The organism is Rhizobium leguminosarum bv. viciae (genome assembly GCF_012276115.1).
Classification (GTDB): Bacteria; Pseudomonadota; Alphaproteobacteria; order Rhizobiales; family Rhizobiaceae; genus Rhizobium; species Rhizobium leguminosarum_T.
Window position 1 is genome coordinate 444,449 of the sequence record NZ_WIEU01000004.1, and the last position, 55,952, is coordinate 500,400.

Below are 55,952 nucleotides of genomic sequence, written 5' to 3' on the forward strand. Positions count from 1 at the left end.
TGGCAGGCGTCGCGCTCTGCGCCACGGCAATGGAGGCACAAAGGAGAATGGATACCAGGGTGGCTCCGATGAGAAGCGGCCTGACCATGCGGATCTTGGAAAGTAAAGGCATCGTCTATCCTAATCTCGATGAAGCTGTTGCCGGTTGCTGAAGCGCTATTGCCTGCATGTTTCCTTCGATCGGCCCGCGGCAGTGCACTCGGACGCCTTCGGTCGCGTACCCACAGGACCCGTGAGGCCGCTGACCTGGCCGGCGTAATTATCTCTGGTGTCGGCATCGACGACGGCGACCGGGGCGGCAAGGATCAGGCCGGCTGCGCTGCCCGCCGCCGCCGCTGTGCTCGTTGTCGCGGCGAGGATCTTGTCCCCGAGCCCGACCCTGCTGTCGGTCAGCGTCTGGCCGTCGGAAATCCGCGCGCCGATGAGCTGAACGACCTCGGGCGATTCGGCGAATTTTCCGTGGTTCAGCCTGTCGCCCGCCTTGACCTTGGTGAGGTCGATGACCGTGATCTGGTTGTCGGCCAGTTCCTTCTTGAAGGGGGCCTGCTCGGGATCGATGGCGCCGAGTCTGGCGACGTCGCCCCATACCCTGCGCGATACCGCGAGCGCGCGATCGTCTCGCGAAACGAACAAAGTGAAATTCGGATGCTGCTTGCCCATGTCGACGATCTGCTGGCGGAAGACATCGACATCGACGTCGGGCGAAGCCAGCATGACATTCTTGAACTTGGCAGGGAGGCGGCCGTTGCGGATCGCCATCTGGCGAAGCGCTTCCAGCGCCAGCCAGTTCCCCATCGAATGCGCCAGGATCGAGACTTCCTTCACCTCAGGATCCCTCGCGAGATACTGGAAGAGCGTCTCCAATGCGTTGCGCGTGTAGTTGGTGCTCTCCCTGTCATAGCCATAGGCGAGCAGACTGCCGCGCGACGGCCATGTCACCAACACGGGCGCGCTGTGCACGCCGGAATCCTTGACGATCTGAGCGAAGCGATAGACGGAATCTTCGAAACGGTTGTTGAAGCCGTGGATGAACACCAGCACGCTGCGGTCGCGGCTCTTCCTGACAGAGGCGCTCAGCCATTTCTTGGCGTCGTCGCGCGTGATCTCCTCGGCTTTCAAGGTCGCAAAGTCGGTGGCCGGGTTGGATGGAAGCCTTCTCGGCCAGGCGACTTCGCCGATCTTGCGGACGTTCGCAGGCGGGATGGATACGGTGATATCGGCAAAGGCCGGGGCGAGTGCGCGCTCGCCTGTGAACATTTCGCCTTGGATCGTGGAGCGGCTGCGCGTCGTGGTCACGAGCATGCCGACCTTGGTGGCGTTCGGCGCGCTATCGGCAACCGGGACGAGGACGTTCTTCGGGTGGCCTCCGCATCCGGCTAATATGCAGAGCAGCAGCAGAGCCGAGATCCATTTCAAACCCGGGGAAAGGCTTGGTTGAATTCGGCCGTCACGACATTTTGCTGTGCTCACCGGCGTTCCTCATAGCCCTGTCAAATTGGTACAGGCCCCGACGCTGCACGCCGCGGCGGTCGAAGTCGGCACTGAGGCCAGACTATGCGAAGACGAGATGGCGTGCCCGTATGATCGGGTATGTTACGGTCGGGAAGACAGTATCAGCGGGGTTGCAGGTCCGAGGTGGCGGCGGTCGACGCGATCGCATCGGGATCGGGCACCGTCATCCCCGCCTTGCGAAGTCCTTCGATCAGACGGTCGCGATCTTGGGGCTGCATGTTGCGCATTGCGAGTTCCGTTACAACGTTCGGCAGGAAGTCAGGTCGTATGCTGACGAACACCTCTCCTTCCCGGCGGGCGTCGTCCATCATTCCAGCCTCTGCGTAGATGATGGCGGCGACAACATGGAAGAGAGGGAACTTCTGCATGTTCGCCTGCCTGATCTCCAGCACGGCGGTGTGGTTGTCGCGGAGCATATAGGCGGCCAGGGCTCGCGTTCCGTGGTAGAAGCCGCCGCTGCCCGGATTGAGGGCGATAGCCTGGTCCAGCAGGGTTGCTCCGCGCTGCCACTGGCCGCCGATCGCAAGCCGGGTTCCGAACTCGCCCATCAGTTCGGTGTCATTGGGGTTGGTGGCGAGCGCCTGCTCGCCCACGCGCAGTGATTCAGCGAGCTGCCTGTCGAAGAACAGCGCCGTCATTAGTGCTTGGAGCCCGCGCGTATTGCTTGGATCGATCTGGGTTGCGCGCCTGGCGGCATCGAGTGCACGCTGTATGGCCGAATCCAGGCCGGGTGTCGGATTGAATTTGTAGCGGTCCTCATCGAGATAGACGATCGACAGCATTGCCCAGGCGGTCGCGTAGCTCGGAAACCGCGCGACCGCGGCCTCGAGGCAATCCCGGACGCGCGCATGCGCTTCGGCGCTCAGTTCGGAACGATAGGCATAGAAGCGCAAAGTGCACTCATACGCACCGAGATCATTCGGCGGCGGACTGGCGGCGTCGACCTGTGCCATGACCCCGTAGGGCTGGGCGATGGCGGTCGCGACCTTTCTGGCGACATCCGTCTGGATCGCAAACAGGTCTCCCGATGCGAGATCATTGTCATAGTTCTCCGACCAGAGGATTTCGCCGTCCGACGTATCGAGCAGCCTCGCCGTCACACGAAGGCGCTTGCCCGACGTGCGTACCCCGCCGGCAAGGAGATAACGCGCGCCGAATTCGGCCCGGATCTCCGATGCGCCCACATCCGCTGGGAGGGACTTGGACGTTTCGCGGCCGAAGACCTTGATCTCCTTGAACCGTGGCAGGATGGTCATCAACTCCTCAGTCAGGCCAGCTGTGTAGAGCTGTGCCTCCGGCCCTTCGCCGAGATTGGCAAACGGGGCCACGACGAGGGCCGGCCGATCGGGCGACAGGCTTGCAACGCGTTCGAGCGACGGAGCGGGAGACCGCGCCCCGATCCAATAGAGCGAAATAGCCACTGCAGCGAGCGCAGCAGCACCCGGCAACAAGACCCGCCTTGCGCGCCACCAGCGTCCGGGGCGAACCTCAAAGGGTGATGTTTCGCCAGCGTCTTCGTCTCCAATGTCGACTGACGCCGGGCAGGACCAGGCGAAGGTTGGAACATATCCGCCCTTGGGGATGTCGATCCTGACCGGGTCATGCTGCCCGGCAACGAGATAATAGCGCTCGAGCGACCGCCGCAGCCGTCCGGCCTCGATCCTGACCACCGGGTCGTCCTGGGTGAAGCCGGGATCCCGGCCAAACACCTCGATCGCGATCGAATAGGCTTTGATCCGGCTGCCCCGACCCTCGAGAGTTTCCGAGACGACATAGCGGAGAAACGCTGCCGCGCGACCGACGCCTGGAAATTCAGGGCTGGAGACGACACGTTCCAGTTGCTCGCTGATATCGTCGGCTTGAGGCGCCGGCCTTGAAGAAATGGATGCAGCAGACCCCTCTGCTGGTGTCGATGTCTGCATGTCTGTCCCCAATCCCCCGTGGAGTCACATCACTGCCAGACCGTATGTTACGGTAACATACTCCACGAACCGATTGCCGTCCATGAAGATCGGGATCTGGCACACGTTGCAGTGGCGACGTCTCGAATGCCGGTAAGGAGTGGACCATGGACGAAGGCGTGACCGCAGTCCGTCGGCAGTTTCCAGCCAGGATCAAGGCGATCGACGATCTCTCTGCCCGCAGTGAGGACTTTCGGGAAATCTGCAGGGACTTTGCCGACGCCCAATCGGCGCTGCGGAAATGGAACGTCTCAACCGATCCGAAACGCGACGAGCGCGTCGTCGAATACCAGGATCTGATCGCCGAACTCTCCAAGGAGATAGAGGGCGCGCTTGACGCCTCGGTACCGCCAACCGCTCGCTGACGAGGCGAGACTAAGCACGCGGCAAGCCATCGCGAGGCGTATGTTACGGTTACCTACTTGCGTTCCATCGCCCGGTAACGACCATCGCGACAAATGTCCGGCGCTGAAACTTTGCGCTTCCACGAAACGAAACGCCTCCGAAGGATATTGCCGTGGTTTCCGAAAACTTGGACGAGCCTGCCATTTCCCCAACGCCTCGGAATCCACTCCGCAGGATAGCACTCATCGTCCTCCTCCTGGCGCTCGTCCTGTTCGTCCTCTCCATCTTCATGGAGCGGCGCACGCCATCGACCTCGCAGGCTCAGGTCCAAGCCTATATCGTCGGCATCGCGCCCGAAGTTACCGGCCGGGTGGTGGAAGTCGACGTCGCCGACAACTCGCGCGTCGAGGCCAATCAGATTCTCTTTCGTATCGATCCCGAGCGCTATGAACTCGCGGTCAGTGAGGCCGAGGCGAGCCTTGCAAGTGTCGGCCAGTCAATGGGCGCGTCAACGGCTGCTGTCGATGCGGCGCAGGCAAAGCTCGTAACGGCCCAGGTCGATCGAGACAATCTTCGCGAACAAGCCGCGCGCGCCGCAGAGCTGGAAAAGAGGGGCGTGTATTCCAAAGCGCGGGCTGATTCAACCAAATCGGCTTTCGGTCAGTCAGAGGCGGCCGTCACCGGTGCTGAGGCTGAGCTGGCCAAGGCCAAGGAGCAGCTCGGGCCGAGCGGAAATGACAATCCGCAGCTCCGGGCAGCTCTGGCAGCGCTCGAAAAGGCACGACTCGATCTGGTGCGGACCACCGTTCAGGCACCTTCGGCCGGGGTCGTGACCAACCTCCAACTTACAACCGGTAAGGTCGTGTCGGCCGGACAGTCAGCCATGACCTTTATCGATGTCGGAACGATCTGGATCACCGCCGCCTTCAAGGAGAACAGTCTCGAGAAGGTGGCAGTCGGCAACCGGGCGGAAGTCCTTTTCGATGCGCTTCCCGGCCGGTTGTTTCCGGCGCAAGTCGAGAGCGTTGGTTTCGGCGTATCGCAAGGGAGCACGGACCCGAACACCGGATTGCCGACGATCCGGAGCGATAGCGGCTGGGTCCAGGAGCCGCAGCGGTTTCCGGTCCGGCTTATCATCGAGGAGGCGCAGCGGCCCAAGGGCGGCGTACGCTACGGCTCGCAGGCGACCGTCGTCATCTACACCGGCGACAACCCGGTCACCAATGCCTGGGGATCGCTCTGGATCCGCATCATGTCGGTGCTGACCTATGTCCGCTGAGAGGAGCCCCGCGGTCGAGGAGCAGAAACGCAAGGGGCTGCGGGTTGCGTTCGCGGTCTCGATCGGCTTCACGCTCGCAGTCTATGCGGGGGCCATTGTGCCCTTCCTCGGTCCGCTCTTTGCCGCCCAGTTTCTGCTCGGAAGCTCGCGGCCGATGCCGCTCGGCAAGACCATCGGGGCGGCGATGATCATCCTGATCGCCGGGATGACGATGATGGTCCTGACCAACGTGCTCGGCGCCCGTCCGGCACCCTTTCTGCTGATCCTGGGGCTGACCTATTTTGCGTGCTTCGCTGCACAGTCGACGGGAAAGGGAGGACCGGCCGTCTTTCTAGTGCTTGTCGTTTCGATCATCGTGCCTCTGCTCGGCATCCTGAACAAGGAGCTCGCCAATTCCATCCTGTCCATCCTGGTCGCCGGGGTGTTGTCCGGCACGGCTCTGATGTGGTTCGCCCATGCGGTCTTTCCCGAGCCGTTCTCCCCGGAGGTTGAGGCGGTGGCGATCGACGAGCGGCCGCTGGCCTTGGGTCGGGCGCTGGCAAACACGGTCATCCTTCTGGGCTCCGTCGTGATCTGCCTGACGAGCGACAACCTGACCGCTGCGGCGGTCATTCCGATCACCGTAGCGTCGCTGCTTGGGCAGCTCGACGTTGCCGCGAGCGCGCGGACGGCGATCGGGCTCGTGCTCGTCAATCTGTTCGGCGGCGTGGTCGCCTCCATTGCCTACGCCGCGCTCTCGCTGCGTCCCAATCTTTTCTCGATCTTCCTCATCGTTCTCGTCGTCGTCCTCCTCATCGGAGGGCGCGCGGCTGCTCGCTCGAAGGACGCCCCGGTTTTTGCCGGCGCCCTGACAACCTTCCTGATCCTGTTCGGCCTCGGGGTCTCGCCTCTGCCGGGGAGTGCTGCAGAATCCTTCGCCACCCGCATCGTCTATGTCGCAGCAGCCTTGATCTACGCGCTGCTGTTTGCCGTGGTCCTGTGGCCGCGGACCAGCAACGCGAAAAGTATATCGGCATGACGCACTTACTTTGGCAGCGGGCTGAGATGCTAGAACAGGATGATTTTAGGCCGGGTCGGCCTAAAATCATCCTGTTCTAAATTATATAGTGAGAGCATGATGTCGTCCGAAAACCGATCACACTTTTCGGCATCATGCTCTAGCCGCCGGTTTCGAAACCGGGGTAGAGCGTCATTCCGCCGTCGACGTAGATCGTCGAGCCGACGATGTAGTCGGTGAAATCAGACGCAAGCCACACCGCCGTCCGGCCGATCTCCTCCGCCTCGCCGATGCGCTTGTACGGGATGAGCTTCATCAGCTCGGCGTAGGCTTCCGAGGTTTCCCACGCGCTGGCATTGATCGGCGTGCGAATGGCGCCTGGGGCGATGCTGTTGACGCGGATGCGCTTTTCGGCGACCTCCTGGGCCAGGCTTTTCATAAGGAGCATCAGTCCGCCTTTCGACGCTGCATAGTTCACGTGTCCTGCCCAGGGGATGACTTCATGGACCGAGCTGATGAACACGATCTTGCCGGCTGCCACGGAAACATCGGGCCGTACGCCCCGTCGGAGAAACTCCCGGACGGCCGCGCGCGAACATAGAAACGCCCCCTTGAGGTTGACGTTCATGACGGTGTCCCATTGGGCGCTCGTCATCTCGTGAAAGGGGGCATCCCTCTGAAGTCCGGCATTGTTGACGAACACGTCGACCGTGCCGAATTCCTCGACGGCGGTCGCGAACATCGCCTCGACTTGCGCCTCGTTGGCGACGTCGGCCGCGACCGCAAGCGCCCGCCCACCGCCCAGCTGGATCTCGTCGACGACCCGCGCGGCGTCCTCTGGTGCCGTGACGTAATTGACGACCACGTTCGCTCCGGCCTTGCCCAGAGCAAGGGCGATCCCGCGACCGATCCCGGAATTGGCACCGGTAACAAGGGCAGTCTGGCCCTTCAGCAGATGGACCGGTGGCAGGGTTGGAATCACCGGTTGAGGCAGTTGCCGGTTCTCATAATAGCTTTCCATGATCACCACTCCTCGTTTGCCGGAGTCGAACCGTCCGGCGTGATTCGATCGGCACCGCCGAGCATTTGCGGCTAGAGCATTTCCGTTTTTCTTCGAATCACGGAAGCGCTCTATCTCTTTGTTTTCACGCAATTCCGGACGCAAAACCGTTGCGCAGTTTTGCTGAAATTGCTCTAGGAGGTCTTGGCGCGTTCAAGCCACGTCTCAGCAGAACCCGAGGCGAACAGATGCATCGCCCGAGCGATGAACCCGGTCCAGCCCGTCTGATGGTTCGCGCCAAGACCGGCGCCGTTGTCGCCGTGAAAATATTCGTAGAACTGCAGACAGTCGCGCCAGTACTGATCGTCCTGGAACTTGGCTTGCCCGCCGAAGACGGGCCGCTTGCCGTCGTTCCCTCGCAGGAAGATGGCCGACAAGCGCTGGGTAAGTTCCTCGGCGACCTGATAGAGGTTCATGTGACGGCCGGAACCCGTGGGACATTCGACGGTGAAATCGTTGCCGTAGTAACTGTAGTATTGCAGCAGCGCCCGGATGATCAGACCGTTCATCGGCATCCATATTGGACCGCGCCAATTCGAGTTTCCGCCAAACATGCCGCTGTCGGATTCCGCCGGGAGATAGGCTACGCGGTGCTCATGATCGCCGACCTGGAAGACGTAGGGGTGCTCATCGTGGTAACGCGACAGTGCCCTGATGCCGTAGGGACTGAGGAATTCATTTTCGTCGAGCATCGTCGACAGCACACGACGGAGCTTGCTTTCGTCCAGTATCGAGGCGAGCCGGCGATCGGCGTGGCCCGGCTTGCGCGGGTCATGGATGAAGGCGATCAATTCCGGGCGGGTATCGAAGAAATGCTTCATCTGCCGGGTGACTTCGGGATACCGTTGGTAAAGGTCGCCCTCGAACGCTGTGGCGGCGCAGAGCGGGAGCAAGCCGACCATAGAGCGGACCTTGAGACGCTGGGCCTGCCCATCCGGCAGGCGGAGGACGTCGTAGAAGAACCCGTCTTCCTCGTCCCACATTCCGACCTCGTCGCCTGCGTGGATCATCGCCGACGCTATCCATAGGAAATGCTGCGTAAACTTGAGCACCATCTCCTCGCCGCCGGCACCCTTGAGAGCCAGTTCGCTGGCGATCTCCATCATGTTCTGGCAGTAGAGCGCCATCCATGCGGTGCCGTCTGCCTGCTCGAGGTAACCCCCGGTCGGCAGCGGCGCACTGCGGTCGAACACCCCGATATTGTCCAGCCCAAGGAAGCCGCCTTCGAAGACATTCTTGCCGGATCGGTCCTTGCGGTTGACCCACCAGGTGAAGTTCAGAAGCAGTTTCTGGAAGGATCTCTGAAGCCAGGCGACGTCGCCTTTGCCTGACCGCGCCTGCTCCAGACGGTAGGTGAAGATCGTCGCCCAGGCGTGGACAGGCGGGTTGACGTCGCCGAAGTTCCACTCGTACGCCGGTATCTGCCCGTTCGGATGCATATAGGCTTCGCGCAGCATCAGATCGATCTGATCCTTGCCGAAGTCGGGATCGACCATCGTCAGCGCGATCACCTGGAATGCCAGATCCCAGGCCGCATACCAGGGGTATTCCCATTTGTCCGGCATGGAGATGATGTCGGCATTGTACATGTGGTGCCAGCCGTCGTTGCGCTGTGCGATCCGGCGCTTCGGATCGAACGGATCGACGCCGTGTTCGTCCAGCCATCTGTTCACGTCGTATAGATAGAACTGCTTGCCCCACATCATGCCTGCCAGAGCCTGACGCATGACATCGGCCGCGTCGGCCGTCATCGATGGCGGCGTGATCGAAGCGTAGAACTCGTCGGCTTCGCGCCGGCGCGCCTGCATCGCGTCGTCGAACGAACGATCGAACATTGGCCGGACATGTTTAGATCCTGCAGCCGGCGGCACGTCGCAGAGCCGCAACCGCAAGGTCCGGGATTGCCCGGCATCCACGATGACGACGTAATGGGCCGCGGCCTTGGTGCCGATCTGCTGCGGGTTCACGGCGTCGGCGCGGGCATGCACGACGAAACTGTCAATCCCGTCCTTGACGAACGGAGTAGTGTTTGGAACGTCGAACAGACGTTGCGTGTTCGTTTCATTCTCCGTGAACAGCAGTGCCGGCGAGCCGTCGCAATAGAGATATCGTGTGCCGTCCGCTTCTGCCGGCAGCCCAGGCGCGACTTTGGCCGCGATCACAGCTGGAGCGTCATTCGGCTCCACACGTTCCAGGGTTGGCTTGTCACGTTTTTCACCCCAGGACCATCTATTCCTGAACCATAATGTCGGCAGCACGTGCAGAGTGGCCACTTCCGGACCGCGATTGGCAATGGTGATCTCGACAAGGATGTCCTCGGGTGCTGCCTTGGCATATTCGACGAAGACGTCGAAGTAGCGATCGGCGTCGAACACGCCGGTGTCGATCAGTTCGTATTCGAGATCGCCTTTCCCACGCCGGCTGTTGGTGTTCACCAGGTCGTCGTAGGGGTAGGCGGCTTGAGGGTATTTATAGAGATACTTCATGTATGAGTGGGTCGGCGTCGAATCCAGGTAGAAGTAGTACTCCTTCACATCCTCGCCGTGATTACCCTCACTGTTGGTAAGGCCGAACAGCCGCTCCTTCAGGATGGGATCCTGTCCATTCCAGAGGGCCAGCGCAAAACACAACCGCTGTTTGCTGTCACTGATACCCGCCAGACCGTCCTCGCCCCAGCGATAGGCGCGCGACCGGGCCTGGTCGTGGGTGAAGTAGTCCCATGCATCGCCACCCTCGCTGTAATCCTCGCGGACTGTTCCCCACTGCCGTTCGGACAGGTAGGGCCCCCATTTCTTCCAGTCGGCTTTTCCGTCTCGCGCCTCCCGGAGGCGCTGGGATTCAGCATTCATCACGCGCCCTCGCGGTCACTGATAATTGGCGTGCCATATCGCCTTCAAATGAGGCTGTGGTCCGTGCCCATGACTTCGCGATCGAGGGGCCTGCGGTCGATTTTAGCCTGCGCGCTGAATTCTGCTTTTGTAAGTGTGTTACTGTAACATACGTCCTAGATCAGTCCCGAGACTACGCCTGGAGCTGTCTTTGCTATAAATTTGGAGCAAAAGACGGCTTGGCCGATGTTTAGCTATCAATCCTCCTCTACTCGGAGGAGTATGCGGCACGAGCGAAGATACAATAGTCGACAGCCTACACACCATGTCTGACCGCAAGGAGGATTTGAGATGGCTAGACCTCATGCATTGTTACTCGCCACGGGACTGTTCCTGCCTTTTGCAGGGTTCCCGTTTTCGCCACATCCGATGCCGATCGCCGCTGCGCAGGAGCCTGCCGCTTCCAGTCCCGTCGCGGCGGAAGACGACGCGCCGGCGCCGCTGAGCGAGGACGAACTCGAAATCCTGGTGGCGCGGATCGCACTTTATCCGGACGAACTGGTCGCGCTCGTCACATCGGCGTCGCTCTATCCGCTGCAGGTCGTGGAAGCAGCCCGGTTTCTCGACACCTTGAAGAAGCAGCCCGGGCTCAAGCCGAAGACGACGTGGGACGGCAGCATCGTATCGCTGCTGAACTATCCCCAGATCGTCACGATGATGAGCGACGACCTAGACTGGACGCAGTCTCTCGGAGAGGCGCTCTCCTACCAGCAGAAGGACGTTCTAATCGCCATACAGCAACTGCGCGACAAAGCGGTCGCCGACGGCATCATCAAAACGGACGACAAGATCAAGGTCAGCCAGGAGAACGACAACGTCGTGATCGTCTCCGCCAGTCCCGATAAGATCTACGTTCCGCAGTATGCGCCGGAGATGCTGTATGAACCGAACTATGCGGCCGCGCCGATCGGCTACTATTCCGAGCCATATCCGAACTACTACTATCCGACCGCCACCTTTTTCGCGGGCGTGGTGACCGGAGCAGTGTGGGCGGCTGCCGTCGACTGGAACCGTTGGGGCGTATGGGGCGGGCGCTGGAACGGCAACGTCGATATCGACTGCAACAATTGCCTCAACAACATCAACGGTAAAGTGAATATCAACGACGTCGACTGGAAGAATGTCGATCGCAGCAAGATCGGGTTCGACGGCGCACAGTTCAACAATATCGACCGCAGCTCCTTCCGGAGCAGTATCGAGGCGAATCCCGGCAACAGGGTCGGAGCTAGAGGCAACGATCGTGCGAACGCGGTTCGCGACCGGCCAGGTAAAGTCAGCGTCAACGATGTCCGCAAGAGCAAGATCGATGCGGACAGGATCAGTGCTGCTGGCAACAAGGTAAGCAATGCGGGAGCGGCTCCTGGGGGCGGGAAGGCAGCGCAGGCTGCGCAGAACCGCAGGCCCGACGCAAGGACGGCGAACAGAACTGGCGAAAAAGCAAGGCCCGGGGTCAACGCCAAACGCCCGGTCGCAAAGCCGAAGCCTGCGGCCCGGGTCGACAGCCGGCCGAGAAAGCCATCAGCCCTCGGTCAGGTCGACAGCGGCAAGCGCGCCCAGATGCAGTCCAACCGCGGCAGACAGGCCATGGCCGGGAGTAATCGCGGCGGCGGTAGAGCAATGCACGGCGGTGGCGGCGGCCGCGGCGGTGGTGGCCGCGGCGGCGGTCGTCGGTGACCGAAAGAAGGAGGAAAGTCATGACGAAGTCAGTCAGAAACATGCTTCTGGGTTCGGTGTTCGCTTTTGCGGCTCTCGCCACCAATCCGGTTCCGGCATCTGCAGCAGAGCCATCCGATGCGACCGTCATCTCAGGCTTCGCTTCGCAGAGCGATCCGCCCGTATTCGAGACGGCGGAACAGGCCGTCGACGCTTTCAAGGCGGCCTTGGCGGCCGACGACTTCGACAAGTTTACGGCGCTGCTGGGTATCGATGCAGCGAAAGCGAAGGCAGGCGAAGGCGTGATGGACACCTACGCACAGATCCGGGACGGCACAAGCAAGAAGATCGTCGTGAAGGACGTCGATGACCGCAAGATCATCGAGATCGGCGACAAATTATGGCCGCTGCCATTTCCGATCGTGAAGGGCGACGATGGCAAATGGGGTTTCGATACCTATGCCGGGTTCGAGGAGATCATCAATCGTCGCGTCGGCGAGAACGAATTGCAGACCATCGACACGATGAAGGCCTATGTCGACGCCCAAAAGGAATATTCTTCCGCCGACCACGACGGTGACGGCGTTCTGGAATATGCCCAGAAACTGATCAGCAGCGACGGCAAAACCGATGGTCTCTATTGGTCGCCTGATCTCGGCGAGGGTGATAGCCCGGCGGGCAATGCCCTCGAAGACAATGCTGCGCTTGACAAGGCGAAGGCCGGCGAGGGCTATTACGGCTATCGCTACAGGATCATCGACGGCCAGGGGCCGAACATCGCGGGTGGAAAGTTCGATTATGTGATCAACGGCAATATGATCGCGGGATTTGCCCTTATCGCCTGGCCGATCCGATATGGCGAAACCGGCGTGCACACATTCGCAGTCAACGCGAACGGCACGGTCTACCAGGCCGATCTCGGCCGGGAGACCGAAAAAATAGCTGCTGGTGTCAGGACCTTCAACCCAGGTGACAATTGGGACGTGACTGCTGATTGAACACGGTCGCGGATGTTTGGAACCAAGTCCGCTCCACCTCGTTGCCGCTTCGTATCTGGCAATGATGCAAAGGAGGAAACGATGATTTCTGCAGATCAGATCCGTGAACATATGGAAGTTCGGGCTGCCGACGGCACCCATGTCGGCACAGTCGATCATCTCGACGGGCCCACGCGCATCAAACTGACGAAGACCGACTCGGGGGATGGAAAGCACCACTTGATCCCGCTCGATTGGGTCGATCACGTGGACGCACACGTCCATCTGTCGAAGAACGTCAGGGATGTCCGAAGCCAGTGGGCTACCATCAACTGACAGCCTGTCGGCTGCGGCTTGCGGGCCGCAGCCTCCTTGAACAGGATGGTTGGAGCATGATGTCGTCCGAAAACCGCTCACACTTTTCGGCATCATGCTTTTAAAGGAACCCGCCATGTCGAAGCAATTGAAGAGGGGCGATGAGGTCAGCTGGAATACCAGCCAGGGAAAGACCAAGGGCAACGTGATTAGGAGGCAGACCAGCCAGACGAAGATCAAGGGTCACACAGTGAAGGCCACGGTGGCAGAGCCGCAGTATATCGTCGAAAGCGAAAAAACGGGAAAGCGAGCCGCGCACAAGCCCGACGAACTCAGGAAGCTCTGACGACCGCGGGCACTTTATTCAGATACAAGGAGATCGAATATGCCAGCCAAGTCGAAAGCCCAGCAAAAGGCTGCGGGTGCCGCGCTCTCGGCAAAGCGCGGCGAGACGCCGAAGAAGGAGCTCAAGGGCGCTTCGAAGCAGATGGTCGAGTCCATGAGCGAAAAGCAACTCGAAGAGTTTGCCTCGACCAAGAGAAAGGGCAAACCGGAACACGCCTCGAAATAGACGGCGAAATCATCGCGTTCCCGGCTCAGGTCGTCGTCGATTGTATGGAAAATTCCGCGACGTCGTACGACTCGGAGACGGCGGCCAGGATTGTGCGGGCGGATGCGTCTGGATCTTTCGTGAGCCAGCGCAATTCGAAGGCCGCCCCGATGCGGCCGTCCTCGGTCCGTTTCAGCGATCCGAACAGCGCGCTGCATTCGAGAGGGCTAAGCACATCCGACAGATCGGGAATACCGGAGTTCGGACAGTAGATCACGAGCGTTGCCTTGCGTTCGGATCGCAGCCACGTGTCCAGTTGCTTCATCGGCGACAACACGATGAAGGCTACCAGGGTGGCCACCGTCCCCGTCACGATCTGGCCGCCGCCGAAGCAGAGGCCGACGACGGTCATGAACCACATGGTCGCGGCCGTCGTGACGCCCGTCATCGTGTCGCCGCGCCTCAGGATCACTCCGCCGCCGATGAAGCCGACGCCCGTGAGCACGCCGAGGGGAAAGCGCAGCACGTCCATTTGCGTGAAAAAGCTGAACGTTTTTCCGTAGGTCGATAGAAGGAGATTGGCTTGGATCATCGCCAGGCAAGCGGCAAGCGCCACCAGGATCGTAGTCCTGAAGCCTGCGGCGTGACCGCCGCGCTCGCGGTCGAGACCGATGAGGCCGCCGGCGACCACCGTCAGTACGATCCGTGCAGCGATGTCCCACCAGCTTGGTGTGAGCGGCATCGCGTCGGTCAGGAGTGAAGGCATCGTCTGATCCTGACGATGTTGCCGCTCCTTCGCTGCTGGCGGGGCATTCGTTCCTCCTGCGCTACGGTGCCTCCGGATGAGATAAACGCAATGTCGGCTAGGACGTTCCCTTTGCCTCGGGGTCGTAGAGGTTTGCCCAGATGGCAAGATTGGCGGTTTGTCGGCGCTCGGTGTATGCTTCCGAACCTGGGATAATCCCCCACTAACCTGCGCGTGTGTTTAAAACGGAGTTCGAGATTGGCCGTCGCTTTCACCAAGGAAGAGAGTTTCGAAACCGCTTCGGAAACCCTGCTGCCCGATCGTCCGATTTCGCCGCATCCGAACCTCGTCACGGAAGCGGGATTGAAGGCTCTGGAATTGCAGTTTCAGCAGGCTCGCGAGGCTTATGATGCGGCGAGCCCCATCGAAGACGTGAACGAACGGCGGCGGCAGACGGCCAATCCCTTGCGTGATCTTCGCTACTTAGCCGCAAGACTTCGCACCGCTCAGCTCATGCCTGCCCCTACGTCAATCGATACCGTCGCCTTCGGCAGCACGGTGACTTTCCGTCGTGACGACGGGCGTGTGCAGACCTATCGCATTGTCGGGGAGGACGAGGCCGATCCGAAGGCCGGGTCCATTTCCTATGTCTCCCCGGTGGCGCGGCTCCTGATGGGCAAGGCTGTCGGGGATATGGTCGAGACAGGTGGCCAGGAACTGGAGATCATCGCCATAGCATAGGAGAGCGCTATTCGCGTAGCCCTCTCATTATTTTGGTACTATCCGGTACTTTATTTATCGAACCTTTGCCATCCGTGGCTAGAACGATGGCATTCCATCATCGAAATTCATGCTCATGGTCAGCGCAATTTCCAGTTCTGCATCCACCATTTTGAGTTCAGCCGCTTCAACCTCGTCTTCCAGTTCGTCGGATCAGCTTGCCTCTCTTGAGGCGCAGCTTGCCGAAAAGCAGGCAGCCCTGTCGGAAACGCAGGACGAGCAAGAGAAGGCTACGATCGAAAAATCCATCGCGACGCTGGAAGCGAAGATTGCCAAGATCGAAGCGAGCGAGAGCAGCCAAACTCAGGCGTCTGCTGCATCGAAGCCTGCCGGTGGCGCTCCGAAAGAACTTTCCGGCGAAAGCGAGCGTATCGGCACGACGAATTTTGACGAGACCAGCGAGTTCGGCAGCCGCACGGCTTACGTCTGATAAAAGCGACCCGTTCAGCGGGATGATGCTGCATTTTTGAGTGATGCATCAAAGGCGGCGCTTGGCCACGGTGACGACTTCGCGTGTCAGATCCGCCAGGCGGTCGGCGGCGAGGCGATTTATCTGCCAGTAGAGCGGGACATCGAGTGGCGTGTCGGGCACCAGCTCGATCAGCCGTCCGGATGCGAGGTGCTCGCGGGTCAGCTGGGTCGGGTTCATTCCCCATCCCATGCCTGAAAGGCTCGCCTCGACGAAGCTCTGCGGCGACGGCAGCCAGTGGGTGGGATAATCGAGATCGCGTCCGAATGTTCGCCTGATCCAACTGCTCTGCAGCCTGTCCTTTTGATTGAAGGTCAGCGCCGGAGCGTTGCGGATCGCCTCTGATGTCACGCCCTGCGGAAAATGGCTTGTGACGAAGTCGGGGGTTGCCGTTGCATGGTAACGCAGAACGCCGAGGGCAAAACGCCGGCATCCGCGAACCGGTTTTTCCAAGCTGGTAACGGCGGCGATCACCCGTCCGCGCTGTAGCCATTCGGCGGTATGGTCCTGGTCGTCGACGGCGACGTTCAGCAGATAGGAAGAGCTTTTGGCAAAACTCGACATGGCCTCGACGAACCATGTTCCGAGGCTGTCGGCGTTCGTCGCGATTTGAAGCGTGACCCTTTGGCGTGGTTCGTCGGGATCGACGAGGGCGGGCAGGTGCCCGAAGAGTTCTGCTTCGAGCATGCCGACATTCTCCATATGGCGGCAGAGCCATTCTCCCTTTTCGGTCGCTGTGCACGGCGTGCCTCTGACGATGAGGACGACGCCGAGACGCTCCTCGAGCTGCTTCACGCGCTGCGAAATGGCCGAAGGGGTCACGTTCAAGGCGGTCGCAGCTCTTTCGAAGCTGCCTGTCTGGACAATAGTTGCGACGGCGCGAAGAGCGGGATAGTCGAGCATGGATTAGTTTCTCTTAATCTGGGTAAGCTAGATTAACTAGCCTAATTCTCGAAATAGCGATAGCGCAACCTCACCGAAATGAGGGGCGTTGGCCGAAGAGATGAATTTTTCGATCTATGGAACCGGCCTGATGATGGGCCTCAGCCTGATCGTCGCCATCGGCGCGCAGAACGCCTTCATCCTGCGCCAGGGCTTGCGCAACGAACATGTCTTCGCCGTCTGCCTCGCATGCGCGGTATCGGATGCCGCGCTGATCGTGCTTGGTGTAACCAGCCTCCATCAAATCGCCAGGTTCATGCCCTGGCTCGATCCCGTCATGCGCTACGGGGGAGCTATGTTTCTGGTCTGGTACGGGGCAAGAAGCCTCTATTCCGCCTTGCGGTCGTCCGCCGCTCTCACGGCCGCGGAAGCCAAGCCATCGAGCTTTCGGCAGACGCTGGCAACCTGCCTCGCACTCACCTGGCTCAATCCGCATGTCTATCTCGACACCGTGGTGCTGCTCGGCACGATATCGACACGATATCCGGGAGAGCAGGCTTCTTTTGCGGCAGGGGCGGTGACGGGGTCCTTCCTGTTCTTCTTTTCGCTCGGATATGGCGCGAAACGGTTGCGGCCGATCTTCTCGAAACCCTCATCCTGGCGCATGCTGGAAACGCTCGTCGCTTTCACGATGTGGATCATAGCGTTCAAACTGCTGGGCGGGTTGTGACCGCCGTTCGGCTGTCGATCGGCCGCTGCGGCGCAGGTCGAGCGGACGTTGCAAGTGGACTGCCATCGATCTGTCCAGATCCTGAGCGGATTCAAAACGATGAAGCGTCTCTACCGCGTCCCATCGCATCGCGGCGCTCCGGGACGGTTAACTCCATCTCGCGCTGACAATCTGCCAGCAGATGTGGCGGAAAACGCCTTAGTTCCCGGAGCGCATGCTCATGGTTCGCATCCCTGCGTCTCTGCGACTTGAATGCGGAAAGGGCCTGTACGATATTCCAGATGCTTGTTTGAGACATGTCGGGCCTCCTTTTGCTGCATTTAGCTGCCGACGCTCGAAATATGGGTGTCAATTGACATTCAATCAAACAAAATGATATGGGGTTATAAATCAGAAAAATTGAAAGATGCGACGATGAGTATTCCCTTTCGCCGTCCCATTCCGCTGCTTGACAACGAAGTGCTGCGTACCTTCGTGGCGATCGCCGAAACAGGCAATTTTTCGACCGCCGCAGAGGCTGTCTTCCGCACGCCGTCAGCGGTATCGATGCAGATCAAGAAGCTTGAAGAACAGCTGGGGGCGACGCTGTTTCTGCGCGACGCCCGCTCGGTGTCGCTGACGCGCCACGGCGAGATGTTGCTGTCCTATGCCCGCAACATCCTGGCGCTGTCGAACGAGGCAGTGTCGCGCTTCATCATGCCGGAACTCAGTGGCGTCGTGCGGCTCGGCGCGCCGGAGGATATCGGCGAACGGCTGCTGCCGAGCATCTTGAAGAGTTTCGCCGAGAGCTATCCCGGCATCATGGTCGATGTGACCATCGACATGAGCATCGGGCTGAAGAAGCGCATGGAGGAGCAGCGGCTCGACCTGGCCTTGATCAACTGTGCGACACGGCCGTTCCCAACGGGCGGTGAGGTGGTGTTCCGCGAGCGGCTGGTCTGGGCCGGCGCCAAGTGCGGCTCGGCGCATCGGCGCGATCCGCTGCCGATCTCGATCTGGGAGGATGGCTGCATCTGGCGCCAGGAAGCACTCTCCCAGCTCGAACGCAACAAGCGGCATTATCGCGTCGCCTATCTCAGCGGTCACACGATGGCGCAGCGCGCCGCCGTACTTTCCGATCTCGCCATCGCGCCGTTGCCGCTGTCCTATGTCAACGAGGACATGGCGATCCTCGGCCCCCAGGAAGGGTTGCCGGAGCTCGGCGCCTTCGATATCCGCCTGCTGACCGCCTCGCAGGTATCCGGGCCGATCGAGACGGTGGCTGACAGCATTCGCGGCGCCTTTGCCGAGAGAGCAAAGGCGGTCGCCGCCTAGCTGCATCGGACAGGATTGCGCCGATCGAAAATGGTGGCGCGTCCTATCGGACGCGCGGCTGTAGCGGGTATCCTTATAGCCAGTGAACCTTTTGGTTTGTCGTGCGTTATCGGCGCGGACGGCAATTGTCGCCGTTCGGGGTTGATTTCAAACAAGGATATCCGAGATGACGACAACGGCCAAAATTGCCGCAGCCTTGATGGTTCTTCTTGCCGTTTCTTCCTGCGGCAACACGATCCGCGGCATAGGAAAAGATACGGCAAACACCGTGAACGCCACGCAGGATGCCGGCCGCTCAGTCGACCGCGCCGCGAAGAAGTAACGACCGTTCAGATCGCTGCTAGAATCGCCGGATCAGATGCTGACCGAGGGATCAGATGACCCGGTTCTGATCATCCTAGCGGATGACCGGGGGATAGGCTTTTTCGAGGCCACCGGATCGGCTGAGGCCGGTCCGGAAGGCTTGGTAGGCGGGATGTTGACCAGAGCGGGCGGTTTCCATGAGCCGGATCTGCAGCCGATCCGGCGCTTGGCCCCCGAGCCACATTCCCAGATTTTCAAGCTTCAGCGAGTTCAGGAAACGCGATCCGGCGGCAAGATCGAGATGGCGGCGCAGACCGTCGAGCAGGTTGTCGTCCTGGGCGGCGTTTTCCATGAGCAGCGCCAGGTAGGACTTGTCGGTCTCCGACAGGGCAGCGAGCTTTTCCGCAACAGTATCGCGGTCTGGAAAGGGAATCATCGAATCGTCCATGCTTGATCGTGTTTTGGCCGTTATAAGCTCGCCTTGACCTTCTCGGCTACATCGACCGGCACCCATTTCGTCCACAGACTCTCGTAATTGCGAAGGAAATAGATCGCGGCATCCTCGTTGCTTTCGCGGTTTTCGTCCTGCCAGGCGAGAACCTGGTTGATCGTCGCATTGTCCCATTTGCGGGTCTTGAGATAGGTTGTGACAGGTCCGGCGCGGCTGGCGAAGGACCTGGTCATCAGTGTGAAAGCGCGCGAGACCGGGTAGGAGTTGAGCTCGGGCCTGGCGCAGCCGGCAACCGCGGTACAGCGGTCCCATTCATTCTTGTTGTGGCCGACGCCGAAGCTCAGGCGCGTCATGTCGTATTTGCCGAGGATGGCGGTCGGCGCCCAGTAATAACCGAGCCAGCCGATCTTGTTGTCGAAGGCGCGGGCAATCGACGCATCGAGCCGTTCGGGACTGCCGGTCTCGACGAGCTCGAAGCCCTTCTTGTCGGCGGCAAGCGCCTTGAACAGGTTGGTGGTCGATATCTGGCAGCTCCAGTCGGCGGGGCAGTTGTAAACTGCGCCTTTCGACGGGTCGTCCTCTGCGGGGAAGAGTTCGGGATGTTTCAGCGCGTCCTCGACCGAGCGGATATCGGGGTGGGCGTCGGCAATAAATTTCGGGATCCACCAACCCTCGACGGCGCCGTCGGCCAGGATTTCGGCCCCCTGTACCAGCCGGCCGGTATTGACGGCCTGATCGAGCAGGGACCTGACGGAATTGATCCAGTATTCCGAGGCGATGTCCGGGATGCCTTTCTCATTCATCGAGGCGAAGGTCGGCAGGGTGTCGCCATCGACGATGGTGACCGAGCAGCCGTAGCCCTTTTCCAGGATGATCTTGTCGAAACTCGCCGCAATGCCTGCCGAGGCCCATTTCATTTCGGCGATCGAAACGCTGCCGCATTCGGCGGCTTCGGCCGGCGCGACGGTAGAAAGAGCCGCGGCAAAGACGGCCGGAATCAGAAACGTCTTCATCGTCATTCCCCGAATTCTTCTTAGGCGGACGTGCAGCAGGCTCTGAAATCCACCGACAAATCTCTCCGGCACCCGAAGGGAAAATGCCTGCCGGGCGATACAGCAACAGGCTTTCCGGTCATGGGCAGGCCATGTTCAACAATGGCGCATTTTGACGGAGCCTACGCGTTCGCTCGCAGAAATCAACCATCTTCTGCTCATGGTTGCGTGACTAAATTATTGAATTCGAAGAATTTATGTCGGCATCCCGAAAACGGCGCCTTCCGGCGAAATGCACGCTCTTCGCGACCGGCGGCGGATCTTCGGCAGAAATTTCGGCGAGAATGTCAAAAAAGATCAAAATTAACATTTGCGTAAGCCTTCAATAACTCTCCGGTAAGAATGTGCCGTTATCAGTTGGGTCGTGGCAGCAATGACCGCCGCTTCTCCGGTTGAGGTAGTGCGTACCGGAGAAAGCGAGCTTCGCCGTGTAAGGGCGAAGACGCCTGAGTTTTCGGCAAACCGCGCAGAGCCAAGGCCATGCGCGGTTTTCGCGTTTGCGTGGGAAGTTGCCCCAAGCCAAGTGTCGATCCGGGCCAAGTCTTGACCCGGGATTACCGCCTATTGTAGGCCTCGCGTGAACGAGAGGCGAATGCGGGCCACCATGGCAAGAGCGATCATGCTGCAGGGAACCGGCTCCGATGTCGGCAAGACGGTTCTGGTCGCAGGCCTCTGCCGGCTGGCGGCCAATCGCGGGCTGACGGTCCGCCCGTTCAAGCCGCAGAACATGTCGAACAATGCGGCGGTCGCCGATGACGGCGGCGAGATCGGCCGGGCGCAGTGGCTGCAGTCGCTGGCGGCGCGCACGCCATCCTCGGTCCACATGAACCCGGTGCTGCTCAAGCCGCAATCGGAAAACGGCAGTCAGATCATCGTCCAGGGCAGGGTGTTCGGACAGGCGAAGGGGCGGGACTACCAGCGACTGAAGCCACAACTGCTCGGCGCCGTGCTCGAGAGTTTCGAAAACGTGGCTGCGGGGGCCGACCTCGTTATCGTCGAGGGCGCCGGATCGCCGGCCGAGATCAATCTCAGGGCCGGCGATATCGCCAATATGGGTTTTGCCACGCGGGCCGGCGTACCCGTCGTACTCGTCGGCGATATCGACCGCGGTGGCGTCATCGCCTCGCTGGTCGGCACGCATGCGATCATCGAGGATGGCGACCGGGCGATGATTGCGGGCTATATCATCAACAAGTTCCGCGGCGACGTCTCGCTGTTTGACGACGGCATCCGCGCCATCGAAGGTTTTACCGGCTGGCCGTGTTTCGGCATCGTGCCGTGGCTGCGGGGTGCCGCGCGCCTGCCGGCCGAAGATTCGGCCGTGCTCGAGCGGTTGGCGAGGGGCGGGACGGGCGCGCTGAAGATCGCCGTGCCGGTGCTGCCACGCATCGCCAATTTCGACGATCTCGATCCGCTGCGGAGCGAGCCGGATGTCGAGCTGGTCTTCGTGCGATCAGGCGAGCGGATACCTGCCGACGCGAGCCTCGTCGTGCTTCCCGGCTCGAAATCGACGATATCGGATCTCGCCGACTTCAGGGCTGAGGGCTGGGACCGCGATCTCCAGGCACATGTCAGGCGCGGCGGCCGGGTGATCGGCATCTGTGGCGGTTACCAGATGCTCGGCCGCATGGTGCACGATCCGCTCGGCATCGAGGGCAGGGCGCTCAAGACGCCGGGGCTTGGGTTGCTTGAGATCGAGACCGAGATGGCGTCGGAGAAGACCGTGCGCAACAGCCAGGCCCATTCGACCGAGTATGATGACGCGCCGCTTGCCGGCTACCAGATCCATCTCGGCATCACCCGCGGCCCGGATTGCGATCGGCCTTCGGCAATCATCGACGGCGCGCCCGGCGGGGCGTTGTCGGCCAACGGCCGGATCATGGGCACCTATCTGCACGGGCTGTTCGGGAGTGACGCCTACCGCGCCCGGCTGCTTCAAAGCTTTGGCCTATCAGGCGAGCAGCGGAATTACCGCGAGAGCGTCGAGCAGGCGCTCAACGAGATCGCCGAGGAATTGGAACGTCATCTCGATCCACGCTGGCTGGCCGGCTTGTTCGGCTAAGCCGCACCTCGCACGATCATCGATGCCGTCGTTCGGCTATTGCCAAATTAGTTGACTGAGTCCATTAATTGTCGCGACGGGCCCGGTTGAGAGCGACGAAAACTATGAGCGTATTGGATAGATTTTCACTGGCAGGTCAGGTGGCGCTGGTGACGGGCGGCGGCCGTGGGCTGGGCTTCGAGATGGCGCGCGCCCTTGCCGAGGCCGGTGCGCATGTCATCGTCAACGGACGCACGGCGGCGACGTTGGAAGGCGCCGTCAGGACTATCCGCGCCGCGGGCGGCACGGCGGAGGCCGCCGCATTCGACATCGCCGACCGCGAGGCACAGCGTGCTGCGATGGCCGATATCGACAAGATCCATGGCCGTCTCGATATTTTGATCAACAATGTCGGCGCCCGCGACAGGCGGCCTCTGGCCGAATTCGACGATGATGCCATCATCGAGCTGCTGCGCACCGACCTGGCGGCGGCGATGACGCTGTCGCGCGACGCTGCCGTGCTGATGAAGCGACGCAATCACGGCCGCCTGATCGCGGTGACCTCGATCAGCGGCCATGTCGTCATGCCCGGCGATTGCGTCTATCCGGCAGCCAAACAGGGCCTGACCGGACTGATGCGCGGCATGGCGGTCGAATTCGGCCCGCATGGGATCACCAGCAATGCGATTGCGCCCGGCTGGTTTGCCACCGAGACGAACGCGGCGATGGCTGCAAACGAGGAATTGATGCCCTTCGTGCGCCAGCGCATCCCGGTTCAGCGCTGGGGACGCCCGGACGAGATCGCCGGCGCGGCGCTGTTTCTTGCAAGCAACGCCGCCTCCTTCGTCAACGGTCACGTGCTGACGGTGGACGGCGGCATGACAGTCAGGATGTGAGATATCCGCAAGCGCTGCGGCATCGTCTTTCATTTCTGCGGCACTCTCCACTGCTTCTCGTCGGAGGCGAATGACGGTAACGGCAGGTATCATTCCCTCTTCGTTTGCCCTGTGGTTGTCGTTGCCAGAGCCACGGCTAGAAATATCTGCCTGACTCGACTATTGGTTGATGTGGCAACGCCCCGGTGGTCATCGCCGTCCATTTGCCCGATTTCCGACCATAAACTGCGTCGGTCATTTGGAGGTTCGGAAATTAACAATCATATTCAGTGGCTTATAGAACATGGAATCACAGCTGAGCATATTGGCGAGCTGATAGCCGGATTGTGCGATCGGCTGATCGCGGATGGCTTTCCGATCTGGCGGGGAAGTATTGCGATGCCGTCTATTCATCCCATGTATGGCGGCGTCTCGGCCAATTTTGTGCGCGGCGGTGGGACCACGATCGAGAATGCCGAATATGGCAGTGGGGCAGTGCTGAATTTCGAGAAGACCCCAATCTATTTTCTTTTGGGCCGTGGCGAAACGTCAGGTCGATGGAATATCGCCAAGGGTGAGGGTGTCGATGACTACCCGCAGCTTGCGGAATTCGCGCGTGGCGGCGGCACGGATCATCTGGTGAGCCTGCTGGAGTTCCCGAAGGAGGCTGCGCTGCGCGGGGTCAGTCTGTCTCTCACAAGCGACAGGCCGGGCGGATTTTCTGACGACCAATTGGCGATCGTCGCGAAGCTTTTCCCGGCGCTGGGGCTGGCTTGCTACCGCATCGCGGCATCGAAAACCGCTGCGGATATCCTCGCCGTCTATACGGGCGCCAAAACAAGCGCACGCATCCTTGCAGGCGAGATCCAGAGGGGAAAGGGTGGCTCCATCAATGCTGCGATCCTGCTTGCGGATCTCAGGAATTTCACGGCGTTGACAGAAGTCTATCAGCCAGGCGAAATCGCCGGATTTCTGGACGAGCATTTCGAGCTGATCGGCCGGCATGTGGAGGAGAATTCCGGCGAGATCCTCAAGTTCATGGGCGACAGCGTGCTGGCGATCTTTCCGACCGATGTCGAAGATCAGCAAAAGGCGTGCATGGCCGCACTGGCTTCGGCAAGGAATATTCTGGAGGCCAACAAGGTGCTGAACGGTCAGCGGAGGAATGATGGAGGTCCTGACATCGGCGTCGATGTCGTGCTGCATCTCGGCGAGGTCTTCTATGGAAATATCGGCGCGCGCGGCAGGCTTGATTTCACGGTGATCGGCAGCGCCGTCAACGAGGCCTCGCGGCTTGAAAAGCTGTGCGGCACGCTTGAGCAAGACCTGCTGATGTCGGAGAGCTTCGCGACAACCTGCGCCGTGGCCTGCGAGTATCTTGGTTCGTTTGAATTGCGTGGCGTTTCGAAGCGGGCCGACGTGTTCAAACTCGCCGACGCCGTATCCTGAAGCGGCGATCCGGTCGGCGCGGCGACGCTCAGATCTCGCCTGAGACCTCGCGGCGGCGGCGGTCGAGTTCTTCGCTGTAGCGGCGCAGCGTATAGCTTTCGCTGAGCTGGCCGATCACCTTGCGTTCGATCAGGTTGTTGACGACGGCGAGCGCTTCGCTTTCGCTCTTGTCGAAGATCGCTGCCGCCTGCCTGGCATTCATCTGCGGCTGCAGGAAATCGTTGCGGTAGTGGATGAAATCGGCAAGCGTCTTGCCCTCGTCCTGCGCATCGGTCGGATTGGCGTAGATCTCCGGCACCAGCACCAGGCCCGCATATTTGTCGCTCTCCTCGACGAGGATGACGCGCTGGGTCGAGCCGATCGGGAAGGCCTGCTTGAATTCCTCCAGAGAAATGCCCGCCCTTGCCGTCTTGACGTCGGCGCGCATCAGCTTGTCGACCGTCAGATTGCGGATCCAGCCGACATCATGGGCGCTGCGGATGCTTTCGCCGCGCAGATGAAAGCGCCATGTGGCGAAGGAGTAGCCGAAGGTCGAGCGCACGACGAGCGAGGAGGTGATGACGGCGGCGAGCACCAGCGCCGTGATCGGAAAATCGCCGGTGATTTCGAGCGCCAGGAACGTCATCGTCAGCGGCCCGCCGATGACGGCAACGGCAAGCGAACTCATGCCGACCACGGCATAGATCACGGGCGTCAGCGTCGCATCGGCGAAATAAGGGCCGCAATAGGCAAAGAGTTTGCCGAGCAGGGCGCCCATGAACAGCGAAGCGAAGAACAGCCCGCCCCTGAAGCCGGAGCCGATCGAGATCGCCGAGGCGAAGGATTTCAAGAGGAAGAGGCCGATCAGCGTCGGGATTGCCACGTCACGGGAAAGGTTGAGATGCAGCGCGCCGTGGCCGGCCGAGAGCACCTGCGGCGAGATCATCGCCAGCAGCCCGACGATGATGCCGCCGAGTGCCGGGCGGAAGGGTGGGGCGATCGAGCTCTTGCGCGCCAGCTCCTCGACAAAGGCGACGCCCTGCATGATCAGGATGCCGACACCGGCGCAGAAAGTGCCGAGCAGCAGCGCCGGGATATAATCGGCCGGCACGACCGAGCCGAAGCTGCCGATATCGATGGTGAAATCGCTGCCGGCGAGCAGCCTTGCGATCAGGGTGGAGACAAGAGCTGAGACAACGACCGGCGTCAGCGAGACGATCGTATAGGTGCCGATGATCAGCTCGAAAGCATAGAAGGCGCCGGTCAGCGGCGCGTTGAAGGCGGCGGCGATGGCGCCCGCCGCGCCGCAGCCAACGAGGGTGCGCAGGTCCGAGCGGCGAAGCTGCAGCTTCAGACCGAATTTCGAAGCGAGGCCGGCGGCAAGCTGGGTATAGCCGGCCTCCAGGCCGACGGAGGCGCCGAAACCGTTGGAGATCAGGTTCTGCACGGCAACGATGATGCTGTCGGTCAGGGACAGGCGGCCGCCATGCAGCGCATTGGCCTCGATCGGGTCGACCATCGGTTTCTTGCGTCGTTTCGCCAGCACGAAAAGCAGCAGACCGAGCAGGGCGCCGCCGATGACCGGGGCGGTGAGCAGCAGCAGCTTGTTCTCGATCTCGGAGGAGCTCAATCTTTCGCTGTCGGCGATGCCGAAGACCAGCTGATGCAGCTCGTTGGAGACGTAGCTCATGCCGGTGACGGCGAGACCCGAGATAATGCCGACGACGGCGCCCGCCAGCGACAGGCCGACCTCGCTGCGCCGGGTCAGAGCCCGCAGGCGTCCCGGATCGAAGAAAACGCGCAGCGCGCGGAAACGGCGCCGATCCAATTTCATAAGCATGGCAAGACAACTAGGCAGGGAGAGGCCCGGTCAAGGGCGAAGGCGCAGTCCGCTTGCGACGCAATTGCGGCGAAAACCCGGCGGGCGGGATAAATATTTGTGACGTAAGTCTCTGATAAATGACGATGTTTTAGGTAGAGTAAGTCGTGTTGGAGCAGGCCATACCGGGTGGCCGTCAACTGGTCGACCGCCGAGCCCGGTTGACTTCACCCCTGCGCTTGCCTAACCATCCCGATAACGGATGGTCGACTGACCATCCTGACATAACGGATGGTTCCGGATCGGTGTTACGCCCTTCCGGATGAAAAGGGAATGTGACGGGGCGGACCCAAGCCGGGCGCCTTCATCACAGCCGACCCCGCGACTGTAGAGCGGTCAGGGTCTTCCATCCGGCACTAAGCCCTTCCGGCTGACAGCTTGCAATAATGCAAGCGGGCGGGACAGGTGGTGTGCCGGAAAAGCCACTGGATATGCATGGTGATCAACCGGGGTCGGACGCCTCTCAAGTCTACGAATCGTCCACCTTTTCACTGATGCGGCCGGGAAGGCGAGGATGATCCGCTGGCACGATCAGGGCGACCGGTTTCCGGTCTGCCCCGATCGCGGCCGATAACCGCGAGCCAGGAGACCTGCCATGCGTGCCGGGCGAGAAGCCTAACCCTGGGCACTATGCCCGTTGCCAGCACGGAGGTTGTCTTGGCTGAACGATTGAATTCGGCGCGGCCTGGTGCGGCGCGACGGAGAGGTGCTTTCCTCTCCTCCCTCATTCCTGTGCTTGTCACAGGAATCCAGTGTGCCCAAGTCCTTGGGCACAGAAGAATCATTTCACGGGGGCATAGAGTCATTCACGGCGCGGACGCGCCGCGGCTGGATTCCTGTGACAAGCACAGGAATGAGGGAAGAGAGTGGGGCGACGCCGCGTTTCTTCTGGAGGCCGCTTGCGCATGACGGACGCTCCTTCCAACGCCACCTTCATCCTGGGCGGCGCACGTTCCGGCAAGTCGCGCTTCGCCGAATCTCTTGTCACCGCGACCGGTCTCGATCGCCACTACCTTGCCACCGGGCGGGCATGGGACGAGGAGATGCAGGCGCGCATTAGACAACACCGTACCGATCGCGGTCCATCCTGGTCGACACATGAAGAGCCGCTCGATCTGGTCGGCAAGCTCGCCGCCATCGACGGCGAGGGGCGCATCGTCCTCGTCGATTGCCTGACGCTCTGGGTCACCAATCTGATGATGGAGGAGCGCGACATGGCGGCGGAATTTGCCGCACTTGCCGATTTCCTGCCGCGGGCGAAAGCGCGGCTCGTTTTCGTTTCCAACGAGGTCGGCCTCGGCATCGTGCCCGACAATCGCATGGCGCGGGATTTTCGCGATCATGCCGGTCGTTTGCACCAATCGATCGCGGCGAAGGCCGCCGAAGTTTATTTCATCGCGGCAGGCCTGCCGCTGAAAATGAAGGGTTAAGTCCATGAACCAGCAAAAAATTCCTGCAACCGTCATCACCGGCTTTCTTGGCGCCGGCAAGACGACGATGATCCGCAACCTGCTCACCAATGCCGGCGGCAAGAAGATTGCGCTGATCATCAACGAATTCGGCGATCTCGGCGTCGACGGCGACGTGCTGAAGGGCTGCGGTGCGGAGAATTGCACCGAGGACGACATTATCGAGCTGACCAATGGCTGCATCTGCTGCACCGTTGCGGACGACTTCATTCCGACGATGACGAAGCTGCTCGAGCGTGAGCAGCGGCCCGACCATATCGTCATCGAGACTTCGGGCCTTGCTTTGCCGCAGCCGCTGGTCGCCGCCTTCAACTGGCCCGACATTCGTACCCAGGTGACCGTCGACGGTGTCATCACGGTGGTCGACAGCGCCGCCGTTGCCGCCGGCCGTTTCGCCGACGACCATGATGCCGTCGATGCGCGCCGCGCCGAGGATGAATCGCTCGATCACGAAAGCCCGATCGAGGAGCTGTTCGAGGATCAGCTGACCTGCGCCGATCTCATCGTGCTCAACAAGACAGACCTGATCGATGCCGCCGGCCTTGTCAGGGTACGCGACGAGGTCGCCTCCCGCACTGTGCGCAAGCCTGTGATGATTGAGGCGCGGAACGGCGAGGTGTCGGCCGGCATCCTGCTCGGCCTTGGCATCGGCACCGAGGACGATGTTGCCAATCGCAAGTCGCATCACGAGCTGGAGCATGAGGATGGTGCGCCGCACGACCATGACGAATTCGACAGCTTCGTCGTTGAGCTCGGACCCATTGCCGATCCGGCCGGCTTCATCGAAGCGCTGAAAGGCATCATTGCCGCCCATGACGTGCTGCGCCTCAAGGGTTTCGTCGATGTCTCGGGCAAGCCGATGCGCCTGCAGCTCCAGGCCGTCGGCAGCCGGATCGACCATTATTTCGACCGCGCCTGGACGTCTGGCGAAAGGCGCGCCACGCGCCTCGTCGTCATCGGCCTGCACGAAATGGATCAGGACGCGGTGAGAGCGGCGATCGAAGCGCTGGCCTAACGCGATGCATCTGCTTCTGGCTCAACAGGGAACGATCAGCGACGGCGACGAGGCAATCGACCTTGGGCAGACGCGGGGCGACATCCTGTTCCTGTCGGCGGCCGACAGCGAGCTTGCCGCGATCGCAACCGCCCATCGTGAGCGCGGGGCGGGGCCTTCGCTCCGGCTCGCCAGCCTGATGAGCCTCAAGCATCCGATGTCGGTCGACACCTATGTCGAGTGCACGGCGCGGCATGCCAAGCTGATCATCGTCCGCGCGCTCGGCGGCGCCAGCTACTTTCATTATGCGCTGGAGGCGCTGCATGCGGCAGCTGCGCGCGCCGGTGCGCTGATCGCGGTGCTGCCGGGTGACGCCAGGCCGGATGCGGGGCTGGTGCCTTTCTCCAACATTCACCTCGACGATCTCAACGCGCTCTGGGCCTATCTGATCGAGGGTGGCGATGCCAACGCGCGGGCCTTTCTCGACTATGCCGAGGCGATGCTGTCTGGCGTGGAGAAGCCGGCTCCGGCCGTGCCTTTGATGAAGGCGGGCATCTGGTGGCCGGGGCGCGGGTTGATCGGGGTTGAGGAGTGGCGGCGGGTTGTTGCGGAGGTGTCTTCGCGCGTGGTGCCCGCCTTATCCGCCGAGCTCGAGATACCCCCCTCTGTCCTGCCGGACATCTCCCCCACAAGGGGGGAGATTGGCAAGTCGCTAAGGCTTCCCAAAAAAGAAACGTTGGAGGCTGCCGCACTTTCGTCCGAAGAGATGGAGCGAGACCTCTCATCCCTGATCTCCCCCCTTGTGGGGGAGATGTCCGGCAGGACAGAGGGGGGTACTACGAACTCGACGCAACAGGCATCTCCCATCGTCGCCATCAGCTTCTACCGCGCCCTCGTCCAAAGCGGCGAGACCGGGCCGATCGAAGCGCTCGTCGAGGCACTGGCCGCACTCGGCCTCCGGCCGCTGCCGGTCTTTGCCTATAGCCTCAAGGATCCGGTTTCGACAGGCATTCTCGAAAGCGTGTTTTCGACGCTGAAACCCGATGTCGTCATCAACACGACGGGCTTTGCGGTCTCGGCACCGGGTGCGGACCGGCAGCCGACGGTGCTGGAAGCGAATGAGGCGATCGTGCTGCAGGCGATCCTGTCGGCCTCGTCGAGGGAGGCATGGCTCTCTTCCTCACAAGGCCTGTCGGCGCGCGATCTCGGCATGAACGTGGCGCTTCCCGAGGTCGACGGCCGGGTGCTGGCGCGGGCGATCTCTTTCAAGACGGCGGCCCGCTACGACGCGCGGGTCGAGACCAATATCGTCGCCAGCCAGGCCGATGCTGGCCGGGTGCGCTTCACGGCGGAGCTTGCCGCCAATTGGGCACGGCTGCGGAAGACTTCCGCCGGCGACCGGCGCATCGCGCTCGTCATGGCGAATTATCCGAACCGCGACGGTCGACTTGGCAACGGCGTCGGCTTGGATACGCCGGCCGGCACCATCGAGGTGCTAAAGGCTATGCGGGCGGCGGGTTATCCGGTCGCCGACATTCCGGCCGACGGCGACGCGCTGATCCGCCACCTGATGGAAGGGCCGACCAATTCCGGTTCCGACGGAAAGATCATCCGCGAGACGCTTTCTCTGAGTCGCTACAACGGCTTCCTGGACTCTCTTCCCAATAAGATTCAGGATGAGGTGAGAGCCCGCTGGGGCAGCCCGCAAGACGATCCGTATTTTCGCGAGGGCGTCTTCGCCCTGCCTTTCGCCCGTTTCGGCGAATTACTCGTCGGCATCCAGCCGGCGCGTGGCTATAATATCGATCCGAAGGAAAGTTATCATTCGCCGGATCTCGTGCCGCCGCACGGCTATCTCGCCTTTTATGCTTTCCTGCGCCGCGAGTTCGGTGCCCATGCCGTCATCCATATGGGCAAACACGGCAATCTCGAATGGCTGCCGGGCAAGGCGCTGGCGCTGTCTGAAAGCTGTTATCCCGAGGCGATCCTCGGGCCGCTGCCGCATCTCTATCCCTTCATCGTCAACGATCCGGGCGAAGGCACCCAAGCCAAGCGCCGAAGTGCTGCGGTCATCATCGACCACCTGACGCCGCCTTTGACGCGGGCCGAGAGTTACGGGCCGCTGAAGGATCTGGAGGCGCTGGTCGACGAATATTATGAAGCATCCGGCGGCGATCCCCGCCGCATCCGTCTGCTCAGCCGTCAGATCCTCGATCTCGTCACCGATATCGGCCTCGACAGGGATGCTGGGATTGCCAAGGGTGAAAGCGAGGGCGAGGCGCTGAAGAAACTCGACGCCTATCTCTGCGACCTCAAGGAAATGCAGATCCGCGATGGGCTGCATGTGTTCGGTGTGTCGCCAGAGGGGCGGCTGCTGACGGACCTCACCGTGGCTTTGGCGCGGGTGCCGCGCGGGCTCGGCGAGGGCGGGGATGCGAGTCTGCAGCGGGCGATTGCGGCGGATGCGGGATTGGGCGCTTTGCCTGTGGCACCCCCCTCTGTCCTGCCGGACATCTCCCCCACAAGGGGGGAGATTGGCAAGTCGCTAAGGCTTCCCAAAAAAGAAACGTTGGAGGCTGCCGCACTTTCGTCCGAAGAGATGGAGCGAGACCTCTCATCCCTGATCTCCCCCCTTGTGGGGGAGATGTCCGGCAGGACAGAGGGGGGTGCCTCCTCCTTCGATCCCCTCGACACCGACATGGCAGCCGTTTGGACCGGTCCACGGCCTGAGATCCTTGCAGATATTCTCGACGCCCCATGGCGCACCAACGGAGACACCGTTGAGCGTATCGAACTGCTGGCGGCGAAATTCGTTTCCGGAGAGATCGAATGCCCCGGGAACTGGAAGGCTACGCAGGCTGTCCTCTCCGAGATCGAAACCCGCCTCAAGCCCTCCATCCTCGCCTGCGGGCTCGCCGAAATTCACGGTCTACTCAACGGGCTCGACGGCCGGTTCGTCGCGCCCGGCCCCTCTGGCGCACCGACGCGCGGGCGGCCTGACGTCTTGCCGACGGGGCGGAATTTCTATTCGGTCGACAGCCGCGCAGTGCCGACGCCCGCTGCCTACGAGCTCGGCTGCAAATCGGCCGAGCTGCTGGTGCGCCGCTATGTGCAGGATCATGGCGAATGGCCGGTTTCCTTCGGGCTGACGGCGTGGGGCACGTCGAACATGCGCACTGGCGGCGACGATATCGCCCAGGCATTGGCGCTGATCGGCGTCAAGCCGCTCTGGGACATGAGTTCACGACGCGTCACCGGCTACGAGATCATTGCGCCGGCGATGTTGCGACGGCCGCGGGTCGACGTGACGCTCAGGATCTCCGGCTTCTTTCGCGATGCTTTTCCCGAGCAGATCGCGCTGTTCGACAAGGCGATCCGCGCCGTCGGCGCGCTGGAGGAGGATGCTGGCGACAATCCCATTGCCGAGCGGATGCGCAGCGAGGCGGCGCGGCTTGCGGCTGCAGGTCTCGACGAAAAGACGGCGGCGCGCCGGGCGGGCTACCGTGTGTTCGGCTCGAAACCTGGCGCTTACGGCGCCGGCCTGCAGGCGCTGATCGACGAAAAAGGCTGGGAGCGGCGCGCCGATCTCGCCGAAGCCTACCTCGTCTGGGGCAGCTATGCCTATGGTGCCGGCGAGGAGGGCAAGGCCGAACGCGGCCTGTTCGAGGAGCGGCTGCGCTCGGTGCAGGCAGTCATTCAGAACCAGGACAATCGCGAGCATGACCTGCTCGACAGCGATGATTATTACCAGTTCGAGGGCGGCATGGCGGCGGCGGCCGAACAGCTCGCCGGCGCGCGCCCTTCGATCTATCACAACGACCATTCCAGACCGGAAAAGCCGGTGATCCGCTCGCTGGAGGAGGAGATCGGCCGCGTCGTGCGCGGCCGCGTCGTCAATCCGAAATGGATATCGGGCGTCATGCGCCACGGCTACAAGGGCGCTGCCGAGATCGCCGCTACGGTCGATTATCTCTTCGCCTTTTCGGCGACGACGGGCGCGGTCGGCGAACACCATTTCGAGGCTGTTTACCAAGCCTTTGTCGCCGATGCCGGCGTGCGCGACTTCATGATCGAGAAGAACCCTGCGGCATTCGACGAAATGAGAGAGCGGCTGTGCGAGGCGATCGACCGCAGCCTCTGGACGCCGCGCAGCAATTCGGCCCGGTTCCACCTGGCTGCAAACAACAGAATGAGGTGAGCTATGAGTGACGAGATTCCGGAAAACGAAACCGGCAAGGATGATGCGCGCCACGCCGAGAAAATGGCGAAGAAGAAGGCCGCGCGCGACAAGATTATGGCCACCAAGACGGATGGCAAGGGGCTGATCATCGTTCATACGGGCAAGGGCAAGGGCAAGTCCTCGGCGGCCTTCGGCATGATCTTCCGCCACATCGCCCATGGCAAGCCGTCTGCCGTCGTGCAGTTCATCAAGGGCGCGATGTGGACCGGCGAGCGCGACCTTATCGAGAAGCATTTCTCCGATCTCTGCCAGTTCCACACGATGGGCGAGGGTTTCACCTGGGAAACGCAGGACCGTGCCCGCGATGTCGCCGCAGCGGCGGCCGCCTGGGAAAAGGCCAAGGAGTTGATCCGCGACGAGCGCAATTCCATGGTGCTGCTCGACGAGATCAATATCGCGCTGCGCTACGACTATCTCGACATCAACGAAGTCGTCGCCTTTCTGAAGAGCGAGAAGCCCCATATGACGCATGTCGTGCTGACGGGGCGCAACGCCAAGGAAGAATTGATCGAAATCGCCGATCTGGTGACCGAGATGGAGCTCGTCAAACACCCCTTCCGCTCCGGCATCAAAGGGCAGCCGGGTGTGGAGTTCTAAACATCCGGGACTTGTTGCTGTCGATAGTGCGCGAAAACCTTGGTGGTGGGGCGTTCATCATGGGTGAAGTGAAATTCGATGCCGTCCGGCGCCTCGTCCTCGGGCTCGGCTGCGAGCGCGGCACGCCGGCACAGGAGGTGTTGGCGCTAGCCGAACAGGCGCTTCGCGAGGCCGGGGTCAGCGGGGAGGCCCTTGCGGCCGTCGCCTCGATCGATAGCCGCACGAACGAGCCCGCGGTGCTTTCAGTCGCCGCCCATTTCTCTGTGCCGGCGGTATTCTTTGCCGCCGGGCGGCTGGAAGAGGAGACGCCGCGGCTCGCGAATCCCTCCGCGATCGTCTTTGCCCGCGTCGGCTGCCATGGGGTCTCCGAGGCAGCTGCGCTGGCGGCTGCGGGGCCGGATGCCGAGCTTGCTGTCGCCAAGATCAAATCTGCACATGCGACGGCGGCAGTGGCACGCAGCGGGTTGCAGAAAGCCTGATCGGCGTTATGTTGGCGCCAATTCGCGGCGCCGTCCGGCAGCCTCACGGTTCACATCTAGAGGATATCTCATGCACAAGGTCATTTATGACACCGACCCTGGCGTCGACGACGCCATGGCGCTTCTCTTCCTGCATCGTCATCCCGAAATCGACCTTCTCGGCATCACCACGGTTTTCGGCAACGCCTCGGTCGAGACGACGACGCGCAATGCGCTCTTCCTCAAGCGCGAATGGAATATTCCGGCACCCGTTTCCAAAGGCGCCAGCGTCACCATCGATTCCTCGCGCGCGGAGCGGCCATGGCCGGCCATGGTGCATGGCGACAACGGCCTCGGCGATATCGACGTGCCGGAGACGGTCGACCTGCCGCTCGATCCGCGGCCGGCGTATCGCTTCATCATCGACACGGTGCGTGCCCATCCGGGCGAGGTACGCCTCGTCGCCGTCGGCCGAATGACCAATCTGGCGCTGGCACTGAGGGAAGACCCCGAGATTGCGACTCTGGTCAAGGACGTCGTCATCATGGGCGGCAACTTCTTTGTGCCGGGCAATGTCTCGCCGGTCGCCGAGGCCAATATCCACGGTGATCCAGAGGCTGCCGACATCGTCATGACCGCGCCCTGGAAAGTCGCCGTCATCGGCCTCGACGTCACCGCAATCACCACCATGAGCCGCAGCTATCTCGGCGAGATGGCGGCTAGGGGCGACAAGGCGGTCAAGCAGCTCGACGCACTCTCGCAGTCCTACATCGATTTCTACAGCCATGCGGTCGAAGACGGCATGATGGTGCATGACAGCTGCGCCTGCGTCTATGCCGTGGTGCCGGAGCTGTTCTCGTCAATATCGGGTGCGGTGCGTGTCGTCTGCGGCGGCATCGCCGATGGCCAGACGATCGTCAGGCCAGATGCACGGCGTTTTCCGCCTGATGACGCCTGGGACGGCTTGCCGAGCCAGATCGTCTGCACCGGCATCGAGTCGGACAGGGTCCTGGACCTCATTCGCAATACACTGCTTGCAGCCTGACAAGCTCGAAGGCCGGCAGCTTGAAGGCTGGCAGCATCGCGGCCGGCCTTCGGGATAATAATGTAATATATTCATTGCGTTGTGCGGGTTCTCCGAGGATTCGAATCCGACGCTTCACAAAGTGAGTCACGATCATCTCAGCAACTTCAAGTGAGGTGACGGGCGCGGCGTTGACCTTGCCCTTTGCGGGGCCTAGATCAGCAACATGATCGATGCCGCATTCTCCCATCTTCCGGCGCTTGAGCCGGGCAGCGTCTGGCTGGTCGGCGCCGGTCCCGGCGATCCCGGGCTTTTGACGCTGCTCGCCGCCAAGGGGCTTTTCGAGGCCGACGTGATCGTCCACGACGCGCTGGTCAACGAGGAATGCCTGGCGCTGGCGCGGCCGGAAACGCTGGTGGAATATGCCGGCAAACGCGGCGGCAAGCCTTCGGCGAAACAGCGCGACATCTCGCTGCGGTTGGTGGAGCTGGCGCGCGCCGGCAAGCGGGTGCTGCGGCTGAAGGGCGGCGATCCCTTCGTGTTCGGGCGCGGCGGCGAGGAGGCGTTGACGCTGGTCGAGCACAATATCCCCTTCCGCATCGTGCCCGGTATCACCGCCGGTATCGGCGGGCTCGCCTATGCCGGCATTCCGGTGACGCATCGCGACATCAACCATGCCGTGACCTTCCTTACCGGCCATGATTCCTCCGGCATCGTGCCCGACAGAATCAACTGGGAGGCGATCGGCCGAGGTTCGCCCGTCATCGTCATGTACATGGCGATGAAACATGTCGCCGAGATCAGCGCCAATCTCATCGCCGCCGGCCGGCTGCCGACCGAGCCCGTCGCCTTCGTCTGTAATGCCGCGACCGGCCGGCAGCAGGTGCTGGAGACGACGCTTGGAGAGGCGACGGAGGCCGTTGCCGCCTCCGGCCTGGAGCCGCCGGCCGTGGTCGTCGTCGGCGAGGTGGTGCGGCTCAGGGCCTCGCTCGATTGGCTCGGCGCTCTCGGCGGGCGCCGCCTGCAACCCGATCCGTTCCGCCGGTCAGGCAAGGTGACGGCATGAGCGGCCTCCTGATCGCAGCACCTTCCTCCGGCGCCGGCAAGACGACGGTGACGCTTGGGTTGCTCCGGGCGCTGCGCCGGCGCGGCATCGCGGTCGCGCCCGGCAAGGCCGGCCCTGACTATATCGATCCCGCCTTCCATGCGGCAGCGAGCGGCACGCTCTGCCTGAATTTCGATCCCTGGGCGATGCGCCCGGAGTTGATCTCGGCCAATGCCGCCCTTCACCGTTCCGGCGACCGCATCCTCGTCATCGAGGCGATGATGGGGCTTTTCGACGGCGCGGCCGACGGAAAGGGAACGGCGGCCGAACTCGCCGCCCAACTGGGGCTTTCCGTGGTGCTCGTCGTCGACGCCTCGCGCATGTCGCAATCGGTGGCGCCGCTGGTTGCCGGTTTTGCCGGCTTCCGCGCCGATGTCCGCGTCGCCGGCGTCATCCTCAACAAGGTCGGCAGCGAACGGCACGAGGCGATGCTGCGACAGGCGCTGGAGGCCATCCGCATGCCCGTCATCGCAGTCATCGGCAGCGACAAAGGGCTTTCCCTGCCGGAACGTCATCTCGGGCTCGTCCAGGCCGGCGAACATGCGACGCTCGACAACTTCATCGACCATGCGGCGGATGCGGTCTCCGAGGAATGCAATTTCGAATTCCTGCTGCGCATTGCAAAGCAGGGGCTCAATCGGCCGTCGGCCGCCAATATCGACCGGCTGCCGCCGCTGGGCGCACGCATCGCCGTGGCGCGCGATGTCGCCTTTGCCTTTTCCTACGAGCATATGCTGCTCGGCTGGCGCCGCCGAGGTGCTGCGATCTCCTTCTTCTCGCCGCTCGCCGACGAGGCGCCGGCTTTGGATGCCGACGCGATCTATCTGCCCGGCGGTTATCCCGAGCTGCATGCCGGACGGCTCGCCGAGGCGCAGAATTTCCGCGCCGGCATGCTCGATGCGGCAGCGCGGGACATCCGGATCTATGGCGAGTGCGGCGGCTACATGGTGCTTGGCGACGGGTTGATCGACGCGGAGGGGCAGCGCCATCAGATGCTCGGCCTGCTGCCCGTCGTCACCAGCTATGCCGAGCGCAAGCGCCATCTCGGCTATCGCCGTGTTGTGCCGCTCGACGGCGCCTTTTTCGCGCGGATGATGACGGCACATGAATTCCACTATTCTACCGTCGTCTCCGAGGGTGAGGGGAAGCGGCTGTTTGCGACGCAAGATGCGCTCGGAACCGATCTGGGTGCTGCCGGGCTCCGGCGCGACCAGGTAGCGGGCTCCTACATGCATCTGATCGATCTGGCCGGAGCTGCCGGATGAGCGCACCGATCGCCCATGGCGGCGGCATCACCGCCGCTGCCGCCGCCTTCGGCGGCAGGCAGGAAGACTGGCTTGATCTTTCCACAGGCATCAACCCGTGCCCCGTCGCTCTGCCGGATATTCCGGCAAGAGCCTGGCATCGCCTGCCGGACCGGCATCTTTTTGATGAGGCAAGGCGTGCAGCGCGTGACTACTATGGCAGCGGTGAGATCCTGCCGCTGCCGGTGCCAGGTACGCAGTCGGTCATCCAGCTTCTGCCGCGTCTCGTTGATCCGAGCGGACGGATCGCCGTGACGGACAACAGGGTCGCCGTGATATCGCCGACCTACGGCGAATATGCCCGCGCCTTCGCCTCTGCGGGTTTTGCCGTCGATGCGGTCGGCGATATTGCCGCGATCGGCGGTGGGCATCGGTTGGCTATCGTCGTCAATCCCAACAATCCCGATGGGCTGATATGGCCGATCGAAACGCTGATCGCCCTGCATGACAGGATGAAGGCAGCGGACGGGATTCTCGTCGTCGATGAGGCCTTCGGCGATACTGATCCGGCGCCGAGCCTAACATCCCGTGCGCCGCAGCTTTCCAACCTCGTCATCTTTCGCTCCTTCGGCAAGTTCTTCGGGCTTGCTGGCCTGCGGCTCGGTTTTGCGATTGCGCGGGACGATATTCTTGCGCGTTTCGACGACTGGCTCGGCCCCTGGGCGGTCTCCGGCCCGGCTCTTTCGATTGCAGGTTCGCTGCTGCGCTCGGACGTTTCTCCGATTCGCGGCTGCATCGATGAGCGCTGCGCCGGCCTGCATACCGTGCTGAAGGGCGCCGGGTTGCAGATTTCAGGAGGGACGGCACTCTTCACCCTTGTCGCCGATGCGAGGGCCGGCGACATTTACACGCATCTCTGCCGCCATCATATTCTCGTCCGCAAGTTCGACTATGCGCCGGATTGGCTGCGTTTCGGGCTGACGCCTGACCCGGCGGCAGACAGGCGGCTTGGCGAAGCCCTTCAGAGATTTGAGCGATGACGATCGACGAAAACCTTCTCGTACTGCTGCTGGCGCTGCTGCTTGACCGTATCGCCGGCGATCCGCAATGGCTGTGGTCGCGGATGCCACATCCCGTCGTCATTTTCGGTGCAGCGATCTCCTATGCCGACCAGCAGCTCAACCCGGCAAGCCTCACGGGCTCGCAACGCCGAATGAACGGTATCGCCGCCATCATGGCGCTGCTTCTTTTGGCGGTGGCCGCAGGCTTCGTGTTCAACCGGTTCTTCGCGCTGTTCGGCCTTGCCGGCATCTTGCTGGAGACCGGGCTGGTGGCGATCTTCCTGGCGCAGAAAAGCCTTGCCGATCACGTCGCGGCCGTCGCCGTCGCCTTACGCGACGAGGGGCTTGCCGGCGGGCGGACCGCCGTTTCCCGCATCGTCGGACGCGATCCCGAGACGCTGGACGAGCCAGCCGTCTGCCGCGCGGCGATCGAAAGCCTTGCCGAGAATTTCTCCGACGGCGTCGTGGCGCCGGCGCTCTGGTATGCCGTCTTCGGCCTGCCAGGGCTCTTCGCCTACAAGATGCTGAACACGGCGGATTCGATGATCGGCCACAAGTCGGAAAAATACATCGACTTCGGCTGGGCCGCCGCCCGCCTCGACGATATCGCCAACTGGCCGGCCGCCCGGCTCTCCATCCTGCTGATTGCCGCCGGCGCCTGGATCCGGCGGGGAACAAGCGCCGGGCGCGAGGCGATCCGGGTGGCGATGCGCGACGGGGCCTTGCACCGCTCGCCGAATTCCGGCCGGCCGGAGGCGGCCATGGCCGGCGCGCTGAATGTCCAGCTCGCCGGGCCGCGCATCTATGGCGGCGTCATCGTGCGTGAACCAATGATCAACGACGCCGGCCGCGACGTCGCGACCTCAGGCGACGTCGAGGACGGCGTATCGGTGTTCTATGCCAGCTGCATGGTGCTCGCCGGTGTGACGTTCGGGCTATTTTTGTGTTTTCTGTAGTTTGATCCATGAGGCGGGATGTAGGGTTGTGCCGTGCGGCTACCCCCCTCTGCCCTGCCGGGCATCTCCCCCACAAGGAGGGAGATCGGCAGGAGGTTGGATCGTCGGTCACTTTCTGCCGGCAAAGAATGGCAATGCCGTCGTTGTTTGGGGAAACCGTTGCGTCCATCCAATCTCCCCCTTGTGGGGGAGATGCCCGGCAGGGCAGAGGGGTGCGACACGACACACCCACGCTCCCCGATAGACAATTCCCACTCAACCGTTTATGCGAAACGCCTCATATCTCCACCAGACCGGAAGCAGAGCGATGACAGTTCAGATTGAATTACCGTGCCCGAAATGCAAGAGCACCAAGATGAAGTTCGAGCGTCCCGAGATCCGGGAGACCGACATCATCACCTGTGCCGCCTGCGGCCATAATCTCGGCACCATGGCCTCGATCCGCGAGAAGATGAACAAGGCCTACCAAGGGCTCAATCAGGCTGGGGCGAAGCGCAAGCTTCAATAAGCCTGCGGCGCACCCGCTTGCTGCCATGCGCCGTTAAAATTGTGATTACCATTCGGATTAAAGCAATCTAATAAGTATTGCCGTAGTCTCTCTTTCGTGAGGGCGCAATTAAGCTGCGTGTGTTCGAAGAGGGGCTATGATGAAGACGATTTTGGCGGCTGCGGCCGCAAGTTTATTGCTGCAGTTTTCTCCTGTTGCCGCTCAGGCAGCAACGCTGATCGCCAATATCAGCATCGGCAAGCAGACGATGACTGTTTCCGAGAACGGCTTCGTCAAGTATCGCTGGAAGGTTTCGACTGCGCGCAACGGCTATGTCACGCCGACCGGTTCGTGGAGCGCCAAGTGGCTGTCGCGTGATCACCGCTCCAGGAAATACGACAATGCGCCGATGCCGTATGCTGTGTTCTTCAACGGCGGTTATGCCGTTCACGCCACCTTCGACCTGAAGCGCCTGGGCCGGCCGGCCTCGCATGGCTGTGTTCGCCTGCATCCGGACAATGCCGCCCAGTTCTTCTCGCTGACGCGGCAGGCCGGCCTTGCCAATACCCGCGTGGTCATTACGCGCTAACCGAACGGGTTATGCGCTGATCATCCGTTCCAGCTCATCCATGTCATGGACGACGATATGCCGGTTGTTCTCGATGCGGATCACGCCCCGCTTGCGCAGCTTGGTCATCTGGCGGCTGACGGTTTCGATCGTCAGCCCCAGGAAATCGGCGATCTCGGCGCGGGAGAGCGGCAGGTCGAAGGCGGTGCTCGTGGGCGTCTGCGGTTCGGCATGGGTGGCGATGAGGTGGAGCAGGCTTGCGACCTTTTCCTGCGCGGTGCGCCGGCCGAGCGTCAGCATCCATTCGCGCGCGGCATCCAGTTCCCGCAACGCCTGACCGTGCAGGCTGCGCTGCAGTTCCGGTGTCTCCAATATCATGCGGTCCAGCAGGTTGCGCGGGAAGACGCAGATTTCGGCATCGGTCGCGGCTTCCGCCGAGAGCGTGCTTTCGCGCACGAAGGGCCTGCCGACGAAATCGGGGGCGAATTGCAGGCCGACGATCTGCTGGCGCCCGTCCGGCATGACTTTGCAGAGCTTCACCACGCCGCACATGATATTCGAATAGAACGAGCTTTCCGAGCTTTGAGCGATGATCTCGCCGCCGGCATCGACCTTGCGGCGCAGCGAGTGGCGGCCGAGGTCCTTCAATTGAAGGCTCGACAGTACGCCGCAAACGACGCCGTGCCGCGCCTGGCAGGAACGGCAGGCGACGGGGATGCCAACCTCGATAACCCCACTGTGTGCGACGTCCATACCCTGATCCCTTCGAAATCCGCGTGTGCCGGGCGTAGCTGCGCATGCCAGGCATACCGTAGACGATTACGCCGCGATTGCGGGTTCGGCTATCCCGATTTCTTCCAGCGCGGCTTGATGATTATCAATTTCGCCGGGATTGCGATTTGATCCAGATCAAAGTTTCCGTGCCCTGGCTGTTGTTGGAAGCGCCTGCGCCGAGAAGAGGCCGTCCGCGGGTTTGATTCGGATGGCTTCTTCGCCCCGCCGACAGGGCGGGCTTTCTAAAGCGGCACGGCCTCGCGCCTTGCGTGATGGCAAAGGCCGGCATTCCATTGCTGTTTAGGCAACACCCAGCCGGCAAATTGCCGCAGCGCCGGGACGAAAGCATTGGCTTTTGAAAAGGATTTGCCTATGAGGGGGTTTAAATCGTCATTTCATGAGGTACAGCGCGTGACCGCTACATTCGATAAAGTTGCCGACATTATTGCAGAAACCAGCGAGATCGACCGCGCGACGATCACGCCGGAGAGCCATACGATCGACGACCTCGGTATCGACAGCCTCGATTTCCTCGACATCGTCTTTGCGATCGACAAGGAATTCGGCATCAAGATCCCGCTCGAGAAGTGGACGCAGGAAGTCAACGAAGGCAAGGTTTCCACCGAAGAATACTTCGTGCTGAAGAACCTCTGCGCCAAGATCGACGAGCTCAAAGCAGCCAAGGCCTGAGCGCCATAAAAGTCTTTTTTGAACGCCCTGCCGCCCTGAATATGGCGGCCGGGCGGTTTCGTTCCTAACTAGTGCATGCCGCCCAAAAGTGCGCAGCGGTTTTGGGCGGCATGCATAAAAACAAAGACCTAAAGTGCGAACCAGACGCGCTTTAGGCGTCACCGGCGGGCGGATCTGGCCTGTCGGGCCGGAGGATCCGAATGCTGCTGGAATATTTCCAGATGATTGACCGCGTCGAAGCGGTGGACCTGAAGAAGGGCACGCTTAAGGCGCGATCCGTCGTGCCGGCGAAGAGCCCCGTCTTCGAGGGTCATTTCCCCGGCATGCCGCTCGTTCCCGGCGTGCTGCTGATCGAGACCATGGCCCAGGCCTCCGGCATGCTGGTGCTTGCCGTCACCAATTTTGCCGCCATGCCCTTCCTGATGACCGTCGACGGCGCCAAGATGCGCACTTTCGTCGAACCGGAAGCCGTGCTCGACATCGAGGCGGTGCTGGAGCATGACGGTTCGGGTTTCGCGGTCACCAAGGCTAAAATCACCAGCGGCGGCAAGAAGGTCTGCGATGCGCAGCTGAAACTGCGCACCATGCCGTTTTCCGAGGTGCCGCTCGGCGATATCGTGAAGAAACGTGCCGGCGAGATCGGGCTTCTCGAAGCGATCGCGGCGCAGGGAGTGATTGGATGAGCAAGGCTGCAAACGACGTCGTTATCTCGGGCATCGGCATCGTCACCTGTCAGGGCGTCGGCAAGGATGCGCATATCGCGCTGCTTTCGGCCGCGAGCACGCCGAAGGCGATTGTCGAGACCGAAAAGTTCAAGCCCTATCCGGTGCATCCGCTGCCCGAGATCGACTGGTCGCAGCAGATCGCCAAGCGCGGCGATCAACGCCAGATGGAGAACTGGCAGCGCATCGGCGTCTTCGCCGCCGGCCTTGCGCTCGACGATGCCGGCTTCAAGGATGATATCGAAGCCTGCGGCACGATGGACATGATCGTGGCGGCCGGCGGCGGCGAGCGCGACATCAATGTTGACACACTGATCGTCGACGAAGCGCTGAAGCGCAATGACCGCGAGTTGCTGCTCAACGAGAAGTTGACGACCGAGCTGAGGCCGACACTGTTCCTCGCCCAGCTTTCCAACCTGCTCGCCGGTAACATCTCGATCGTGCACAAGGTCACCGGCTCGTCGCGTACCTTCATGGGCGAGGAAGCGGCCGGCATATCCGCCGTCGAGACCGCCTTCTACCGCATCAAATCAGGCGAATCCTCGCATGCGCTTGTTGGAGGCGCCTTCGCGGCCGAGCGGCCTGACATGATCCTGCTCACCGAAGCGATCGGCGCCCATGCGCGCGGCGACTGGGTGCCGCTCTGGTCGCGCAGGCCGAGCGACGGCGGCGGCATGATCACCGGTTCGGCAGGCGCCTTCCTGGTGTTGGAATCGCGCCAACACGCTAGAGCCCGCGGCGCCCATATCTATGCTGTCATCGACGCGGTCGAGGGCGACCGCGGCAACCGCAATTCCGGCAATCTCGAAGTTCGGCTGGAGCGGCTTTTGGCGCCGGCTGCCGGGCTTGCCACTGAGAGCACGGCGATCTTTTCCGGATCGACCGGCATGCACGATCTTGCCGCCCGCGAGCGGGCGGTGCTCGAACATCAATTACCCGACGTCGCGATCCGCGGCTTCGGCGGCGTCACCGGCCATACGATCGAGACGCAGTTCACGCTGGGTCTGGCGCTTGCCGCCCTTGCCGTCGACGGCAAGGCCAAGGTTCCGCCGTTCGACGCCGCCCATGAGGCGCCCATGCGGGCAGGGGCCACGGCCGCCGTCGTGACAACGGTCGGACACCAGCGCGGCGAGGGCGTCGCCGTTCTTTCCGCAGATGCGTGAGGAGTGAGAGATATGACAGCTTCCGCTTATAGAGATCACCTCGGCCGTCCGATCGTGGCTGTTACCGGCATGGGCATCATCACCTCGCTCGGTCAGGGCCTCAGCGATAACTGGGCAGCGCTTTCGTCAGGCACGTCGGGCATCCACGAGATCAACCGATTCCCGACCGAGGGCCTGTCGACGCGGATCGCCGGCACCGTCGATTTTATCGGTATCCCGGTGCCGAACGCCGTCGAGCGCTCCTATGCCTTTGCCCGCGAAACGACGATCGAGGCGCTTGCCGATGCCGGCCTGTCCGGCGATTTCAACGGCCCGCTGTTTCTCGCCGCCCCGCCGATCGAGCCGGAGTGGAGCGCGCGCTTCGAGCTTGCCGACCGTTCGCCGGCTTCCGACCATCCAGGGGATGCCTATGAGCGCTTCCTGACCGCGCTGCGTCAGCGTCCGGATCCGGCCTTCCATGAGGCGGCCCTGTTCGGTGCGATTTCCGAGCGCCTTGCCGACCGGTTCGGCACCCGCGGCCTTCCCGTCACGCTGTCGACCGCCTGCGCCTCTGGCGTCACGGCGATCCAGCTCGGCATCGAGGCGATCCGCCAAGGCCGCACCGATCGCGCACTGACGGTCGCGACCGACGGATCGTTGAGTGCCGAAGCGCTGATCCGCTTCTCGTTGCTGTCAGCTCTTTCGACGCAGAACGATCCGCCGACCAAGGCTTCCAAGCCGTTCAGCAAGGATCGCGACGGCTTCGTCATCGCCGAAGGTGCTGCGACCCTGGTGCTGGAATCGCTGGAATCGGCGGTTGCCCGCGGCGCCAAGGTGCTCGGCATCATGAAGGGCGCCGGCGACAAGGCCGACAGCTTCCACCGCACCCGGTCGTCGCCCGATGGCGGCCCGGCAATTGCGACGATCCGCGCGGCCCTTGCCGATGCCGGCATCGACGAGAGCGGCATCGGCTACATCAATGCGCACGGCACCTCGACGCCGGAGAACGACAAGATGGAGTATGGCGCGATGTCGGCCGTGTTCGGCGATCGGCTCGTCGGCATTCCGGTGTCGTCCAACAAGTCGATGATCGGCCATACCCTGACGGCGGCAGGCGCCGTCGAGGCGGTGTTCTCGCTGCAGACGATGCTGACCGGGACGCTGCCGCCGACGATCAACTATAACAACCCCGATCCGTCGATCGTTCTGGATGTCGTGCCGAACAAGAAGCGGGAAGCCCAGGTTTCAGCCGTGCTTTCCAACTCCTTCGGCTTCGGCGGGCAGAATGCCAGCCTTGTCATGGCGCTCGAACCGGCTTAAGCGGTTCGCGACAATTTCAAAACAAGAAGACCGTCTTGAAGGCGAGGGATTTTGCCATGCGCGCTTTGCAACTGATCGATGACCGCAAGCTTGAGATCACCGACCTGCCGGAACCGGACGCTCCTGGTGCCGGCGAGGTGACGCTGCGCGTCAAGGCGGTGGCGCTCAACCATATCGACGTCTGGGGCTGGCGCGGCATGGCATTCGCCAAGCGCAAGATGCCGCTGGTCATCGGTGCGGAAGCTTCTGGCGTCGTCGAGGCCATCGGGCCGGGCGTCGCCAACGTGCTGCCGGGCCAACTCGTCGCGATCTACGGCGCGCGCACCTGCGGCCTCTGCCGCCCCTGCCGCGAAGGCCGCGACAATCTCTGCGAACATGTCTCCGGCGTGCACGGCTTCCATCTCGACGGCTTCGCGCAGGAGAAGGTCAACCTGCCGGCGCGCCTGCTGGTGCCGGCCCCTCCCGGTGTCGACGCGATCGGCGCGGCGCTTGCTCCCGTCACCTTCGGCACGGTCGAGCACATGCTGTTCGACAATGCCAAGCTTGAGCCGGGCGAGACGATCCTTGTCCATGCCGGCGGCTCCGGCATCGGCACGGCGGCGATCCAGCTTGCCAAGAAGATCGGCTGCACCGTCATCACCACGGTCGGTTCGGACGACAAGATCGAAAAGGCCAAGGCGCTCGGCGCTGATCACGTCATCAACTACCGCACCGACCGTTTCGAAGGCGTGGTGCGCAAGCTCACCAAGAAGAAGGGCGTCGACGTCGTCTTCGAACATGTCGGCAAGGACACCTGGGCAGGCTCGATGCTCTGCATGAAGCGCGGCGGGCGCCTCGTCACCTGCGGCTCGACCTCGGGTGTTTCGACAGAGATGAACCTGATGATGCTGTTCCAGCAACAGCTGAAGCTCTTCGGCTCCTTCGGCTGCCGCATGGAGAACATGGCGGATGCGATGCAAAAGATGGGCAGCGGGCTCGTCCATCCCGTCATCGATACCGAGGTCAGCTTCAGCGATATCGACCGGGCGCTGGAGCGGATGGAATCGCGCCAGATCTTCGGCAAGATCATCCTGAAGATGGACTGACCGCGTGAAGCTCTTCATCACCCGGATCGTTCTGGCGCTGAGGAATTTTCAGCAATGGTTGGTGGCTCAGATGATGTTCGGCTTCCTGAATTTCCTGAAGCTGTTTCCGGCCGATGGCGCGATCCGCTTCGCCGACAGGATGATGCGCCGCCTCGGTCGGCTGACCAGCCGCCACAGACTGATGCTGACCAATCTGCGCAATGCCTTCCCTGACAAGAGCGAGGCCGAGATCGAGGAGATCGCGCTCGGCAGCTGGGGCAATATGGGCCGGCTTGCGGCCGAATACGTCTTCCTCGATCAGCTGTTCGACTATGATCCTGAAAAGGCGGAGCCGGGCAGGGTGGAGGTGTCGGGCGTCCCGATCTTCCTCGACCTGCGCGACAATCCGCGCCCCTTCATCGTCTTTACCGGCCATACCGCCAATTTCGAGCTGCTGCCGGTGGCGGGTGCCGCCTTCGGGCTCAACGTCACCGTGCTCTTTCGTCCACCGAATAATCCTTATGTCGCCAAGAAGGTGTTCGACTTCCGGAGCGCCCGCATGGGCAAGCTGGTGCCTTCGCATGCAGGCTCGTCCTTCGCGCTCGCCCGTCAGCTGGAAGCAGGCCAGGGGGTGGGCGTGCTGGTCGATCAGAAATTCCGCAAGGGACTGAAGGGCACCTTCTTCGGGCGCGATGTCAAGACCAATCCGTTGTTGCCGAAGCTGGTGCGCCAGTTCGACTGCGAAGTCTATCCGGCGCGCTGCATCCGGCTGCCGGGAAATCGCTATCGGCTGGAAATCGAGCCGCGGCTGAACATGCCGCGCGACGCCAAGGGCAATCTCGACCTGCCGGCCGCCGCCCAGCTGCTCAACGACAAGGTGGAAAGCTGGGTACGGGAATATCCGGAGCAGTGGCTCTGGTATCACGACCGCTGGCAGATCAAGCAGACGATCGCGCCTTAGAATAGGATGCTCCAAACGAATAGTTGGAGCATGATGTCGCCCGAAAACCGCTCACACTTTTCGGCATCACACTCAAAAAAGGTCCACCCCCATTTATCAGCGGTGAAAAGCGGCAGGTGCTCTCGGATTGAAACTGAGGGCGCTTCATGTTACCCGTCACCACCAAGGCGCGAATAATGTCTACCGGAAGGCGCATTTTTGGGAAATGCGGCCATGTGAGGTTTCGGACTCGTCTCTTGGCACAATGGGAGTGGGAGGCGTCTTGCTGGAGCTTTTTCGAGCTTTTTCTTTGCGTTGCGTGCAAATCGAGGAAGCCATACGCCTGGGCGACGACCAGCGCGTCACGGCGCTCGACCGTCATGTCGAGCCGCTGGTTGAGGCAATCCTCGCCTGCCGGGCAGCCAATCTGCTCGAAGTCTACATGCAGCTGCAGTTCGTGAGCCACCTGATCAGCCAGGATGCCGACGATAGCGCCAGCGTCACGGAGCATACGTCGGTGCTTTCCTATCTGCTCGACCGCTATTTCGGGGCGCATGGGCCGGACTGGCGCGTGCCTTCTCCGCAGGATGTGCGCATAGAGCCGCCGCCGGCCTATGTGCCGGATACCGACAATGGCCAGTTCCTCAACGCGGCGATCCTCGAAAGTCTGCCGGATCGCGTGGCGGTGCTGACAAGGGACTATCGCTACCTCTATTCCAATCCAGCCAACAGCGCCCATCTCAACAGGAAGCCAATGGAACTCATCGGCCGCCACCTTTCCGAATTCATCGGCGAGGAGCGGTTTGCCGAATGCGCCAAGCACAAGCTCGACGCCTGTTTTGCCGGCGACCAGATCGACTATACCTATGAGCGCTCGGACGGCAGCGGCGGGTCGCGGCAGGTGCGCTGTCGTATGTCGCCGCTACGCGATGCGGGCGGCACGGTGATCGGCGCCCTGCTCGTCATGGAAGATCTCGACCGGCTGTCGCAGGCTGCCTGATCAATAGGCTTGGGTAGCCTGGTTAAGCAGCCGCCCAGACGGCGAGCTCATAACCATCGCGGTCGAGGAAGTGGAAGCGACGGCCGCCGGGAAAATCGGTGATCGGCCGGCAGATCGTGCCGCCAGCTCTTTCGACTGAGGTCAGCACTTCTTCCAGGTCATTGGCATAGACGACGACCAGCGGGCCGCCGCCTGTCCGCACCGGTCCGAAATCGGTAAAGCCGCCCTTCAGCCGGCCGTCGTCGAATTCGCAATAATTCGGGCCGTAATCGGTGAAACGCCAGCCGAAGGCCGAGCCGTAAAAGGCTTTGGCGGCAGCGATGTCGGCGACGTTGAATTCGACATAGTCGATGCGGCGGTCGTGGTTTTCTGTCTTCTCGGCCATCTATCTCTCCATCAGGGCTTTCAGCATGGCGAGATCCTTCTCGACATGGGCGGCATCGGCGGAAAACTGCGCGTCGGTCATGCCGGGCAGACGCAGCAGCGTGAACATGACCTCGCAGCCATCGCCGTTCGGCACGATGCGCAGGGCATTATAGACCCTGAGGCCGGATTCGATCGTCACCGTATGGTCGATCACGCCGAATTCATTGGCAGGCACGAAGCTAACCCTGATTTTTCCAAGAGCGCCATCGGCGATCCAGTCGGCACCATCAGGATCGAGCCCGGTCGCAAGGCCGGAGGCCCAGAGCGGCATGTTCTCCGGCTTGCCGGCGAATTCATAGACGTCGCGCCAGTCGCGCTCGATCGACCGGTGGATGATTTTCGCGGGCATTGTCGTCATGGCTTGCAGGTCCCTGTCATTTGTTCGTCAGAATAACAGACCGGCCGGCAGCGTCTTGAACAAAACGGTCAGTCGCCTCTTTTCCGCATGCCGAGTTGGTCGAAAATGACGGCGGGCGTCAGCGTCGAAAGCTCGCCGACCTCCCGCGTCATGTGGGACTGGTCGGCAAAGCCCGCTTCCAGCGCAAGGCGGGCAAGCGGCATCGTGCCCGACTTGCGGCAGAGGTCGAGGAAACGCTGGAACCGGCGAATCCGTTCCAGCGTCTTTGCGCCGTAGCCGAAATGATGGTGGCAGCGACGGCGCAGCTGCCTTTCGATTATGCCGAGCTGGTCGAGCAGGCCGGATGCCGGGCGGCCGCCGTCGGCGGCGGCGAAGATCATGGCGGCGTCGCGGGCGGGCTCCTCCGCTTCGCGCGCGGTCTCTTCGAGCAGGCGTCCAAACAGCGCCATCGTGGCCGAGGGGTCGGGACAATCCGCAAGCCGCGCTTCGAATTCGGCGGTGTCCTTCCGGCCGATTTCGGCAAGAGGCACCGAGCAGCCGACCAGCGCCGAGAGCGGCGTCCGCAACCAGGGTGCCGCGGCGCCAGGCGTAAAACGTGCGCCGATGACGGTCGCGCCCGGCTGGATGACGGGAAAGGCCGCCGTCTTGTCGGGGCCGGCGACGACCAGCCGGCCGTCGATCCAGAGGAGATCGCAATAGCCATCCGGCACGACCGCCACCATTGCCGGCGGTCCGTTGTAAAGCGCATGAGACCAGAGGCGGCTGAAATGGCGTCGCAGCGTCGGCGGCGGTGCATATTCGCGGTAGCGGCCGGCGCGGGCCGCCAGGAGGGCCGCCTCTTTTCGTTTTCCCGATGCCAATGCGATATCTCCCGAGGCACTGATGATAACATGAGATAGGGCATTGCGGGCAGGACGCGCGAAAAACTTGCGGCTTCGGATTAAGCGGCCGCCGGCGGGTTGTCGGACAAACGGGGATATTGCAAGCCTCATTTCATTGGCTTTTGCGAACCGATTAGACCCTTGCGAGACTTGCCGTTTGACCGAGACAGTGCCACAACACCGATCCAAATGACACATCGGAGGTTTGTCGTGGAAAAGGCAGAAATCGGACTGATCGGCCTTGCGGTCATGGGCTCCAACCTGGCGCTCAACATCGCGGAGAAAGGCAATAAAATCGCGGTGTTCAACCGCACGCCGGAGAAAACCGACGAATTCTACGAAAGCGCCGGCGATCTGAAGAAACAGATCATTCCCTGCAAGACCATCGAGGAATTCGTCGATGCGATCCGGCCGCCGCGTCCGATCATCATCATGATCAAGGCGGGCGAGCCCGTCGACCAGCAGATGGAGCTGCTGCGCCCGCATCTCTCCAAGGGCGACATCATGATCGATGCCGGCAACGCCAATTTCCGCGACACCGTCGCCCGCTTCGATCGGCTGAAGAATACCGATCTGACCTTCATCGGCATGGGTGTTTCCGGCGGCGAAGAAGGTGCGCGCCACGGCCCGTCGATCATGGTCGGCGGCACCGAAGAGTCCTGGAAGCGCGTCGAGAAGGTGCTGACCTCGATTGCCGCCCGTTACAATGACGAGCCCTGCGTCGCCTGGCTCGGCAATGACGGCGCCGGCCATTTCGTCAAGACCATTCACAACGGCATCGAATATGCCGACATGCAGATGATCGCCGAAATCTACGGCATCCTGCGCGACGGCCTCGGCAAGAGTGCCTCGGAAATTTCCGGCATCTTCGGCGAATGGAACAAGGGCCGGCTGAACTCCTACCTGATCGAAATCTCCGAGAAGGTGCTTGCCGCAACCGATCCGGTTTCCGGCGGGCCGATGGTCGACATGATCCTCGACAAGGCCGGCCAGAAAGGCACCGGCAAGTGGTCGGCGATCGAGGCGCAGAACATGGGCATTCCGGCAACGGCGATCGAAGCCGCGGTCGCCGCCCGCAGCCTCTCCTCGATGAAATCGCAGCGCGAAGCCGCCGAGAAGATCTTCGGAACGCAGGCCGTGTCCTTCCCGATCGCTTACGGTCCCGACCTCAACAAGGATCTGGAGCTGGCGCTTTTCGCCGCCAAGATCGGCGCCTATGCGCAGGGCTTCGCGGTGATGGCGGAGGCGTCGCGCGAGTTCAACTGGTCGCTGCCGATGCCGACGATCGCCAGGATCTGGCGCGCCGGCTGCATCATCCGCTCGCAGTTCCTCGACGAGATCACCTCGGCCTTCACCAAGTCGCCTGACGCTGCAAACCTGATCGTCACGCCAGCCTTCTCCGACATGGTCAAGGAATCGATCCCGGCGCTGCGCCGTGTCGTCGGTGCCGCGATTGCCGCCGGCCTGCCGGTGCCGGCGCTGACCTCGGCGCTGACCTATTTCGACGCCTATCGCCAGGGCAGGGGAACGGCAAACCTCATCCAGGCACAGCGCGACTTCTTCGGCGCCCACGGCTTCGACCGCCTTGATGGTAGGGATTTCCACCACGGCCCCTGGGGCAGCGGTGCCTCGACCTTCTGAGGTTCAGCCGATTTTCAAGGAGAGGCCCGGCCACAGTGCCGGGCCTTGCTGAAATGCCGCGGCCGAGAACCCGGAGATCTAAGTGACGAGCATTCGGATAGCCGCCGCGCAGACGCCGGAATTTCGGGAGAATGTTGGGGCGGCCTTGGATTATGCGGTTAAGGTTGCGGCGCTCGCCGAGGCTGATGGTGTGGCCCTGCTGGTCTTTCCAGAAGGCTTTCTGCAGGGCTACCTGATCGATGAACGATCGGCGCGGCGTGTTGCCCTCGATCTCGCATCGGCGGAGTTCGCGGCAGTCCTGGATCGGTTGCCGAAGTCGGGACCGGTGCTGGTCATGGGGCTGATCGAGATCGATGACGGGCGATTGTTCAACACCGCCGTCGTCGTCGAGCGCGGCGCTCTCCTCGGTCGCTACCGGAAAACCCACCTGCTGCCCGGCGAACGGGCTTTCGAGGCAGGAAAGGACAGTCCGCTCTTTGCGACCGGTGCGCTGCGCTTCGGGATCAACATCTGCTACGACACCAATTTTCCGGAGGCAGCCGCAAAGGTTGCTGCGTCTGGCGCATCGCTGATCTTATGCCTGTCCAACAACATGATGTCACGGGAGAAGGCGGAAATATTCAAGCCGCTGCATAATGCCGTTCGCGGTGAAAGATGCCGCGAGACAGGCCTGTGGCTGATATCGTCCGACGTGACAGGCGAGCGCGACGGACGCATCGCCTGGGGACCGACGGCCGTGTTGAACCGGCAAGGGCATGTCGTGGCGCAGCTCCCGCTGGAGGAGCCTGGCTTGCTGGTCTTCGATTTTCACTGCATAGCACCTGTGAGCTATGGCGATCGAGGAATTGACAGAGATGCTTATCCGAGACGAAACGCCTGATGATATCGATGCAATCCATGATCTGACCTCGACCGCCTTCAAGCCGATGCCCTACAGCGACGGTACGGAAGCGGAGATTGTCCGAAGACTTCGCGCGGCGGGCGATCTCAAGATATCGCTGGTGGCCGAGCAGGATGGCGAGATTCTCGGGCATGTGGCGTTTTCGCCGGTGACGATCAACGGTGCGCATGACGGCTGGTTCGGGCTGGGGCCGATATCGGTCAAGCCGGAGAGACAGCGGCAGGGTATCGGCAAGGCGATGATTGCACGGGGTCTCGAATTGTTGAACGAGATGGGCGCCAGCGGATGCGCCCTGATCGGCAATCCCGAGATCTACAGCCGCGTCGGGTTCGGCAGTGACGGGCAACTGAAATACCTCGACCTCGATACGCAGCTCGTGCAGAGGATTGTTTTTCGCGGATCTCCGCCAAGCGGGACGTTGCAATTCGCTCCGGCATTTGAAAGCTAGAATATTTCGTTCAACGGCCGAAACTCCAAACCCAAGCTGACAGAGAAGGCGACGACATGTCCGAAGCGGGCGAGATGACCATTCGAACCGAGCGTCTTAGGCTCCGCATGCCTGATATCGGCGATTTCGCCGCCTATGCTGAGATCATGGCGTCGCCGCGATCCATCGGAATGGGCGGTCCGTTCGATCTGCGCGCGGCGTGGGGGATGTTCTGTCACGACGTGGCGCTCTGGCAGCTTTTCGGGCACGGAGCGCTGATGATCGACCTTGACGAAACCGGCGAATGCGTCGGTCAGGTGGGGATCAATCACGGACCGCTCTTTCCCGAAAAGGAATTGGGCTGGTTCGTCTATGACGCATACGAGGGCAGAGGCTATGCGACCGAAGCGGCGCTCGCGCTGCGCAACTGGGCCTTCGCGACGCTCAAGCTGCCGTCGCTGGTCAGCTATATTGCTCCCGGCAATGCGGCATCTGTTGCCGTTGCGGAGCGGCTGGGCGCGCGTCTCGATCTCATAGCGCCCCGAGATGACCCTAAGGATCTGGTCTATCGTCACTTCGCTTCCTGAACAGAGAACATGATCCTGGGCACACTGCGACTGGTTGCAGACGTCTCAGTCCCTACATATTGATCAGTTAGGGAATCGGGCTTTGCAAGAGATGGGGATATCGGATGACAGGCGAGAAGCGGGAGCACTGGGACGAGGTCTACCGCACGAAACCTTCCGACAGCGTCAGCTGGTATCAGCCGACGCCCGGGCCTTCCTTGCGGGCGCTTGACGATCTGCAACTGCCGGCAACGGCCTCGCTGATCGATGTGGGCGGCGGCGCATCGAGCCTTGTCGACCGTCTTGTCGAGCGCGGGTGGTCAGACCTCACTGTCCTCGACACGCCGCGCCGGCGCTCGAAGTCGCCAAGGCGCGGCTGCGGGATGAAGCCGCCCGCATCGTCTGGGTGGTTGCCGACGTCACTTCATGGCAGCCCGGCCGCCACTACGATGTGTGGCACGACCGCGCCGTCTTTCACTTTCTCACCGAGCCCGAGCAGCGGCTGGCCTATCGCCGCGCGCTCGAAACCGGCACGGCGCCGGGTAGCGTCGTGATCATTGCGACCTTCGCGCCGGACGGGCCGGAACGGTGCAGCGGCTTGCCGGTCCAGCGTTACGACGCGGTGGCGCTTGCGACCGAATTCTCGTCCACCTTCGCGCTTCAGCGTGACTGGCGGGAGGAGCACACGACACCCGGCGGTGGCCGGCAATCGTTCCAGTGGTGCATTTTTCGCAGGCGCTGACGATCTCGTCTACTGCTGCCTCGTTTCCCGAGAGAGACAGTCGAGGATGAAATCCGTCCGGTCGGCGACCGCGATTTTCGGCAGTATGACGACGTCGTAGCCGAGCATCGGATAGACGGCGGCAAGTCGATCATATTCCGCGACCGCCTCGTCGAAGCCATGGCGCCGCTCGGGGTCGGTCGTATAGATTTCGGGCCATGGCGGCGTGAGAAAAACCCTCGGGTGATAGCGATGAGCGGCGCTCAATTTTTCCAGGACCGGTTCTCCGGTCAGGTGCTGCAGCGCTGCCGCCGCATCGATCAGCCCGCGATCGAAAAATGTCCAGCCGGCCTGCTCACGCGCCGCCGCGTGATCGGCGATCGCCATCTCGATCGCGCGGCGGGCAAAGGCCGCCATGTCGACCCAGGGCAGAGTCGCGCCGCCGCCTTCGAGTTCCTGTTTGACGATCCGTCGGCCGGGCTCTTCGACGACGGCATGACTGCGGGCGGCAAGTTCCGCAAGCAGTGTCGATTTTCCGCCGCCGGAACATCCCGAAATCAAGACCGACCCGTTCATCTTCAAGCTCCCGTCTCAGGCGGCTCGTCGGGCGCGCGCCAGGCCGTGGTCCACCAGTCGGTCGATGATTTCGGCGTAGGTGACGCCGCTTGCCGCCATCGCCTTGGAATACATGCTGATATCGGTAAAGCCGGGGATGGTGTTGATTTCATTGACAAGGAACTGCATGTCATCCGTCAGGAAGAAGTCGATGCGGGCCATGCCGTCGCAACCGACGGCCCGGAAGGCTCTTGCGGCCACGTCGCGCATGGCGGTCTCCACCTCCTGCGGCAGTTCGGCCGGCACTTTCAACGCCGCACCTTTCTCGTCGATATATTTGGCATCGTAGCTATAAAAACCGTGGCTTTCCGCCGGCACGATCTCGCCCGGCCGGGAGACGAAGAGTTCTCCTGCCGCATCCTCCAGCACACTGAATTCGATCTCGCGGCCGCGCACGAATTCCTCGGCGAGCAGCGTGCGATCGTGGCGGAAGGCCTCAGTAAGGGCAGGCGCGAATTCCTGGCTGGCATGGACCTTGGCGACACCGACCGACGATCCCTGGCGCGCAGGCTTGATGAAGAGCGGCAGGCCGAGCTCGCCTTCCAAGGCTGCCAGTGAAGGGGCGGCACCCTCATGGATCGTCACCGCGCGCGCCACCGGCAGGCCCGCCGCCCTCAGCAGGCGTTTGGCGATGTCCTTGTCGAGCGCCGTGGCCGAACCGAGGATGCCGCAACCGGCGAGTGGAACGCGGGCCACCTCCGCCGCGCCCTGTACCGATCCGTCTTCGCCATGCGGGCCGTGCAGCACGGGAAATAGGATGTCGATCCTCGCCAGCTCATACGGCGCGCCATGAGTTGGGATCGCCAGCACGCGGCCGCACCCACCCGGCACCAGGCAGATTTCCGTGCCTGATGAAGGTGTCGCCAGCACGCCATTCTCGAAACTGCTCAGCAGCCATTGCCCCTCGCGGGTGATGAAAACAGGGATGGCGTCGTATTTTTCGGGCTTGAGCGCGCCCATGACATTGGTTGCCGAGAGCACGGAAACCTCGTGCTCGGCCGAGCGGCCGCCGAAGAGCACGGCAATGCGCAGCCTGTTTGGGGTTGGGATCATGAAAGCCTCCGAAACGATCTGG

At 62.1% G+C, this 55,952-nt stretch carries 55 protein-coding genes, 2 pseudogenes and 1 riboswitch (1 of these 58 cut by a window edge); of the genes and pseudogenes, 40 read left to right on the forward strand and 17 right to left on the reverse strand.

The genetic code is table 11. From position 1 onward, the window contains the following. The 3 genes from GFM02_RS10635 to GFM02_RS10645 all read right to left on the reverse strand — a co-directional run. Window positions 1–112: the 5' end (the start) of a mechanosensitive ion channel family protein gene (locus GFM02_RS10635; protein WP_168269973.1), read on the reverse strand. It extends 2,045 nt beyond the left edge of the window; only the first 112 of its 2,157 coding nucleotides appear in the window; the start codon lies at window positions 110–112; its stop codon lies off the left edge, out of view. Window positions 113–156: 44 nt separating this feature from the next. Further along, a complete protein-coding gene (locus tag GFM02_RS10640; RefSeq protein ID WP_168321628.1) occupies window positions 157–1,470 on the reverse strand; it encodes an alpha/beta fold hydrolase in 1,314 nt (437 codons plus the stop codon). A gap of 143 nt (window positions 1,471–1,613) precedes the next feature. Beyond that, window positions 1,614–3,434, reverse strand: coding sequence for an adenylate cyclase (locus tag GFM02_RS10645; RefSeq protein WP_168321629.1), 1,821 nt, complete (start codon window positions 3,432–3,434; stop codon window positions 1,614–1,616). A gap of 146 nt (window positions 3,435–3,580) precedes the next feature. Between GFM02_RS10645 and GFM02_RS10650 the strand changes: the two genes are divergently transcribed. The 3 genes from GFM02_RS10650 to GFM02_RS10660 all read left to right on the forward strand — a co-directional run bounded on the left by GFM02_RS10650 (window position 3,581) and on the right by GFM02_RS10660 (window position 6,115). Further along, entirely contained in the window at window positions 3,581–3,838 is a 258-nt protein-coding gene (locus tag GFM02_RS10650; protein WP_168321630.1) for a hypothetical protein, read from the forward strand. 152 nt (window positions 3,839–3,990) lie between these two features. Continuing rightward, entirely contained in the window at window positions 3,991–5,097 is a 1,107-nt protein-coding gene (locus tag GFM02_RS10655; protein WP_168321631.1) for an efflux RND transporter periplasmic adaptor subunit, read from the forward strand. Beyond that, entirely contained in the window at window positions 5,087–6,115 is a 1,029-nt protein-coding gene (locus tag GFM02_RS10660; protein WP_168321632.1) for a DUF2955 domain-containing protein, read from the forward strand. The genes GFM02_RS10655 and GFM02_RS10660 overlap by 11 nt, the downstream gene beginning before the upstream one ends. 139 nt (window positions 6,116–6,254) lie before the next feature. Here the strand turns inward: GFM02_RS10660 and GFM02_RS10665 are convergent, their stop codons facing one another. After that, on the reverse strand, window positions 6,255–7,115 hold the full coding sequence (locus GFM02_RS10665; RefSeq protein ID WP_168321688.1) for an SDR family oxidoreductase: 861 nt from the start codon (window positions 7,113–7,115) through the stop codon (window positions 6,255–6,257). A gap of 173 nt (window positions 7,116–7,288) precedes the next feature. Next, window positions 7,289–10,003: an MGH1-like glycoside hydrolase domain-containing protein gene (locus GFM02_RS10670; protein ID WP_168321633.1), complete on the reverse strand. Its 2,715-nt coding sequence runs from the start codon at window positions 10,001–10,003 to the stop codon at window positions 7,289–7,291. Window positions 10,004–10,333: 330 nt separating this feature from the next. Between GFM02_RS10670 and GFM02_RS10675 the strand changes: the two genes are divergently transcribed. From GFM02_RS10675 to GFM02_RS10695, 5 genes are all read left to right on the forward strand, one after another. Beyond that, entirely contained in the window at window positions 10,334–11,716 is a 1,383-nt protein-coding gene (locus GFM02_RS10675; protein WP_168321634.1) for a DUF3300 domain-containing protein, read from the forward strand. Between the two features lie 20 nt (window positions 11,717–11,736). Then, window positions 11,737–12,693 carry a DUF2950 domain-containing protein gene (locus GFM02_RS10680; protein WP_168321635.1) on the forward strand — a complete coding sequence of 319 codons (957 nt, stop codon included), beginning with the start codon at window positions 11,737–11,739 and terminating at the stop codon, window positions 12,691–12,693. Window positions 12,694–12,774: 81 nt separating this feature from the next. Next, on the forward strand, window positions 12,775–13,008 hold the full coding sequence (locus GFM02_RS10685; protein ID WP_168321636.1) for a DUF2171 domain-containing protein: 234 nt from the start codon (window positions 12,775–12,777) through the stop codon (window positions 13,006–13,008). Window positions 13,009–13,123: 115 nt separating this feature from the next. Then, entirely contained in the window at window positions 13,124–13,333 is a 210-nt protein-coding gene (locus GFM02_RS10690) for a DUF2945 domain-containing protein (RefSeq protein ID WP_168321637.1), read from the forward strand. A 39-nt stretch (window positions 13,334–13,372) separates the two neighbouring features. Further along, window positions 13,373–13,558, forward strand: coding sequence for a DUF3008 family protein (locus GFM02_RS10695; protein ID WP_003564288.1), 186 nt, complete (start codon window positions 13,373–13,375; stop codon window positions 13,556–13,558). A gap of 25 nt (window positions 13,559–13,583) precedes the next feature. On the opposite strand, the gene GFM02_RS10700 is transcribed toward GFM02_RS10695, so the two are convergent. Next, window positions 13,584–14,303: an MgtC/SapB family protein gene (locus GFM02_RS10700; RefSeq protein ID WP_168321638.1), complete on the reverse strand. Its 720-nt coding sequence runs from the start codon at window positions 14,301–14,303 to the stop codon at window positions 13,584–13,586. A gap of 237 nt (window positions 14,304–14,540) precedes the next feature. Between GFM02_RS10700 and greA the strand changes: the two genes are divergently transcribed. Then, on the forward strand, window positions 14,541–15,023 hold the full coding sequence (gene greA / locus GFM02_RS10705) for a transcription elongation factor GreA (protein ID WP_025394936.1): 483 nt from the start codon (window positions 14,541–14,543) through the stop codon (window positions 15,021–15,023). Window positions 15,024–15,132: 109 nt separating this feature from the next. Further along, window positions 15,133–15,492 carry a hypothetical protein gene (locus GFM02_RS10710; RefSeq protein ID WP_168321639.1) on the forward strand — a complete coding sequence of 120 codons (360 nt, stop codon included), beginning with the start codon at window positions 15,133–15,135 and terminating at the stop codon, window positions 15,490–15,492. Window positions 15,493–15,540: 48 nt separating this feature from the next. On the opposite strand, the gene GFM02_RS10715 is transcribed toward GFM02_RS10710, so the two are convergent. Next, window positions 15,541–16,434, reverse strand: a complete 894-nt coding sequence (locus GFM02_RS10715; protein ID WP_168321640.1) for a LysR family transcriptional regulator ArgP — start codon at window positions 16,432–16,434, stop codon at window positions 15,541–15,543. Window positions 16,435–16,534: 100 nt separating this feature from the next. Between GFM02_RS10715 and GFM02_RS10720 the strand changes: the two genes are divergently transcribed. Next, the gene (locus GFM02_RS10720; RefSeq protein ID WP_020050356.1) at window positions 16,535–17,143 is read left to right on the forward strand and encodes a LysE/ArgO family amino acid transporter; all 609 of its coding nucleotides are present in this window, start codon (window positions 16,535–16,537) and stop codon (window positions 17,141–17,143) included. Between the two features lie 110 nt (window positions 17,144–17,253). Here GFM02_RS10720 and GFM02_RS35550 read toward each other — a convergent pair. Further along, a pseudogene (locus tag GFM02_RS35550) lies at window positions 17,254–17,441 on the reverse strand (hypothetical protein). A 74-nt stretch (window positions 17,442–17,515) separates the two neighbouring features. Here GFM02_RS35550 and GFM02_RS10730 point away from each other — a divergent pair. Next, on the forward strand, window positions 17,516–18,457 hold the full coding sequence (locus GFM02_RS10730) for a LysR family transcriptional regulator (RefSeq protein ID WP_017960848.1): 942 nt from the start codon (window positions 17,516–17,518) through the stop codon (window positions 18,455–18,457). Between the two features lie 166 nt (window positions 18,458–18,623). Then, window positions 18,624–18,779: an entericidin gene (locus GFM02_RS10735; protein ID WP_168269946.1), complete on the forward strand. Its 156-nt coding sequence runs from the start codon at window positions 18,624–18,626 to the stop codon at window positions 18,777–18,779. A gap of 75 nt (window positions 18,780–18,854) precedes the next feature. Here the strand turns inward: GFM02_RS10735 and GFM02_RS10740 are convergent, their stop codons facing one another. Both GFM02_RS10740 and GFM02_RS10745 read right to left on the reverse strand, forming a co-directional pair. Next, window positions 18,855–19,208 carry a hypothetical protein gene (locus GFM02_RS10740; RefSeq protein WP_168321641.1) on the reverse strand — a complete coding sequence of 118 codons (354 nt, stop codon included), beginning with the start codon at window positions 19,206–19,208 and terminating at the stop codon, window positions 18,855–18,857. Window positions 19,209–19,228: 20 nt separating this feature from the next. Beyond that, window positions 19,229–20,230 carry a glycine betaine ABC transporter substrate-binding protein gene (locus GFM02_RS10745; protein WP_205930252.1) on the reverse strand — a complete coding sequence of 334 codons (1,002 nt, stop codon included), beginning with the start codon at window positions 20,228–20,230 and terminating at the stop codon, window positions 19,229–19,231. 637 nt (window positions 20,231–20,867) lie between these two features. On the opposite strand from GFM02_RS10745, the gene GFM02_RS10750 reads away from it, so the two are divergent. The 3 genes from GFM02_RS10750 to GFM02_RS10760 all read left to right on the forward strand — a co-directional run bounded on the left by GFM02_RS10750 (window position 20,868) and on the right by GFM02_RS10760 (window position 24,628). Then, on the forward strand, window positions 20,868–22,325 hold the full coding sequence (locus GFM02_RS10750) for a cobyric acid synthase (protein WP_168321689.1): 1,458 nt from the start codon (window positions 20,868–20,870) through the stop codon (window positions 22,323–22,325). 104 nt (window positions 22,326–22,429) lie between these two features. After that, the gene (locus tag GFM02_RS10755) at window positions 22,430–23,200 is read left to right on the forward strand and encodes an SDR family oxidoreductase (RefSeq protein ID WP_168321643.1); all 771 of its coding nucleotides are present in this window, start codon (window positions 22,430–22,432) and stop codon (window positions 23,198–23,200) included. A gap of 378 nt (window positions 23,201–23,578) precedes the next feature. Next, window positions 23,579–24,628, forward strand: a complete 1,050-nt coding sequence (locus tag GFM02_RS10760; RefSeq protein ID WP_168321690.1) for an adenylate/guanylate cyclase domain-containing protein — start codon at window positions 23,579–23,581, stop codon at window positions 24,626–24,628. A 28-nt stretch (window positions 24,629–24,656) separates the two neighbouring features. Here GFM02_RS10760 and GFM02_RS10765 read toward each other — a convergent pair whose 3' ends face one another. Beyond that, the gene (locus tag GFM02_RS10765) at window positions 24,657–26,447 is read right to left on the reverse strand and encodes a chloride channel protein (RefSeq protein ID WP_168263645.1); all 1,791 of its coding nucleotides are present in this window, start codon (window positions 26,445–26,447) and stop codon (window positions 24,657–24,659) included. A 254-nt stretch (window positions 26,448–26,701) separates the two neighbouring features. Then, window positions 26,702–27,098, forward strand: a riboswitch (cobalamin riboswitch). Between the two features lie 293 nt (window positions 27,099–27,391). Here GFM02_RS10765 and cobU point away from each other — a divergent pair. From cobU to GFM02_RS10825, 12 genes are all read left to right on the forward strand, one after another. Further along, window positions 27,392–27,916: a bifunctional adenosylcobinamide kinase/adenosylcobinamide-phosphate guanylyltransferase gene (cobU, locus tag GFM02_RS10770; RefSeq protein ID WP_168321644.1), complete on the forward strand. Its 525-nt coding sequence runs from the start codon at window positions 27,392–27,394 to the stop codon at window positions 27,914–27,916. Window positions 27,917–27,920: 4 nt separating this feature from the next. After that, complete coding sequence (gene cobW, locus GFM02_RS10775; RefSeq protein WP_168321645.1) at window positions 27,921–28,970, forward strand: cobalamin biosynthesis protein CobW; 1,050 nt, start codon at window positions 27,921–27,923, stop codon at window positions 28,968–28,970. A 4-nt stretch (window positions 28,971–28,974) separates the two neighbouring features. After that, entirely contained in the window at window positions 28,975–33,147 is a 4,173-nt protein-coding gene (gene cobN / locus GFM02_RS10780) for a cobaltochelatase subunit CobN (RefSeq protein ID WP_168321646.1), read from the forward strand. 3 nt (window positions 33,148–33,150) lie between these two features. Then, a complete protein-coding gene (cobO, locus tag GFM02_RS10785) occupies window positions 33,151–33,786 on the forward strand; it encodes a cob(I)yrinic acid a,c-diamide adenosyltransferase (protein WP_168264451.1) in 636 nt (211 codons plus the stop codon). A 59-nt stretch (window positions 33,787–33,845) separates the two neighbouring features. Then, window positions 33,846–34,265, forward strand: coding sequence for a cobalamin biosynthesis protein (locus tag GFM02_RS10790; RefSeq protein WP_020050343.1), 420 nt, complete (start codon window positions 33,846–33,848; stop codon window positions 34,263–34,265). 70 nt (window positions 34,266–34,335) lie between these two features. Further along, window positions 34,336–35,289 (forward strand): nucleoside hydrolase, encoded by a 954-nt coding sequence (locus tag GFM02_RS10795; protein ID WP_168264158.1) that lies wholly within the window; start codon window positions 34,336–34,338, stop codon window positions 35,287–35,289. Between the two features lie 205 nt (window positions 35,290–35,494). Continuing rightward, window positions 35,495–36,334: a uroporphyrinogen-III C-methyltransferase gene (gene cobA / locus GFM02_RS10800; protein WP_168321647.1), complete on the forward strand. Its 840-nt coding sequence runs from the start codon at window positions 35,495–35,497 to the stop codon at window positions 36,332–36,334. Next, on the forward strand, window positions 36,331–37,638 hold the full coding sequence (locus tag GFM02_RS10805; protein WP_168269920.1) for a cobyrinate a,c-diamide synthase: 1,308 nt from the start codon (window positions 36,331–36,333) through the stop codon (window positions 37,636–37,638). The genes cobA and GFM02_RS10805 overlap by 4 nt, the downstream gene beginning before the upstream one ends. Beyond that, a complete protein-coding gene (gene cobD, locus GFM02_RS10810; protein WP_168321648.1) occupies window positions 37,635–38,657 on the forward strand; it encodes a threonine-phosphate decarboxylase CobD in 1,023 nt (340 codons plus the stop codon). Before GFM02_RS10805 ends, cobD begins: the two co-directional genes overlap by 4 nt. Next, complete coding sequence (gene cbiB, locus GFM02_RS10815) at window positions 38,654–39,634, forward strand: adenosylcobinamide-phosphate synthase CbiB (protein ID WP_168321649.1); 981 nt, start codon at window positions 38,654–38,656, stop codon at window positions 39,632–39,634. The genes cobD and cbiB overlap by 4 nt, the downstream gene beginning before the upstream one ends. 307 nt (window positions 39,635–39,941) lie before the next feature. Continuing rightward, complete coding sequence (locus tag GFM02_RS10820) at window positions 39,942–40,142, forward strand: ECs_2282 family putative zinc-binding protein (protein ID WP_168306413.1); 201 nt, start codon at window positions 39,942–39,944, stop codon at window positions 40,140–40,142. Window positions 40,143–40,281: 139 nt separating this feature from the next. After that, on the forward strand, window positions 40,282–40,710 hold the full coding sequence (locus GFM02_RS10825) for a L,D-transpeptidase (RefSeq protein ID WP_168321650.1): 429 nt from the start codon (window positions 40,282–40,284) through the stop codon (window positions 40,708–40,710). A 9-nt stretch (window positions 40,711–40,719) separates the two neighbouring features. Here GFM02_RS10825 and GFM02_RS10830 read toward each other — a convergent pair whose 3' ends face one another. After that, window positions 40,720–41,442, reverse strand: coding sequence for a Crp/Fnr family transcriptional regulator (locus GFM02_RS10830; RefSeq protein WP_168321651.1), 723 nt, complete (start codon window positions 41,440–41,442; stop codon window positions 40,720–40,722). A 432-nt stretch (window positions 41,443–41,874) separates the two neighbouring features. Here GFM02_RS10830 and GFM02_RS10835 point away from each other — a divergent pair, with 432 nt between their 5' ends. The 7 genes from GFM02_RS10835 to GFM02_RS10865 all read left to right on the forward strand — a co-directional run bounded on the left by GFM02_RS10835 (window position 41,875) and on the right by GFM02_RS10865 (window position 48,341). Then, window positions 41,875–42,153, forward strand: a complete 279-nt coding sequence (locus GFM02_RS10835; protein WP_003540486.1) for an acyl carrier protein — start codon at window positions 41,875–41,877, stop codon at window positions 42,151–42,153. A 200-nt stretch (window positions 42,154–42,353) separates the two neighbouring features. Continuing rightward, a complete protein-coding gene (locus tag GFM02_RS10840) occupies window positions 42,354–42,836 on the forward strand; it encodes a 3-hydroxyacyl-ACP dehydratase FabZ family protein (protein ID WP_003540474.1) in 483 nt (160 codons plus the stop codon). Continuing rightward, window positions 42,833–44,038 (forward strand): beta-ketoacyl-ACP synthase, encoded by a 1,206-nt coding sequence (locus GFM02_RS10845; protein WP_168321652.1) that lies wholly within the window; start codon window positions 42,833–42,835, stop codon window positions 44,036–44,038. The genes GFM02_RS10840 and GFM02_RS10845 overlap by 4 nt, the downstream gene beginning before the upstream one ends. 12 nt (window positions 44,039–44,050) lie before the next feature. Further along, the gene (locus tag GFM02_RS10850; protein ID WP_003540471.1) at window positions 44,051–45,337 is read left to right on the forward strand and encodes a beta-ketoacyl-ACP synthase; all 1,287 of its coding nucleotides are present in this window, start codon (window positions 44,051–44,053) and stop codon (window positions 45,335–45,337) included. A gap of 56 nt (window positions 45,338–45,393) precedes the next feature. Then, a complete protein-coding gene (locus tag GFM02_RS10855; protein WP_168321653.1) occupies window positions 45,394–46,422 on the forward strand; it encodes a zinc-binding dehydrogenase in 1,029 nt (342 codons plus the stop codon). Between the two features lie 4 nt (window positions 46,423–46,426). Then, the gene (locus GFM02_RS10860; RefSeq protein ID WP_168321654.1) at window positions 46,427–47,362 is read left to right on the forward strand and encodes a lipid A biosynthesis lauroyl acyltransferase; all 936 of its coding nucleotides are present in this window, start codon (window positions 46,427–46,429) and stop codon (window positions 47,360–47,362) included. 262 nt (window positions 47,363–47,624) lie between these two features. Beyond that, window positions 47,625–48,341: a PAS domain-containing protein gene (locus GFM02_RS10865; protein WP_131619751.1), complete on the forward strand. Its 717-nt coding sequence runs from the start codon at window positions 47,625–47,627 to the stop codon at window positions 48,339–48,341. A gap of 22 nt (window positions 48,342–48,363) precedes the next feature. Here the strand turns inward: GFM02_RS10865 and GFM02_RS10870 are convergent, their stop codons facing one another. The 3 genes from GFM02_RS10870 to GFM02_RS10880 all read right to left on the reverse strand — a co-directional run bounded on the left by GFM02_RS10870 (window position 48,364) and on the right by GFM02_RS10880 (window position 49,985). Beyond that, window positions 48,364–48,726 carry a VOC family protein gene (locus GFM02_RS10870; protein WP_017964658.1) on the reverse strand — a complete coding sequence of 121 codons (363 nt, stop codon included), beginning with the start codon at window positions 48,724–48,726 and terminating at the stop codon, window positions 48,364–48,366. Next, window positions 48,727–49,125: a polyketide cyclase gene (locus GFM02_RS10875; protein ID WP_020050326.1), complete on the reverse strand. Its 399-nt coding sequence runs from the start codon at window positions 49,123–49,125 to the stop codon at window positions 48,727–48,729. A 68-nt stretch (window positions 49,126–49,193) separates the two neighbouring features. Beyond that, window positions 49,194–49,985 carry a helix-turn-helix domain-containing protein gene (locus tag GFM02_RS10880; protein WP_168321655.1) on the reverse strand — a complete coding sequence of 264 codons (792 nt, stop codon included), beginning with the start codon at window positions 49,983–49,985 and terminating at the stop codon, window positions 49,194–49,196. A 210-nt stretch (window positions 49,986–50,195) separates the two neighbouring features. Here GFM02_RS10880 and gndA point away from each other — a divergent pair, with 210 nt between their 5' ends. The 5 genes and pseudogenes from gndA (at window position 50,196) to GFM02_RS10905 (ending at window position 54,283) form a co-directional block, all read left to right on the forward strand. Continuing rightward, window positions 50,196–51,647, forward strand: coding sequence for an NADP-dependent phosphogluconate dehydrogenase (gene gndA / locus GFM02_RS10885; RefSeq protein ID WP_205930253.1), 1,452 nt, complete (start codon window positions 50,196–50,198; stop codon window positions 51,645–51,647). A gap of 82 nt (window positions 51,648–51,729) precedes the next feature. Then, complete coding sequence (locus GFM02_RS10890) at window positions 51,730–52,527, forward strand: nitrilase-related carbon-nitrogen hydrolase (RefSeq protein ID WP_168321657.1); 798 nt, start codon at window positions 51,730–51,732, stop codon at window positions 52,525–52,527. After that, a complete protein-coding gene (locus GFM02_RS10895) occupies window positions 52,502–52,996 on the forward strand; it encodes a GNAT family N-acetyltransferase (RefSeq protein ID WP_168321658.1) in 495 nt (164 codons plus the stop codon). The genes GFM02_RS10890 and GFM02_RS10895 overlap by 26 nt, the downstream gene beginning before the upstream one ends. A gap of 56 nt (window positions 52,997–53,052) precedes the next feature. After that, window positions 53,053–53,562: a GNAT family N-acetyltransferase gene (locus tag GFM02_RS10900; protein WP_168269890.1), complete on the forward strand. Its 510-nt coding sequence runs from the start codon at window positions 53,053–53,055 to the stop codon at window positions 53,560–53,562. 104 nt (window positions 53,563–53,666) lie between these two features. Continuing rightward, window positions 53,667–54,283, forward strand: a pseudogene (locus GFM02_RS10905) (class I SAM-dependent methyltransferase). Window positions 54,284–54,292: 9 nt separating this feature from the next. Here the strand turns inward: GFM02_RS10905 and GFM02_RS10910 are convergent. Both GFM02_RS10910 and GFM02_RS10915 read right to left on the reverse strand, forming a co-directional pair. Beyond that, window positions 54,293–54,838: an AAA family ATPase gene (locus GFM02_RS10910; protein WP_168321659.1), complete on the reverse strand. Its 546-nt coding sequence runs from the start codon at window positions 54,836–54,838 to the stop codon at window positions 54,293–54,295. A gap of 15 nt (window positions 54,839–54,853) precedes the next feature. Then, the gene (locus GFM02_RS10915) at window positions 54,854–55,930 is read right to left on the reverse strand and encodes a D-alanine--D-alanine ligase family protein (protein WP_168321660.1); all 1,077 of its coding nucleotides are present in this window, start codon (window positions 55,928–55,930) and stop codon (window positions 54,854–54,856) included. Between the last annotated feature and the right edge of the window lie 22 nt (window positions 55,931–55,952).

Bases quoted from the DNA above. Each gene is read 5' to 3' on its own strand.
- GFM02_RS10645 (WP_168321629.1), bottom strand. From the start codon at position 3,434: ATGCAGACATCGACACCAGCAGAGGGGTCTGCTGCATCCATTTCTTCA.
- GFM02_RS10650 (WP_168321630.1), top strand. From the start codon at position 3,581: ATGGACGAAGGCGTGACCGCAGTCCGTCGGCAGTTTCCAGCCAGGATC.
- GFM02_RS10660 (WP_168321632.1), top strand. From the start codon at position 5,087: ATGTCCGCTGAGAGGAGCCCCGCGGTCGAGGAGCAGAAACGCAAGGGG.
- GFM02_RS10665 (WP_168321688.1), bottom strand. From the start codon at position 7,115: ATGGAAAGCTATTATGAGAACCGGCAACTGCCTCAACCGGTGATTCCA.
- GFM02_RS10670 (WP_168321633.1), bottom strand. From the start codon at position 10,003: ATGAATGCTGAATCCCAGCGCCTCCGGGAGGCGCGAGACGGAAAAGCC.
- GFM02_RS10675 (WP_168321634.1), top strand. From the start codon at position 10,334: ATGGCTAGACCTCATGCATTGTTACTCGCCACGGGACTGTTCCTGCCT.
- GFM02_RS10680 (WP_168321635.1), top strand. From the start codon at position 11,737: ATGACGAAGTCAGTCAGAAACATGCTTCTGGGTTCGGTGTTCGCTTTT.
- GFM02_RS10685 (WP_168321636.1), top strand. From the start codon at position 12,775: ATGATTTCTGCAGATCAGATCCGTGAACATATGGAAGTTCGGGCTGCC.
- GFM02_RS10690 (WP_168321637.1), top strand. From the start codon at position 13,124: ATGTCGAAGCAATTGAAGAGGGGCGATGAGGTCAGCTGGAATACCAGC.
- GFM02_RS10695 (WP_003564288.1), top strand. From the start codon at position 13,373: ATGCCAGCCAAGTCGAAAGCCCAGCAAAAGGCTGCGGGTGCCGCGCTC.
- GFM02_RS10700 (WP_168321638.1), bottom strand. From the start codon at position 14,303: ATGCCTTCACTCCTGACCGACGCGATGCCGCTCACACCAAGCTGGTGG.
- GFM02_RS10710 (WP_168321639.1), top strand. From the start codon at position 15,133: ATGCTCATGGTCAGCGCAATTTCCAGTTCTGCATCCACCATTTTGAGT.
- GFM02_RS10715 (WP_168321640.1), bottom strand. From the start codon at position 16,434: ATGCTCGACTATCCCGCTCTTCGCGCCGTCGCAACTATTGTCCAGACA.
- GFM02_RS10720 (WP_020050356.1), top strand. From the start codon at position 16,535: ATGAATTTTTCGATCTATGGAACCGGCCTGATGATGGGCCTCAGCCTG.
- GFM02_RS10730 (WP_017960848.1), top strand. From the start codon at position 17,516: ATGATATGGGGTTATAAATCAGAAAAATTGAAAGATGCGACGATGAGT.
- GFM02_RS10735 (WP_168269946.1), top strand. From the start codon at position 18,624: ATGACGACAACGGCCAAAATTGCCGCAGCCTTGATGGTTCTTCTTGCC.
- GFM02_RS10740 (WP_168321641.1), bottom strand. From the start codon at position 19,208: ATGGACGATTCGATGATTCCCTTTCCAGACCGCGATACTGTTGCGGAA.
- GFM02_RS10745 (WP_205930252.1), bottom strand. From the start codon at position 20,230: ATGACGATGAAGACGTTTCTGATTCCGGCCGTCTTTGCCGCGGCTCTT.
- GFM02_RS10750 (WP_168321689.1), top strand. From the start codon at position 20,868: ATGGCAAGAGCGATCATGCTGCAGGGAACCGGCTCCGATGTCGGCAAG.
- GFM02_RS10755 (WP_168321643.1), top strand. From the start codon at position 22,430: ATGAGCGTATTGGATAGATTTTCACTGGCAGGTCAGGTGGCGCTGGTG.
- GFM02_RS10760 (WP_168321690.1), top strand. From the start codon at position 23,579: ATGCCGTCTATTCATCCCATGTATGGCGGCGTCTCGGCCAATTTTGTG.
- GFM02_RS10765 (WP_168263645.1), bottom strand. From the start codon at position 26,447: ATGCTTATGAAATTGGATCGGCGCCGTTTCCGCGCGCTGCGCGTTTTC.
- cobU (WP_168321644.1), top strand. From the start codon at position 27,392: ATGACGGACGCTCCTTCCAACGCCACCTTCATCCTGGGCGGCGCACGT.
- cobW (WP_168321645.1), top strand. From the start codon at position 27,921: ATGAACCAGCAAAAAATTCCTGCAACCGTCATCACCGGCTTTCTTGGC.
- cobN (WP_168321646.1), top strand. From the start codon at position 28,975: ATGCATCTGCTTCTGGCTCAACAGGGAACGATCAGCGACGGCGACGAG.
- cobO (WP_168264451.1), top strand. From the start codon at position 33,151: ATGAGTGACGAGATTCCGGAAAACGAAACCGGCAAGGATGATGCGCGC.
- GFM02_RS10790 (WP_020050343.1), top strand. From the start codon at position 33,846: ATGGGTGAAGTGAAATTCGATGCCGTCCGGCGCCTCGTCCTCGGGCTC.
- GFM02_RS10795 (WP_168264158.1), top strand. From the start codon at position 34,336: ATGCACAAGGTCATTTATGACACCGACCCTGGCGTCGACGACGCCATG.
- cobA (WP_168321647.1), top strand. From the start codon at position 35,495: ATGATCGATGCCGCATTCTCCCATCTTCCGGCGCTTGAGCCGGGCAGC.
- GFM02_RS10805 (WP_168269920.1), top strand. From the start codon at position 36,331: ATGAGCGGCCTCCTGATCGCAGCACCTTCCTCCGGCGCCGGCAAGACG.
- cobD (WP_168321648.1), top strand. From the start codon at position 37,635: ATGAGCGCACCGATCGCCCATGGCGGCGGCATCACCGCCGCTGCCGCC.
- cbiB (WP_168321649.1), top strand. From the start codon at position 38,654: ATGACGATCGACGAAAACCTTCTCGTACTGCTGCTGGCGCTGCTGCTT.
- GFM02_RS10820 (WP_168306413.1), top strand. From the start codon at position 39,942: ATGACAGTTCAGATTGAATTACCGTGCCCGAAATGCAAGAGCACCAAG.
- GFM02_RS10825 (WP_168321650.1), top strand. From the start codon at position 40,282: ATGAAGACGATTTTGGCGGCTGCGGCCGCAAGTTTATTGCTGCAGTTT.
- GFM02_RS10830 (WP_168321651.1), bottom strand. From the start codon at position 41,442: ATGGACGTCGCACACAGTGGGGTTATCGAGGTTGGCATCCCCGTCGCC.
- GFM02_RS10840 (WP_003540474.1), top strand. From the start codon at position 42,354: ATGCTGCTGGAATATTTCCAGATGATTGACCGCGTCGAAGCGGTGGAC.
- GFM02_RS10845 (WP_168321652.1), top strand. From the start codon at position 42,833: ATGAGCAAGGCTGCAAACGACGTCGTTATCTCGGGCATCGGCATCGTC.
- GFM02_RS10850 (WP_003540471.1), top strand. From the start codon at position 44,051: ATGACAGCTTCCGCTTATAGAGATCACCTCGGCCGTCCGATCGTGGCT.
- GFM02_RS10855 (WP_168321653.1), top strand. From the start codon at position 45,394: ATGCGCGCTTTGCAACTGATCGATGACCGCAAGCTTGAGATCACCGAC.
- GFM02_RS10870 (WP_017964658.1), bottom strand. From the start codon at position 48,726: ATGGCCGAGAAGACAGAAAACCACGACCGCCGCATCGACTATGTCGAA.
- GFM02_RS10875 (WP_020050326.1), bottom strand. From the start codon at position 49,125: ATGACGACAATGCCCGCGAAAATCATCCACCGGTCGATCGAGCGCGAC.
- gndA (WP_205930253.1), top strand. From the start codon at position 50,196: ATGACACATCGGAGGTTTGTCGTGGAAAAGGCAGAAATCGGACTGATC.
- GFM02_RS10895 (WP_168321658.1), top strand. From the start codon at position 52,502: ATGCTTATCCGAGACGAAACGCCTGATGATATCGATGCAATCCATGAT.
- GFM02_RS10900 (WP_168269890.1), top strand. From the start codon at position 53,053: ATGTCCGAAGCGGGCGAGATGACCATTCGAACCGAGCGTCTTAGGCTC.
- GFM02_RS10910 (WP_168321659.1), bottom strand. From the start codon at position 54,838: ATGAACGGGTCGGTCTTGATTTCGGGATGTTCCGGCGGCGGAAAATCG.
- GFM02_RS10915 (WP_168321660.1), bottom strand. From the start codon at position 55,930: ATGATCCCAACCCCAAACAGGCTGCGCATTGCCGTGCTCTTCGGCGGC.